General features: G+C 69.9%; 56 protein-coding genes (2 of these 56 running past the window's edge). 26 read left to right on the top strand and 30 right to left on the bottom strand.

The features are described from left to right. Positions 1-70, bottom strand: partial view of a helix-turn-helix transcriptional regulator gene (locus VMD91_09595; GenBank protein ID HTW84308.1) — the beginning only. The gene continues 506 nt to the left of window position 1, outside the view; the window shows 70 of its 576 coding nt (coding positions 1-70); the start codon lies at positions 68-70; its stop codon lies off the left edge, out of view. A gap of 25 nt (positions 71-95) precedes the next feature. Here VMD91_09595 and VMD91_09590 point away from each other — a divergent pair, with 25 nt between their 5' ends. The 5 genes from VMD91_09590 (at position 96) to VMD91_09570 (ending at position 4,382) form a co-directional block, all read left to right on the top strand. Next, positions 96-1,511 (top strand): carotenoid oxygenase family protein, encoded by a 1,416-nt coding sequence (locus tag VMD91_09590; protein ID HTW84307.1) that lies wholly within the window; start codon positions 96-98, stop codon positions 1,509-1,511. 84 nt (positions 1,512-1,595) lie between these two features. Further along, complete coding sequence (locus VMD91_09585; GenBank protein HTW84306.1) at positions 1,596-2,165, top strand: Uma2 family endonuclease; 570 nt, start codon at positions 1,596-1,598, stop codon at positions 2,163-2,165. A 66-nt stretch (positions 2,166-2,231) separates the two neighbouring features. Then, positions 2,232-2,726 (top strand): carboxymuconolactone decarboxylase family protein, encoded by a 495-nt coding sequence (locus tag VMD91_09580; GenBank protein HTW84305.1) that lies wholly within the window; start codon positions 2,232-2,234, stop codon positions 2,724-2,726. A 51-nt stretch (positions 2,727-2,777) separates the two neighbouring features. Next, entirely contained in the window at positions 2,778-3,317 is a 540-nt protein-coding gene (locus VMD91_09575; GenBank protein HTW84304.1) for a peroxiredoxin, read from the top strand. 357 nt (positions 3,318-3,674) lie between these two features. Continuing rightward, entirely contained in the window at positions 3,675-4,382 is a 708-nt protein-coding gene (locus VMD91_09570; GenBank protein HTW84303.1) for a Crp/Fnr family transcriptional regulator, read from the top strand. Here the strand turns inward: VMD91_09570 and VMD91_09565 are convergent. Together VMD91_09565 and VMD91_09560 are read right to left on the bottom strand one after the other, a co-directional pair. Beyond that, positions 4,379-6,787, bottom strand: a complete 2,409-nt coding sequence (locus VMD91_09565; protein ID HTW84302.1) for an AAA family ATPase — start codon at positions 6,785-6,787, stop codon at positions 4,379-4,381. The genes VMD91_09570 and VMD91_09565 overlap by 4 nt on opposite strands. Beyond that, entirely contained in the window at positions 6,784-7,878 is a 1,095-nt protein-coding gene (locus tag VMD91_09560; GenBank protein HTW84301.1) for a metallophosphoesterase, read from the bottom strand. Before VMD91_09560 ends, VMD91_09565 begins: the two co-directional genes overlap by 4 nt. Positions 7,879-8,047: 169 nt before the next feature. On the opposite strand from VMD91_09560, the gene VMD91_09555 reads away from it, so the two are divergent. Further along, positions 8,048-9,394 (top strand): MFS transporter, encoded by a 1,347-nt coding sequence (locus VMD91_09555; GenBank protein HTW84300.1) that lies wholly within the window; start codon positions 8,048-8,050, stop codon positions 9,392-9,394. A gap of 3 nt (positions 9,395-9,397) precedes the next feature. Here VMD91_09555 and VMD91_09550 read toward each other — a convergent pair whose 3' ends face one another. Genes VMD91_09550 through VMD91_09540 form a run of 3 tightly spaced genes read right to left on the bottom strand, consistent with a single transcriptional unit; the run spans position 9,398 to position 12,535 of the window. Continuing rightward, entirely contained in the window at positions 9,398-10,882 is a 1,485-nt protein-coding gene (locus tag VMD91_09550; protein ID HTW84299.1) for an AMP-binding protein, read from the bottom strand. A 34-nt stretch (positions 10,883-10,916) separates the two neighbouring features. After that, entirely contained in the window at positions 10,917-11,627 is a 711-nt protein-coding gene (locus tag VMD91_09545; protein ID HTW84298.1) for a haloacid dehalogenase type II, read from the bottom strand. Between the two features lie 2 nt (positions 11,628-11,629). Further along, positions 11,630-12,535 carry a dienelactone hydrolase family protein gene (locus VMD91_09540; GenBank protein ID HTW84297.1) on the bottom strand — a complete coding sequence of 302 codons (906 nt, stop codon included), beginning with the start codon at positions 12,533-12,535 and terminating at the stop codon, positions 11,630-11,632. A gap of 79 nt (positions 12,536-12,614) precedes the next feature. Between VMD91_09540 and VMD91_09535 the strand changes: the two genes are divergently transcribed. Further along, positions 12,615-13,391 (top strand): class II aldolase/adducin family protein, encoded by a 777-nt coding sequence (locus tag VMD91_09535; protein HTW84296.1) that lies wholly within the window; start codon positions 12,615-12,617, stop codon positions 13,389-13,391. Between the two features lies 1 nt (position 13,392). Here the strand turns inward: VMD91_09535 and VMD91_09530 are convergent, their stop codons facing one another. Then, on the bottom strand, positions 13,393-14,751 hold the full coding sequence (locus tag VMD91_09530; protein ID HTW84295.1) for an L-serine ammonia-lyase: 1,359 nt from the start codon (positions 14,749-14,751) through the stop codon (positions 13,393-13,395). Between the two features lie 89 nt (positions 14,752-14,840). Here VMD91_09530 and VMD91_09525 point away from each other — a divergent pair, with 89 nt between their 5' ends. Further along, complete coding sequence (locus VMD91_09525) at positions 14,841-15,878, top strand: purine nucleoside permease (GenBank protein ID HTW84294.1); 1,038 nt, start codon at positions 14,841-14,843, stop codon at positions 15,876-15,878. Between the two features lie 8 nt (positions 15,879-15,886). On the opposite strand, the gene dnaE is transcribed toward VMD91_09525, so the two are convergent. Further along, entirely contained in the window at positions 15,887-19,213 is a 3,327-nt protein-coding gene (dnaE, locus tag VMD91_09520; GenBank protein ID HTW84293.1) for a DNA polymerase III subunit alpha, read from the bottom strand. A gap of 257 nt (positions 19,214-19,470) precedes the next feature. Here dnaE and VMD91_09515 point away from each other — a divergent pair, with 257 nt between their 5' ends. Next, entirely contained in the window at positions 19,471-20,034 is a 564-nt protein-coding gene (locus VMD91_09515) for a hypothetical protein (GenBank protein HTW84292.1), read from the top strand. A gap of 4 nt (positions 20,035-20,038) precedes the next feature. Here the strand turns inward: VMD91_09515 and VMD91_09510 are convergent, their stop codons facing one another. The 5 genes from VMD91_09510 to VMD91_09490 form a co-directional block, all read right to left on the bottom strand. After that, positions 20,039-21,397 (bottom strand): nitrate/sulfonate/bicarbonate ABC transporter ATP-binding protein, encoded by a 1,359-nt coding sequence (locus tag VMD91_09510; GenBank protein ID HTW84291.1) that lies wholly within the window; start codon positions 21,395-21,397, stop codon positions 20,039-20,041. Continuing rightward, positions 21,394-23,121, bottom strand: a complete 1,728-nt coding sequence (locus tag VMD91_09505; GenBank protein HTW84290.1) for an ABC transporter permease subunit — start codon at positions 23,119-23,121, stop codon at positions 21,394-21,396. The genes VMD91_09510 and VMD91_09505 overlap by 4 nt, the downstream gene beginning before the upstream one ends. 70 nt (positions 23,122-23,191) lie before the next feature. Beyond that, positions 23,192-24,085 (bottom strand): pirin family protein, encoded by an 894-nt coding sequence (locus VMD91_09500; protein HTW84289.1) that lies wholly within the window; start codon positions 24,083-24,085, stop codon positions 23,192-23,194. Between the two features lie 42 nt (positions 24,086-24,127). Beyond that, positions 24,128-24,445 carry a type II toxin-antitoxin system PemK/MazF family toxin gene (locus tag VMD91_09495; protein HTW84288.1) on the bottom strand — a complete coding sequence of 106 codons (318 nt, stop codon included), beginning with the start codon at positions 24,443-24,445 and terminating at the stop codon, positions 24,128-24,130. Then, positions 24,442-24,690: an AbrB/MazE/SpoVT family DNA-binding domain-containing protein gene (locus VMD91_09490; GenBank protein HTW84287.1), complete on the bottom strand. Its 249-nt coding sequence runs from the start codon at positions 24,688-24,690 to the stop codon at positions 24,442-24,444. The genes VMD91_09495 and VMD91_09490 overlap by 4 nt, the downstream gene beginning before the upstream one ends. 71 nt (positions 24,691-24,761) lie before the next feature. Here VMD91_09490 and VMD91_09485 point away from each other — a divergent pair, with 71 nt between their 5' ends. After that, positions 24,762-26,225, top strand: coding sequence for an ATP-binding cassette domain-containing protein (locus VMD91_09485; GenBank protein HTW84286.1), 1,464 nt, complete (start codon positions 24,762-24,764; stop codon positions 26,223-26,225). Here VMD91_09485 and VMD91_09480 read toward each other — a convergent pair. Then, positions 26,217-26,636 (bottom strand): nuclear transport factor 2 family protein, encoded by a 420-nt coding sequence (locus tag VMD91_09480; protein ID HTW84285.1) that lies wholly within the window; start codon positions 26,634-26,636, stop codon positions 26,217-26,219. The genes VMD91_09485 and VMD91_09480 overlap by 9 nt on opposite strands. Then, the gene (locus VMD91_09475) at positions 26,633-27,226 is read right to left on the bottom strand and encodes a helix-turn-helix domain-containing protein (GenBank protein ID HTW84284.1); all 594 of its coding nucleotides are present in this window, start codon (positions 27,224-27,226) and stop codon (positions 26,633-26,635) included. Before VMD91_09475 ends, VMD91_09480 begins: the two co-directional genes overlap by 4 nt. A gap of 63 nt (positions 27,227-27,289) precedes the next feature. Here VMD91_09475 and VMD91_09470 point away from each other — a divergent pair, with 63 nt between their 5' ends. The 4 genes from VMD91_09470 to VMD91_09455 are packed head-to-tail and all read left to right on the top strand — an operon-like array spanning position 27,290 to position 30,550. Beyond that, positions 27,290-28,192, top strand: coding sequence for a diacylglycerol kinase family protein (locus VMD91_09470; GenBank protein HTW84283.1), 903 nt, complete (start codon positions 27,290-27,292; stop codon positions 28,190-28,192). Beyond that, a complete protein-coding gene (locus tag VMD91_09465; protein HTW84282.1) occupies positions 28,189-28,683 on the top strand; it encodes a YqeG family HAD IIIA-type phosphatase in 495 nt (164 codons plus the stop codon). Before VMD91_09470 ends, VMD91_09465 begins: the two co-directional genes overlap by 4 nt. Further along, complete coding sequence (locus VMD91_09460) at positions 28,680-29,567, top strand: hypothetical protein (protein HTW84281.1); 888 nt, start codon at positions 28,680-28,682, stop codon at positions 29,565-29,567. Before VMD91_09465 ends, VMD91_09460 begins: the two co-directional genes overlap by 4 nt. A gap of 8 nt (positions 29,568-29,575) precedes the next feature. Further along, positions 29,576-30,550 carry an aldo/keto reductase family protein gene (locus VMD91_09455; protein ID HTW84280.1) on the top strand — a complete coding sequence of 325 codons (975 nt, stop codon included), beginning with the start codon at positions 29,576-29,578 and terminating at the stop codon, positions 30,548-30,550. Between the two features lie 13 nt (positions 30,551-30,563). Here VMD91_09455 and VMD91_09450 read toward each other — a convergent pair whose 3' ends face one another. The 3 genes from VMD91_09450 to VMD91_09440 form a co-directional block, all read right to left on the bottom strand. Continuing rightward, a complete protein-coding gene (locus tag VMD91_09450) occupies positions 30,564-31,331 on the bottom strand; it encodes a hypothetical protein (protein ID HTW84279.1) in 768 nt (255 codons plus the stop codon). Between the two features lie 65 nt (positions 31,332-31,396). Continuing rightward, positions 31,397-31,831, bottom strand: a complete 435-nt coding sequence (locus VMD91_09445) for a hypothetical protein (protein ID HTW84278.1) — start codon at positions 31,829-31,831, stop codon at positions 31,397-31,399. 43 nt (positions 31,832-31,874) lie between these two features. Further along, positions 31,875-33,344, bottom strand: coding sequence for a DNA polymerase Y family protein (locus VMD91_09440; GenBank protein ID HTW84277.1), 1,470 nt, complete (start codon positions 33,342-33,344; stop codon positions 31,875-31,877). A gap of 79 nt (positions 33,345-33,423) precedes the next feature. Between VMD91_09440 and VMD91_09435 the strand changes: the two genes are divergently transcribed. The 6 genes from VMD91_09435 (at position 33,424) to VMD91_09410 (ending at position 38,992) form a co-directional block, all read left to right on the top strand. Beyond that, complete coding sequence (locus VMD91_09435; protein ID HTW84276.1) at positions 33,424-33,897, top strand: hypothetical protein; 474 nt, start codon at positions 33,424-33,426, stop codon at positions 33,895-33,897. 726 nt (positions 33,898-34,623) lie between these two features. Beyond that, positions 34,624-34,989, top strand: a complete 366-nt coding sequence (locus tag VMD91_09430) for a hypothetical protein (protein ID HTW84275.1) — start codon at positions 34,624-34,626, stop codon at positions 34,987-34,989. Positions 34,990-34,991: 2 nt separating this feature from the next. After that, a complete protein-coding gene (locus tag VMD91_09425; protein ID HTW84274.1) occupies positions 34,992-36,701 on the top strand; it encodes a hypothetical protein in 1,710 nt (569 codons plus the stop codon). Positions 36,702-36,718: 17 nt separating this feature from the next. Then, positions 36,719-36,910 carry a hypothetical protein gene (locus VMD91_09420; protein ID HTW84273.1) on the top strand — a complete coding sequence of 64 codons (192 nt, stop codon included), beginning with the start codon at positions 36,719-36,721 and terminating at the stop codon, positions 36,908-36,910. Further along, on the top strand, positions 36,907-37,437 hold the full coding sequence (locus VMD91_09415; GenBank protein HTW84272.1) for a hypothetical protein: 531 nt from the start codon (positions 36,907-36,909) through the stop codon (positions 37,435-37,437). Before VMD91_09420 ends, VMD91_09415 begins: the two co-directional genes overlap by 4 nt. 10 nt (positions 37,438-37,447) lie before the next feature. Beyond that, complete coding sequence (locus tag VMD91_09410; protein HTW84271.1) at positions 37,448-38,992, top strand: AAA family ATPase; 1,545 nt, start codon at positions 37,448-37,450, stop codon at positions 38,990-38,992. 2 nt (positions 38,993-38,994) lie between these two features. Here VMD91_09410 and VMD91_09405 read toward each other — a convergent pair whose 3' ends face one another. After that, entirely contained in the window at positions 38,995-39,753 is a 759-nt protein-coding gene (locus VMD91_09405; GenBank protein ID HTW84270.1) for a hypothetical protein, read from the bottom strand. Positions 39,754-39,786: 33 nt separating this feature from the next. Then, positions 39,787-40,206, bottom strand: coding sequence for a hypothetical protein (locus tag VMD91_09400; protein HTW84269.1), 420 nt, complete (start codon positions 40,204-40,206; stop codon positions 39,787-39,789). A gap of 59 nt (positions 40,207-40,265) precedes the next feature. Between VMD91_09400 and VMD91_09395 the strand changes: the two genes are divergently transcribed. The 4 genes from VMD91_09395 to VMD91_09380 all read left to right on the top strand — a co-directional run bounded on the left by VMD91_09395 (position 40,266) and on the right by VMD91_09380 (position 46,879). Beyond that, entirely contained in the window at positions 40,266-41,558 is a 1,293-nt protein-coding gene (locus VMD91_09395; GenBank protein ID HTW84268.1) for a pitrilysin family protein, read from the top strand. Beyond that, on the top strand, positions 41,555-42,940 hold the full coding sequence (locus tag VMD91_09390; GenBank protein ID HTW84267.1) for a pitrilysin family protein: 1,386 nt from the start codon (positions 41,555-41,557) through the stop codon (positions 42,938-42,940). Before VMD91_09395 ends, VMD91_09390 begins: the two co-directional genes overlap by 4 nt. Positions 42,941-43,002: 62 nt before the next feature. Further along, positions 43,003-46,272 (top strand): PDZ domain-containing protein, encoded by a 3,270-nt coding sequence (locus VMD91_09385; protein HTW84266.1) that lies wholly within the window; start codon positions 43,003-43,005, stop codon positions 46,270-46,272. 37 nt (positions 46,273-46,309) lie between these two features. Then, on the top strand, positions 46,310-46,879 hold the full coding sequence (locus VMD91_09380; protein HTW84265.1) for a hypothetical protein: 570 nt from the start codon (positions 46,310-46,312) through the stop codon (positions 46,877-46,879). Here the strand turns inward: VMD91_09380 and VMD91_09375 are convergent. From VMD91_09375 to VMD91_09355, 5 genes are read right to left on the bottom strand one after another with little or no spacing between them, the layout of a single operon-like run. Further along, positions 46,876-47,847 carry a quinone oxidoreductase gene (locus VMD91_09375; protein ID HTW84264.1) on the bottom strand — a complete coding sequence of 324 codons (972 nt, stop codon included), beginning with the start codon at positions 47,845-47,847 and terminating at the stop codon, positions 46,876-46,878. The two genes, VMD91_09380 and VMD91_09375, sit on opposite strands and share 4 nt — an antisense overlap. Positions 47,848-47,884: 37 nt before the next feature. Then, positions 47,885-49,240, bottom strand: coding sequence for a M48 family metalloprotease (locus VMD91_09370; protein ID HTW84263.1), 1,356 nt, complete (start codon positions 49,238-49,240; stop codon positions 47,885-47,887). Between the two features lie 11 nt (positions 49,241-49,251). Beyond that, entirely contained in the window at positions 49,252-50,400 is a 1,149-nt protein-coding gene (locus VMD91_09365) for a branched-chain amino acid ABC transporter substrate-binding protein (GenBank protein HTW84262.1), read from the bottom strand. Then, positions 50,397-51,230, bottom strand: coding sequence for a 4-hydroxybenzoate octaprenyltransferase (locus VMD91_09360; GenBank protein ID HTW84261.1), 834 nt, complete (start codon positions 51,228-51,230; stop codon positions 50,397-50,399). The genes VMD91_09365 and VMD91_09360 overlap by 4 nt, the downstream gene beginning before the upstream one ends. 17 nt (positions 51,231-51,247) lie before the next feature. Continuing rightward, entirely contained in the window at positions 51,248-52,816 is a 1,569-nt protein-coding gene (locus tag VMD91_09355; protein ID HTW84260.1) for a menaquinone biosynthesis decarboxylase, read from the bottom strand. Positions 52,817-52,837: 21 nt separating this feature from the next. Here VMD91_09355 and VMD91_09350 point away from each other — a divergent pair, with 21 nt between their 5' ends. Further along, positions 52,838-53,131 (top strand): hypothetical protein, encoded by a 294-nt coding sequence (locus tag VMD91_09350; protein HTW84259.1) that lies wholly within the window; start codon positions 52,838-52,840, stop codon positions 53,129-53,131. Here the strand turns inward: VMD91_09350 and VMD91_09345 are convergent. Then, positions 53,128-53,712 carry a SpoIIE family protein phosphatase gene (locus VMD91_09345; protein ID HTW84258.1) on the bottom strand — a complete coding sequence of 195 codons (585 nt, stop codon included), beginning with the start codon at positions 53,710-53,712 and terminating at the stop codon, positions 53,128-53,130. The two genes, VMD91_09350 and VMD91_09345, sit on opposite strands and share 4 nt — an antisense overlap. Then, entirely contained in the window at positions 53,712-55,298 is a 1,587-nt protein-coding gene (locus tag VMD91_09340; protein HTW84257.1) for a class I adenylate-forming enzyme family protein, read from the bottom strand. The genes VMD91_09345 and VMD91_09340 overlap by 1 nt, the downstream gene beginning before the upstream one ends. A 54-nt stretch (positions 55,299-55,352) precedes the next feature. Here VMD91_09340 and VMD91_09335 point away from each other — a divergent pair, with 54 nt between their 5' ends. Continuing rightward, positions 55,353-55,784: a MarR family transcriptional regulator gene (locus VMD91_09335; protein HTW84256.1), complete on the top strand. Its 432-nt coding sequence runs from the start codon at positions 55,353-55,355 to the stop codon at positions 55,782-55,784. A 3-nt stretch (positions 55,785-55,787) separates the two neighbouring features. On the opposite strand, the gene VMD91_09330 is transcribed toward VMD91_09335, so the two are convergent. The 3 genes in view from VMD91_09330 to pnp are tightly spaced (at most 53 nt apart) and all read right to left on the bottom strand, a layout consistent with a single transcriptional unit that may run on beyond the window. Next, on the bottom strand, positions 55,788-56,297 hold the full coding sequence (locus tag VMD91_09330) for a GNAT family N-acetyltransferase (GenBank protein ID HTW84255.1): 510 nt from the start codon (positions 56,295-56,297) through the stop codon (positions 55,788-55,790). A 4-nt stretch (positions 56,298-56,301) separates the two neighbouring features. Beyond that, positions 56,302-56,850 carry a TlpA disulfide reductase family protein gene (locus tag VMD91_09325; GenBank protein ID HTW84254.1) on the bottom strand — a complete coding sequence of 183 codons (549 nt, stop codon included), beginning with the start codon at positions 56,848-56,850 and terminating at the stop codon, positions 56,302-56,304. Between the two features lie 53 nt (positions 56,851-56,903). Beyond that, positions 56,904-56,935, bottom strand: partial view of a polyribonucleotide nucleotidyltransferase gene (gene pnp, locus VMD91_09320; protein HTW84253.1) — the final stretch only. 2,251 nt of this gene lie beyond the right edge of the window; 32 of the gene's 2,283 nt are visible here — the last part of the coding sequence; its start codon lies beyond the right edge, outside the window; it ends in the stop codon at positions 56,904-56,906.

The raw sequence follows: 56,935 nt of genomic DNA, 5'->3' as shown, positions 1-56,935 counted from the left end.
CCGCCGTCGCGTTCAGGTCGCTTGACAGTCCACTTTGCTCGGTAGTAGCCTCGACGTGTCGTTCGGACATTCCACTTAGATACGTGAGGTGCGCGATGAATTCCACCCTGGCGGCCACCTCGGCCGGCTTCGGGCTCGGCCTGGCCTCGCAGAACCACGAGATCGCCGTCGACCGGCTCCCCCTCTCCGGGCGCCTGCCGGACTGGCTGACCGGGACGCTGCTGCGCAACGGGCCGGCGCGTTTCGAGGTGGGCGCCGAGCGCTATCGCCACTGGTTCGACGGCCTGGCGATGATCCACCGATTTGGGATCGCCGACGGTGCGGTCTCGTACCGCAACCGCTTCTTGCGCACGCCGGCGTTCCTCGAGGCCGAGCGCAGCGGCCGCATTGCGAGCAGCGAGTTCGGCACGAACCCGCAACGCTCGTTCTTCGAGCGGCTGCGCACGCTTGGCCAGTCGAGCAACGGCCACAACGCGAACGTAAACATCGTCCCGTTCGCCGGCGACTACCTCGCCCTCACCGAGACGCCGGAGCCGGTGCGCTTCGACGGCACCACGCTCGAGACAAAGGGCGCGCTCGCGTACGACGATCAGGTGCGCGGCCAAGTGACGACGGCGCACACGGTCTACGATCCCGTGCGCCGGGCCACGTTCAACATCGTCATCGAGATGGGCCGCAACGCGACCTACAAGTTCGTGCGCATCGACGACGGCACGCTGCGCCGCACCGTCGTCGCAACCGTCACCACCGATCAGCCCTGCTACCTGCACGCGTTCTCCGCGACCGCGGAGCACCTGATCCTGGTCGAGTATCCGCTGATCGTGCGGCCGCTGGATCTGCTGCTGATGCGCAAGCCGTTCATCGAGAACTACCGTTGGGAGCCCGGCCGCGGGACGCGCATCCACGTCGTGCGCAAGGACGGCGGCGCGCTGGTCGGCACGTTCTCCGCCGAGGCAATGTTCGCGTTCCACCACATCAACGCGTACGACGAGGCCGACGCGATCGTCGTCGACATCGCCGCCTATGACGACGCGACGATCGTCGACGATCTCTCGCTCGACCACCTCTTGCAGCCCGACGGTCCCCACATCAGTCGCGGCGAGTTCCGTCGCTACCGGCTCACACCCGGCCGTGAGACCGCCGACGTCGAGATCCTCGCCGTCGAGACGACGGAGCTGCCGCGCGTCGCGCGCGAGCGCATCGGGCAACCGTATCGCTACGCGTACGGGATCGACTGGCCGGCCGGCGCGTTCGACCACATCGTCAAGGTCGACACGCACACGCGCGACGTCATCAGCTGGACCGCGCCGAACACCTACGTCGGCGAACCGGTCTTCGTCGGCCGCCCCGGCGCGCAGGACGAAGACGACGGCGTGCTGCTGTGCGTCGGGCTCGAGGCCGCCGCCGACCGCTCCGCGCTGCTCGTGCTCGACGCCCGCACACTGACGGAGCTGGCCCGCGCCGAGGTCCCGCAGACCATCCCCTACGGCTTCCACGGCATGTTCCACTAGGCGCGCTGGCGCCGACCAGGCGCCTCTCCCAGCTGACCCGAAAAGTTTTAGCTGACCCGAAAGGTTGTCAATGGAGGCGTAGCGATGCTCGACCCGACGCCGGGACCGCTAGACCTAGCCACCTTCGAGGAGCTACTGGCTCGCTCGGAGACGAAGCTCGAGCTGCTCGAGGGTGAGGTCGTCGCGTTTGCCGGTGGGAGCATCGCGCATGCCGTGCTCACGAGCCGTCTGCACGCTGCGGTCGCCGGGGTGGCCGCGACCGGCTGCCAGGCCTTTACCTCAGACGTGGCGGTCCGCTTGCAAGACGCCCGCACGTATGTCTTTCCCGACGTCTCGTATACGTGCGAGCCGCTCGATCCGCAAGCAACCGCGATCGTCGCGCCGGTGCTCGTGATCGAGGTGATCTCGCCCGACTCGAAGACCCGCGATCGTGTCGAGAAGCTCGACGCGTATCAGAGCATTCCGAGCCTTCAAGAGTACGTGCTGGTCGACTCCCGTCGCGTCTGGACGTGTGTCTATCGTCGCTTCGCCAGCACCTGGACCGAGACGGTGCTCAACTCGCTCGAGGATACGCTCGAGCTACACGCGCCGAGCGTCGCCATACCCCTGGCCACACTCTACGCAGGGACGGCGCGCATCCTCGAAGAGCCCTAGCACGACGGCCGGCCATGTCACACATCCTCACGCCAAGTTGTCTTCGGGGTGGAGGACAACGTACACGTGAGCCAACGACTCAACCCCATGACGGCCGCGCCGGAGGCGATCCAACCGCTGTTCGCGGCCGGTAAGTATCTCACCGAGGGCACACTGGAGCCGGTGCTTCGTACCCTCGTCTACCTGCGCGTCTCGCAGATCAACGCGTGCGCCTTCTGCATCGCGATGCACAACCGCGAGCTGGAGCATCTCGGTGAGTCGGGCGACCGCGTGTGGGGCCTCCCGGCCTGGCGCGAAGCGCCGTGGTACTCGCCGCGCGAGCGCGCGGCCTTGGCCTACGCCGAAACGCTGACGCGCCTGGCCGAGGAAGACGTCGGCGACGAGCTGTTCGCCGAGCTGCGCGCGCAGTTCAGCGAGCGTGAGATCGTCGACCTGACGCTGGCGATCAGCATCATCAACACCTGGAACCGCTTCTCGGTCTCGTTCCGCACGCCGCCCGAGAGCGCGGCGGCCGTGCTGGCGTCGCTGCGCCAGCCGGCGATGGCCGGGGCCGGCCACTAGCGGGGCGGCCGTACTGGGGGGCTGCCAGAGCGCACGGGCGAAGCGGCAGGAATGGCCGTCATCGCAATCGTCGTTCTGGTGCTCCTCGGCGCCGCCGGGTTCGTCTTTCGCCGCACGCGCTCGCACCTGACCACCGGGAAGCGCGCGCCGGACTTCGTCGTCCAGGCCGCGCTCGGCGGTGACGTGCGCACCTTCCGTTTGAGCGACGAGCTGCGCAAAGGCCCGGTCGTGCTCTACTTCTTCCCCAAGTCGTTCACATCGGGTTGCATCGTGGAGGCCAACGCGTTCTCGGCGGCCGCGCCGCAATTCGCCGAGTTCGGCGCGACGATCATCGGGCTGAGCGGCGACGACATCGAGACGCAGAAGAAGTTCTCGACCCAGGAATGCCAATCGACGTTCCTGATCGGCAGCGATCCGGGCCTCGCGGTCGGGAAGCAGTACGACGTCGCGCTGGTCGCCAACGTGCCCAACCGCACCTCGTACGTGATCGCGCAGGACGGCACGATCGTCGAGTCGTTCACCAGCATGTTCCAGCCGCAGGAGCACGTCGCCAAGACGCTGGCCGCAGTGCGCACGCTCGCCCGCCGCTGAAAGAACCGCGCTGGCAGTCGAGCGCTGACAGCGACAACCTTGCGGTTACCGTACGGCACCGTACGGCACATCCCAGCTTTCTCGACTATGATCGGTTTCCTGAAAGGAGACCGGCAGTGAAATACCTGGTCACGTGCCCTTGCGGCCATGCCTTGGATCGTCACGAAGCGGATGGGTGTCTCGGCGATACGCGGTTGCGGCAATGTAGTTGCACGCGCAACCAGGATGCGGCCTTGGACGCGGCCATCCGCGCGGAGCGCAGCGATCCCGACGCCTGGCGCGACGCCGCGGCTTTCGGGGAAGCGTCCTAGCGGTCTGCTGGTGCTTTCGTCGACCGACGGCGCGTATGATGGCCGGGTGGACCTTCGCAATCGTCTGCTGGCGGCGCTGCCGGCGAGCGATTTCGAGGTACTCGCCGCCGACACGCACCGCGTCGAGCTCGAGCTGCACCAGCAGCTGATCGAAGACGACGAGCCGATTCGGGACGTGTACTTCCCGAACGGCGGCCTGTGCTCGCACGTCATCACGATGGCGACCGGCGAGACGGTCGAGGTCGGGCTGGTGGGTATCGACGGTCTCGTGCCGGTGGCCGGGATCTTCGCCTCCGGACGCGCGGTCGGCGACGTCGTCGTGCAGGCGCCGGGACCGGCGCTGCGCATGGACGCCGCGCGCTTTCGCGAGCACTGCCGCACGCTGCCTGCACTGCGCCGCGTCGTCGACGCCTACGTCAACGCCTACATCGGCCTGGCCGGCATGAACGCGGCCTGCAACGCGCGCCATCGCGTCGATCAGCGCCTGGCGCGCTGGCTGTTGCTCTCGCGCGACCGCTCCGGCCGCGACACCTTCCCCTACACGCACGAATATCTCGCGTTCATGTTGGGTGTGCGGCGTGCGACGGTCACCGAGATCGAGCAGCGCCTGCGCGACGACGGCGCGATCGAGTACGCGAAGGGCTGGGTCAAGATCGTCGACCGGCCGAAGGTCGAGGCCGTCGTGTGTCCCTGCTACGGTGCGATGCGCCAGCTGACCGACTCGCTCTACGCGACGGCGGCCGCGGCGAACTAGTTCGCGACCGGCGTCCCCGCGTCCAGATCGATGAGCTGCGCGATCCCGTCGGGCAGCTCTGCCGGCAGCGCGCCGTCGGTGGTGAAGACGATGCACTGCGGCGCCAGCGGCGCGACCAGCAGCGGCAGGCAGCGCGCGAAGCGCTCCGCGTCCCAGAACGCGAACGGATCGTCGAGCAGCAGCGGCAGCGTTTCCAGGCCTTCGCCGACCATGCGCGCCATCGCAAACCGCACCACCAGCGCGACCTGATCCTGCGTCCCGGCCGACAGGCGCGAGATCTCTTGGAACGCGCGCGTCTCGGGCACCCGCACGCGGATGGCCAAGTTCGTCGGATCCAGCCGGACTTCGTTGTACCGCGCGCCGGTGATGGTGGCCAGCACGTCGGCGCTGTACTGCTCGAGCCGGCGCGCGAACGCGCTATGGGCTTCGTCCTTGCGCGCTTCGACGGTGCGGCGCGCCAGCGCGAGCGCCGCCTCGAACGCGGTCAGCCGCGCGATCTCGGCGCGGGTTTGTGCCAACGTCTCGTCGAGCGTGGCGACGTCGCGCACGGCCTCTTCGGCGGCGCGCAGCTCGCCCGCCAGCGAAGCGGCGCGGACGGTCGCGTCGTGCGCGCTCGCTTCGAGCTCCGCGCGCTCGGTCTGGATGCGGCGCAGCGCGCCGGGGTTCTCTTCCGCCGCCGGTTCGACGCCGGCTTGCAGCAGCGCGTCGAGCTCGGTCTGCAGCGCCAGCTCGTCCTCGCCGCCGATCAAGTGCGCCCGGCGCACGGTCAGCATCGCCAAGCTGTTGTCGAGGCCGTCGCGCTCGATGCGGCGCACGCGCCGCCGGTTGGCCTCGGCGCGGCGCTCCTCGCGCGTTCCGGGGTGCTCGCCCAGCAGCGCGGCGGCGAGCGCGTCGAAGCGCGCGCCTTCGGCGCTGGCGGCCTCGCGGGCGACGCGCAGCCGCTCGGCGGCCTTGTGCGCCGCCGCTTCGCGCCCGTGCAGCGCGACATAGCGCTCGCGCCGGCGCACCAGCTCGTCGACGGAGACGAGCCCCAGCGGCGCGAGCGCGCGAGCGATCGTGTCGGCGGCGAGGCGTTCCTCGGCCAGCGCCGCGTCGGCGATCTTCTGGCGCGCGTCGGCGTCGCTGCGCCGCCCCGAGCGGCCGCGCGCGCGCGTCATCGTGCCCAGCGCCAACAGCACGGCGATCACCGCGGCGATGCCGGTGTCGAGCCAGAAGTGCGCGATCGCGAAGCCGACCGCCCCGCACAGCGCGATCGTCGTCGCGACCAGCAGCCCGCCGGCCAGCCCGCGACCGCCGTCGCCGTCGCGCCGCGCCGACGCGGCGTCGTTGAGCGCGGCGACCGCGCGCGCGTGGGCCGACTCGGCCTGCGCCGCGGCGGCACGCAGCGCGGCGACCGCGTCGTCGTCGAGCGTGCCCGCGTCGCCCCGCCGCTCGTCGAGCTCGCCGCGCTCGTCGGTCCGCAGCGCTTCTTCGGCGTGATGGTCCTTGGCGGCGGCGGCGACCCGTTCGGCGCTGCGCCAGCCTTCGTATGCCTCGTCGAGCGCGGCGACGCGTTCGGCCGGGAAGTCGGCGACGTCGTCGTACGCCGCGCGCGTGGCTTGCAGCGCGGCCAGCTCGGCGCGGTACTCGCGCAGCGCCGCCAGCCGCGCGCGCAGGCTCGCGGCGCGCAGCGAGCGTTCGCGGCGCTCCAGTTCGGCGGCGGCGCCGCCGTCGCGATCGCGCTCGGCGCTGGCGGTCGCGATCCGTTCGCGCAGCTCCGCCAGCGCGTCGAGCTGTGCGCGCGCGTCCGCCGCCGCCGCGGCCTGCTTCTCTTCGAGCGCGCGCAGTTTCTTGAGCGGCGCGTTCTTGTGCGCGCGCTCGGTGCCGACGTGCTTGCGCAGCGCGGCGTCCAGCCGCGCCAGCGCGCCGATCGCGGCGTCTTCCTTGGGGCCGCCGTCGAGCGCGCGCGCCAGCACGGTCGAGACCGAGCCGGCCGCGCCGCCGTCGAGCGTCATCGCGGCTTGCCGCGCGCAGGCCGTCTGCACGAACACGTCGAGCGGCACGCCCAGGTGCGCCTCGCCGGGCGAGAGGCCGCGGCCCTCGCCGAGCTGCGCGGCCGCGTCGACGCCGCGCTCGTCGTAGACGTGCACGCCCTTCGCGTCCAGCGCGAAGTCGCGCTGCACTTCCCATACCGCGCCGGCGGCCGTCTCGTAGACCAGCGTCGTCGCGAACGGCGCGCCGCTCCACGGCTCCCAGCGCTCCTTGTCGCCGCGCCGCAGCCCGTACAGCGTCGCGACGATCGCCGCGGCCAAGGTCGATTTGCCCGCCTCGTTGGGGCCGGCGACGACCGTCAGGCCGGGGCCGAAGGTGAACGTGCGATCGACGAGCTTGCCGAAGCCCGCGACCCGCAGCGAGCGCAGCTTCACGGTGCCGGCTCCGCTCCGGCGAACGCCGCCACCACCGCGCGCAACGCGCCGCGCGCCTCGGCGTGCCCCTCGTCGGCCAGCGCCAGCAGATCGGCGATCGCGCGACCGCGCACGGTCGGCTCGCGCGCCAGCGCGGCGTAGTCGGCGGCGACGGTGTCGTCGACGACCTCGAGCGCGCCCAGCCCGTCGGCGAAGCGGTCGGCGATCAGCGCACGGTCGACGCGCGTCTGGGTGGCGACGGTTCCCGTCAGCCGCAGCCGCAGGTAGTCGTTGCGGCCGAACTCGCGCAGCGCGCGTTCGACGGCGTCGAGCACGGCCGGCTCGCTCTCCGCGTCGGCCAAGGCGACGTCGACGTCGGCCAGCCGCGTGCGCGCCAGCGGGACCGCCTCGACGCCGACGACGCCGTGCTCGACCGTGACCACCAGCGCGCCGTGGTTGCCGCGCTCGCCGAACTTGATCGGCTCGGGCGAGCCCGGGTAGGCCAGCCGCGGGCCGTCGGCGTCGCTCTCGACGTAGCCGCCGTGATAGTGCCCGCTCAGCACGCAGGTCGCGCCGGCGGCGCGGATCTCGGCCAGGGTGAACGGCGCGGTGGCGCGTTTGCCGGGCGGGCAGCGGTCCTCGTCGCTGCCGTGCACGAGCGCGAGCCGCACCCCCGGCCGCTCGAAGCGCGCGCCGGCGAACGGGCGACCCGGTTCGGCCGGCGCGTGGCCGAAGCCGTAGAGCGAGATGCCGTCGGTCAGCGCGTACACGGCCCAGGTCGGCTCGGCGAAGACGCGCAGGTTGGCCGGCCGATCGCTGCGGGCGTACAGCGAGCGCGCCGCGTACGGGTCGTGGTTGCCGGGCGCGACGAAGACCGGGCCCCCGAAGCGCGCGATCTGGGCGAAGATGAAGCGTGCCGTCTGGGGGCTGGCCCGCTCGGCTTCGTAGAGGTCGCCCCCGATCGTCAGGGCGTCGGCACAGCGTGCGAGCGCGAGATCGACGATCCGCTCGAAGACGTCGGCGAGTGCCGCCCGCCGGCGCGCGCCGCCACGCAGATCGGTAAAGGCCGTCTCCAGGTGGACGTCGGCGGCGTGGACGATCGTCGTCGCCATTGCATGCCTGTTCGCCGCGACGCTGGCCCGGCGCCCTCCGACCCGAGGGGGCAGGGGAGGCAAATGTGAGCGCAGGCGCCGTGGCATGCCACGTGAAAACGGTCTGCGCGGCAGGCAAGTGAGCCTGCAACCGAGTACCGGCGGCGCGCGACGTCGCCAGGGAGGTTCGATGGCAATCGGATCAACGACGGCGGACGAGCGCAGCAACCTGACCCGCGCCGTCCTGGCCAGCACGATCGGCACCTCGATCGAGTGGTACGACTTCTTCCTCTACGGCACGGTCACGGGTCTGGTCTTCGGCAAGCTCTTCTTTCCCAAGGACGATCCGCTGGTCGGGACGCTCAACGCGTTCGCGATTTACTTCATCGGCTTCATCGCGCGCCCGATCGGCGCCGCGATCTTCGGTCACTACGGCGACCGCATCGGCCGCAAGGCCGCGCTGATCGCGACGCTGCTCTTGATGGGGATCGCGACGTTCTTGGTCGGCTTCGTGCCAGGTTACGCGTCGATCGGCATCTGGGGCGCCATCTTGCTCACCATCCTGCGCTTCGTCCAAGGGATCGGCGTCGGCGGCGAGTGGGGCGGCTCAGTACTGCTCTCGATGGAGTGGGCGAAGACCAACGGCCGCCGCGGCTTCATCGCCAGTTGGCCGCAGTTCGGCGTCCCCGCCGGCCTGTTTCTCTCGAACATCGCGGTGCTCGCGTTCGCCAGCCTGGCCGGCGATCAGTTCACGGATTGGGGCTGGCGCATCCCGTTCTTCTTGAGCATCATCCTGGTCGGCGTCGGCCTGTGGATTCGACTCGGGATCTTCGAGACGCCGACGTTCCAACGCGTCATCTCCGAGAACCGCGTCGAACGCACGCCGGTGCTCGAAGTGCTGCGCCTGCAGTGGCGTGAGGTGATCCTCTCGGCACTCGCGCGCATGGCCGAGCAGGCGCCGTTCTACGTCTTCACGGCGTTCATCTTCACCTACGGCGTGCAGGTGCTGTTGCAGCCGCGCTCGTTCATCCTCGCGGCCGTCACGGTCGCGGCGATCGGCTCGGCGGTATGGATTCCGCTGTTCGGCTCGCTCTCCGATCGCATCGGACGGCGTCGCATGTACATGATCGGAGCCGTCGTGATGGGGATCTTCGGGTTCCTGTACTTCGGCGCGCTCAACAGCGGTATCACGGCGCTGGTCTTTCTGGCAATCTTCCTCAGCTTGGTGCCGCACGACATGCTCTACGGTCCGCAAGCCGCGTTGATCGCCGAAGCGTTCACCCCGCGCTTGCGGTACAGCGGCGCGTCGCTGGGCTATCAGCTGGCGTCGATCATCGCCGGCGGTCCGGCACCGCTGATCGCGACCTGGCTGTTCGCCAAGTACCACAGCTGGTGGCCGATCGCGATCTACATCGCGTTCTGCGCGGTCGTCACGCTCTGCGCAACGCCGTTCTTGCCGGACTACACCGGGAAGGACGTCAGCGAGGAGTACACCACGGTCGGCGCGTCGGCCGCGGGAGCGGTTCCCGCGACCTGACCGCTACGGTGTGGGGGAGGTCGCGAAGCGCTCGCGCAGGCGCGGCTTCTCGACCTTCCCCATCGCGTTGCGCGGCAGCGCGTCGATCGGATAGAGGTGCTTGGGCACCTTGAAGCTGGCCAACCGCTCGCGCAGCGTCGCCAGCACGACCGCCTCGTCGTAGCTCCCGTCGATCTCGACGAACGCAACCGGGATCTCACCGCGCGCCGGGTCGGGCTGCCCGACCACCGCCGCGGCCAGAATGCCCGGCACGCGCAGCAGCTCCGTCTCCACTTCGATCGGGTAGACGTTGAAGCCGCCGCTGATCACCAGCTCCTTGAGCCGGCCGTTGATCGTGTAGCCGCGCTCGGGATCGAACGTCGCCAGGTCGCCGCTCTTGTACCACCGCTTCCCGTCGTCGCTGGCGACGAAGGCAGCCGCGGTCGCCTCGGGGTTGCGCCAGTAGCCGGTGAACACGTTCGGTCCGCTGACCAGAATCTCGCCCGCTTCGCCCGCGGCGACGTCGCGGCCGTCCGGGTCGGCAAGCCGAATCCCGACGTGCGGGAACGGGAAGCCGACCGTCCCCGCGAAGCGCGGGCCTTCGTAGCGGTTGGTCAGCGCGAAGCCGAACTCGGTCGCGCCGTAGCGCTCGAGGATCGACTGCTCGAAGCGCGCCGCGAACTCTTCGTGTACCGGCGCCGGCAGCGCCGCCGAGCCGGAGACGAACAGTCGCACCCGATCGAAGCGCGTACCGGGCGCGGCCTGCTCGAGGATGCGCACGTACATTGTCGGGACGCCGAAGAACATCGTCGCGTCGCCCGCCGCCAGCGTGGCGATGACCGAGGGCGCGTCGAACCGTTCGCGCAGGCGCGCGCGGCCGCCGGCGACGAGCGTGCCGTTGAGCCCGGCGCCCAAACCGTGCACGTGAAAGAGCGGCAGCGTCAGCAGCAGCGAGTCGGCCTGCGTCCAGCGCCACGCTTGCGTGAGCTGGTCGCCGATCGCGCCCAGGTTCCCGTGGCTGAGCGCCGCGCCTTTCGAGCGACCCGTCGTGCCGCTGGTGTAGATGAGGATCGCAACCTCGTCGGCGTGCGGGGTGGGCGGATCGGCCAGCGGTGCGAGCGACGCGTCGTGCGCCCAGCGTTCCACCTCGGCCAGGTCGACGCGCGTGCGGTGCGCGGCGACGAACGGCGCGCTGGCCTCCGAGACGCACACCACGACCGGCTCGGCGTCGGCCAGCACGTGCTCGAGATCGGCCGTCCGATACAGCACGTTGACCGGCACCACGATCGCGCCGGCGCGGAGGCCGCCCAAGTACGCGTAGACGAAGCCGGGCCGGTTCTCGGCGTAGATCGCGACGCGATCGCCTGGTTGCACGCCGGCGGCGCGCAGCTTGGCCGCGACCCGCAGCGACGCTGCGCGCAGCTCGCCGTAGCTCACGTCGTCGAGCGCCGGCGCGTCCGGCCGGGCGGCGGCGTGGCGGTCGAGCGCGTCGAGGATGGAGCGGGTCATCGGGGAGCGGCTTCGCCGCCGAGCGCGGCGCTCCTCAGACGCCCAGCCGGTCGGCCAGCTCGCCCAGGTCGCGCACGCTCAGATCGACGCCGTCGGCGGCCGTCTTGTCGCCCGGCCGCACCGGACCGTACTCGTCGGGCCGGTGCACGAACGCGGTGCGCAAACCGTACGACTTGGCGGCGAGCAGGTCGCTGTTGTGCGCGGCGACCAGCATGACGCGCTCCGGCGTCGTGGCCAGCAGCTCGACCGCGCCCAGGTACGTTTCGCGATCGGGCTTGTAGTGGCGAAACAGCTCGGCCGAGAAGATCGTGTCCATCGGCAGCGGTGCGCTCTTGGCGAGATCGAGCAGCAGCCGCACGTTGCCGTTCGAGAGCGTGCCGAGGATGAAGCCGGTTCGCAAGCGCGTCAGGCCCGCGACCGTGTCGGACCACGGCCGCAAGTGATGCCAGCGCTGCACGCACCACGCGCGCGCGTCCTCGTCGAGCGGGATGCGGAAGCGCTCGCACAGCGCGTCGAGCGAGCGGCGGTGCAGCGTGTCCAGCGGCATCCACGGCAGCCGACCGTTGCGCACGGCGTCCATCGACGGCACGTACTCGCCGCGCCAGGCGTCGACAAGCGCCGGCCAGTCCGCATCGACGTCGTGCTCGGCACCGAACGCGCACAGGTCGGCGATCAGGCTGCCGCGCCAATCGACCAGCGTGCCGAAGACGTCGAAGACCAGCGCGTCGAGCGCGGCGGCGTTCACGGTCACGCGCTCAGGTACCGTTGGAACCAGGCCAACAGGCGCGTCCAGGCGTCGGCCGCCGCCGTCGCGACGTAGCGTTCGCGCGTGTCGTCGAAGAACGCGTGGCCGGCCTCGTCGTAAATCTTCAGGTCGTGCGGCACGTTCAGGCGCGCGAACATCGCGGTGACGTCGGCGGGTTTGATCGACGTGTCGCGCGCGCCGAAGCTGCCCATCAGCGGCGTCGTGACGTTCTTGGTGAAGTCGAACGTGCTCGCGGTCGTCGGCGCGTCGGACGCGGTGCCCGGCCGCACGCTGCCGTAGAACATCGACGCGGCGGCGAAGTTGGTGCGGCCGATGATCTCTTTGAGCGTGATGCTGCCGCCCATGCAGAAGCCCATGATCCCGATCTTGCCGCCGGGTATCAGCTGCGCGATGTCGTCGCGCGCGGCCAGCACGTCGGTCTCGACGAAGCCCTGCGCGTTCATCTTCTGCGCGATCGCGGCGAACTGCGTGTAGTCGGTCGCCCCGCTGCCGTCGGGCGGGTTCAAGCGGCCGAACAGCGCCGGCGCGATCGCGACGTAGCCCGCCTTGGCGAGGCGGCGCACGACGTCGCGCAGCTGCGTGTCGACGCCCCAGATCTGCTGGATGACGACGACGCCGGGCGTCGTGCGCGTGAGCGCGCGCGGGTGCGCGACGTAGGCGGGGATCGGTCCGCCGACCGGCGGCGTGATCTGTTGGTCCGCTTGGCGGATCGCCGGATCGTCGGGGGCGACGATCGGCGGGTGCGGCTTGCCGAAGTCGGCGGTCTGCGCGGCGGCGGCGCCGGCGTTGGCGACCCAGAACGCCGCGCCGGTGGCGAACGTCGCGAAGCCGCGCCGCGAGACGTCCGCGGAGGTCGAGTTGATCGGATCGGTCAGATCGTCGCGCATGCCGGACACCTCGTTGCCACGCCGCTCGGGCGGGCGCGCTTCGCGGAGGACGACCGTGGCACCCGCGGAAGGGGCGGCCATGAATCGACCGGGTTTCTTGGCCGGCCTCGCCGCCGTCGGCGTCGCGGGGGCAGCGCCCGCCGGCGCGGCCGACAGCTACGCCCAGAGCGTCGACGATCTGGTCGCGGCCAACCGCATCTTGGCGCAATTGAACGTCGTCGACGGCTTCGGTCACGTCAGCGTGCGCGATCCGCGCGATCCTTCGCACTATTTGCTCGCGCGCAGCATGGCGCCGGCGCTGGTGACGGCGGCCGACATCCAGCTCTACGACCTGCGCAGCGTCCCGCTCGACCCGAACGCGCGGCCGAGCTACCTCGAGCGCTTCATCCACGGCGCGATCTACGCCGCGCGGCCCGACGTCGTCTCGGTCGTGCACAGTCACACCGAGTCGGTGATTCCGTTCGCCGACACCGGCGTCACGCTGCGCCCGATGTTCCACATGGCTTCGTTCTTGGGCGGTGGCGCGCCGATCTTCGACATCCGCAGCGCCGGCGGCGACGGCACCGACATGCTGATCTCAAACCAGACGTTGGGCGACGCGCTGGCGCGCACGCTGGGGAGCGCCGACGTCGCGCTGATGCGCGGCCACGGCATGGTCGCGGTCGGGACGTCGATCCCCGAAGCGGTGTTCCGCGCCTATTACACCGGCGAGGACGCGCGGCTCGAAGCCGAAGCGTTGCGCTTGGGGACGCCGACCTATCTCTCGCCGGCCGAAGCGGCGCACGCGACGCGCACCAACACCGCGCTGGTCGGTCGCGCTTGGGCGCTCTGGAAGCGCGCCGCGATGGGGTCGTAGCTCAGCACTCGATCACGCCGACGGCCAGGCCCCCAAGCGAGGTCTCCTTGTACTTGGTCTGCATGTCCAGGCCGGTGCGGTACATGACGTCGATGACGTTGTCGAGCGAGACGCGGTGCTCTTCGTCGTCTTCGCTCATCGCCATGCGCGCGGCGTGGATGGCGCGCACCGCGCCGACGGCGTTGCGCTCGATGCACGGGATCTGCACCAAGCCGCCGATCGGATCGCACGTCATCCCGAGGCTGTGTTCCATCCCGATCTCGGCGGCGTACTCGATCTGCGCGTTCGTTCCACCGAGCGCCGCGACGAGTGCACCGGCCGCCATCGAACAGGCCACGCCGACTTCGCCCTGACAGCCGACTTCGGCCCCGGAGATCGACGCGTTGCGCTTGTAGAGCCCGCCGATCGCGGTCGCGGTCAGGAAGTAGCGGAACAGCGCGTCGGGCGGCGGCTGCAGGTGATTCGTCAGATGATGCGCGACGGCCGGGATGATGCCGGCCGCACCGTTGGTCGGCGCGGTCACCACGCGGCCACCGGCGGCGTTCTCCTCGTTGACCGCCATCGCGACGACGTTGACCTCGTCCAGGCGCGCCAACGGATCGTCGCTGCCGGCGAGCAGCTTGCGGTTGAGGCGCGGCGCGCGCCGCCGCACGTTGAGGCCGCCCGGCAAGATGCCTTCGGTCACCAGGCCGCGCTCGATGCAGGTCTGCATCGCGATCCACACCCGGGTGACGTAGGCACGGATCGCCGACTGCTCGCGCAGCGCGCTCTCGTTGGCCAGCACGACGTCCCAGATCGGCAGGTTCTCGCGCTCGCAGATCGCCAGCAGCTCCGACGCCGACGCGTACGGGTACGGCACGGCGGCGTGCACGGTCGTCGCGGTCGCCTCGCCGGCATCGGTCTCGACGAAGCCGCCGCCGACCGAATAGTACGTCTCGGCGTCGAGCACGCGCTCGTCGGCGTCGTAGGCGGCGAAACGCAGTGCGTTGGCGTGGCGCGGCATCGTCTCGCGCGGGTGCCAACGCACGTCGTGCGCGTCGTCGAACGACAGCGTGTGCGTGCCGTTCAGCCGCATCGTCCGCTCGGTGCGAATCGCGGCGACGCGCGCCTCGGCCTCGGCCGGATCGGTCGTATCGGGCCGCAACCCTTCCAGCCCCAGCAAGACCGCGCGATCGGTGCCGTGGCCGAGCCCCGTCAGTGCCAGCGAGCCGTACAGGTCGACGACGATGCGCGCGGTTGCTTCGAGGTGTGTGCCCGCCGCGAGCCGCTCGGCGAAGATCGCCGCCGCTCGCATCGGGCCGACGGTGTGCGAGCTCGAGGGACCCAAACCGATTTTGAACAGATCGAACAGGCTGACCACGCGACCAGCCAGGTTCGGCCATGCGCGGAGGCCCGCCTGTTGATGATTTGGCGAACGGGCCGGGCGCTCGGCCTGCGAACGCGTGATGCATGTGGCCGTTCGTTCGCATCGTCCTGGCGTCGCTGGTCGTACTCTGCGGTGCGGTTGCCGTACGCGCGGCGGATGCGCCGGTACGTCCGGCGGTGCTCGTCGTCGCGACCTTCGAGTTCGGCGATCCACGCGATGCCGGCAGCCGCGGCGAAGCGCGAGCGTGGGTCGCGCGCGATCACCTCACCCACACGATCGTGGTGCCGGGGCTGATCCGGCCGCTGTATTGCGATGCGGGCGGAACGGAGTGTCTGCTCATCACCGGGATCGGCAAGACCAACGCGGCCGCGTCGATGGTCGTCGCCGGCGCCTCGTCCGCGCTCGACCTGCGCCGCAGCTACGTCGTCTTGGCGGGGATCGCCGGGACGTCGCCCTGGCAGGCGAGTCTCGGCTCGGCCGCGTGGGCGCGCTACGTCGTCGACGGCGACGTCTCGAACGAGATCGACCCGCGCGAGCCGGGTGCGCCGCTCGGCTATGCGCGCTCGCGCTTCGGTTGCGACGGCGTGGCCTGGTGCGCGAAGCCGTGGCGCACGAACACCGAAGTGTTCGCGATCGATCCGCGGCTCGCGCGCTGGGCTTATGCGATCTCGCGCCGGGCCGTCCTCGCCGACGCGCCGTCGATCCGCGCATATCGGAAACATTACGCGTACGCGACGTACGGTGCACGGCCGCCGGCCGTCGACGCGTGCGACGTGGTCGGCGGCGACGTGTACTTCGCCGGCGCGATCAGCTCGCAGTTGGCGACCTGGTGGATGCGGCAGTGGACCGCCGGCCGCGGCCGCTACTGCATGACCTCGATGGAGGACAGCGGCTTCATGACCGGCGTCGCGCGGCTGGTCGCGATGGGACGGCTCGCGCCGGCGCACGCGCTCGACCTGCGCGCGGCATCCGACTACGACCAGCAGTATCCCGGCAGCACCGCGCAGGCGGCGCTGGCGTCGATCGACCACACCGGCGGCTTCGCGCTCGCCCTCGACAACGCGTACCGCGCCGGCGAGCCCGTCATACGTGCCCTGCGCGCCGGCACTGCTCCGCCCTGAACGACGCGTTACTGGAAGTTGCGGGAGCGGACGTCCTTCACGGTGTCGGTGGCGGGATCGAAGGACCAGCAGCGTTTCATGATCAGGTCCAGGCAGCCGTCCTCCTTTTGCAGCGTGCCCTCGACGATCAGACAGCTGGCGCCGCGGACGGCGCGGCGGTGGCGCTCGTAGACGTCGGGTCGCACGATCACGTTGATCAGGCCGAACTCGTCCTCGAGGGTCAGGAAGACGAAGCCCTTGGCGGTGCCGGGGCGCTGGCGCGTGATGACCATTCCGCCGACCTTGCAGACCAGGTTCTTGGGCATCGCGGCGAGCCGGTGGATCGGCAGCACGCCGTGCGCGTCGAGCTGCGCGCGGAAGTGCGCCATCGGCTGCACCGGGCTGACGCCGGTGGAACGCAGATCGAGTTGGGTCGTCTCGACCGGCGAGAGCGCGCGCAGCTTGGGGTGCGGTTCGTTCTCGATCTCCATCGCGCGGCCCAGCTCGCCGCGCGCTTCGCGTTCGTCCACGGCGCGCAGCGCCCACATCGCCTCGCGCCGCGTCGGGTGCCAGCAGGCGAAGGCGCCGGCGGCGGCCAGGTTCTCGATCGCCTCGCGGCCCAGCTTCGTGCGGCGCGCGAAATCGATCAGGTCGGCGAACGGGCCGTCGGCCAGCGCGCGTTCGACGCGCACCTGCTGCATCTCGCCGAAGCCGCGCACGAGGTGGTAGCCTAGCCGCAGCGCGCCGCGCGCGTCGACGTGGCTCCACCATTCGCTGGCGTTGACCGCGATCGGCTCGACGACGACGCCGTGGCGGCGCGCATCGTTGACCAGCACTTCGGTCGAGTAGAAGCCCATCGGCTGAACGTTGAGGATCGCGGCGCAAAAGATCGCCGGCTCGTGGCACTTCAGGAAGGCCGACGCGTACGCCAAGAGCGCGAACGAGGCCGCGTGCGACTCGGGGAAGCCGTAGTCGGCGAAGCCCTCGAGCATCGCGAAGAGTTGCTCGCCGTTCTCGCGCGGGATGCCGTTGGCGGTCATCCCGCTCACCAGCGTCTCTTTGATCGCGGCCATCTTCTCGCGCGAGCGTTTGTGGCCCATCGCCCGCCGCAGCTCGTCGGCCTTGCCGGCGGAGAGGCCGGCCGTCTCCATCGCGATGCGCATCCCTTGCTCTTGAAAGAGCGGGACGCCCCAGGTCTTTTCGAGGATCGGCTTGAGCGAGGGGTGCGGATACGAGATGAGCGACGGGTCTTTGCGCCGCGCCAGGAACGGATGGATCATCCCGCCTTGGATCGGGCCGGGCCGGATGATCGCGACTTGCATGACCAGATCGTAGAAGCAGGTCGGCTTCAGCCGCGGCAGCATCGACATCTGCGCGCGCGACTCGACCTGGAAGACGCCGATCGAATCGGCGCGTTGCAGCATCTCGTAGGTCGGCACGTCGTCGGCCGGGATACCGTACAGCGTCAGCTGCTCGCGCTCGGGATAGCAGCGGTGGTACAGCGAGAAGGCCTCGCGCAGCAGCGAGAGCATCCCCAGCCCCAGCAGGTCGATCTTGATGAGGCCGAGGTCGTTGAGGTCGTCCTTGTCCCATTGCACGACGGTGCGATCGCGCATCGACGCCCACTCGACCGGCGCGACGTCGATGAGCGGCGAGCGCGTGATGACCATGCCGCCGCTGTGGATCCCGACGTGGCGCGGAAAGCCGTCGAGCCGGCGGCAGAGCGTGAGCAGCAGCGCGCCCAGCGGTCCGCTCACCGGGCCGCGCAACGGACCGTCGGGATCGATCCGCAGGTCGGCGCCGTGGAACGACGGCGCGAGCGGCGTGCGCGAAGGCACGGCGTTCGAGCCGGCGTCGAAGTCGCGTCGCTGCGCGACCGAGGCGGGGAGCGGGGGCGGGGTGGCGTCGTCGTGGCTGCCGAGGGCGCCGGAGAGCGACTCACGCGCATCGTACTCGCGCACGACCGCGTCGACTTGCCCGAGCGTGAGCCCGAGCGCCTTGCCCACGTCGCGAATCGCCGAGCGCGTGCGGTAGGTGATGACCTCGGCGACCATCGCCGCGTGCTCGCGGTCGTAGCGATCGTAGACGTACTGGATCACCGCTTCGCGGTCTTGGTGCGCGAAGTCGATGTCGATGTCGGGAACCTCGCCACGCTCCTTGCTCAAGAAGCGTTCGAAGAGCATCCCGTGCTCGACCGGATCGATGGCGGTGATCTCGAGCGCGTAGCAGACGATCGAGTTGGCCGCCGAGCCGCGCCCTTGCGCGAGGACGTTGCGCTCCTTGGCCGCGCGCACGATGTCCCACACGACCAGGAAGTAGCCGGCCAAGTCCATCTCCGCGATCAGCTTGAGCTCGGCCTCGACCTTGTCGAGGACGGCGCCGGGGAGCGGCGAGCCGTAGCGCCGCGCGGCACCGTCGTACACCAGCGCGCGCAGATACGAGTGCGGCGTCGCGTGCGTGGCCGGAAGCGGGAAGAGCGGAAACTCGCCGTCGAGCCGCAGCAGGCGAAACGTGCAGCGTTCGGCGATCGCGAGCGTCGCGCTGACGGCACCGGGAAACTCGGCGAACAGGCGCGCCATCTGGGCCGGCGACTTGAGGTAGTGCTCGTGGTTGGGCCGCAGCAGCGTGCCGGCCGCCTCGAGCGTCGTCCCGTATTTGACGCACGCGAGCACGTCGGCGAGAAAGCCGTCGTCGCGCGAGACGTAGGCGACGCCGTTGGTCGCCACCGCCGGGATGCCCAGCCGCGTGCCCAGCGCGACCAGCGCGCGCACCAGCGCCGGATCTTCCGGTCGCATGTGATGCTGCAGCTCGAGGTGGAAGCGCCCGGGAAACAGGTCGCGCAGCTGCGCGCCGAGCGCCAGCGCCGCATCGTCGTCGCGGCGCAGCAACGCCTTCTCGACGAGCCCGTTGCAGCCGCCGGAGAGCGCGATCAGCCCGTCGGTGTGGCCGTCGAGATCGTCGAGCCGCAGCCGTGCGTCGCGCTTGCGGCCGCGCAGTTGGGCGGTCGAGATCAGCCGGGTCAGGTTCGCGTAGCCGCGCTTGTCCTCGGCCAGCAGCACCAGCCGGGGGCTGTCGGTCGGGACCTCCTTGGCCGGCCGCGCCGGCCGTCCGGCCCGCACCGGCGGGGCGCCGGGTGTCTCGAGCGTCAGCTCGGCCCCGCAGATCGCGGCCAACCGCCGCTCCGCCGCGCGCCGGTTGAACCGGACCGCGCCGTACAGCCCGTCCCGGTCGGTCAGCGCCAGCCCCGCCAGGCCGAGCTGGAGCCCGGCGTCGACCAGCTCCTCGGGGTGCGATCCGCCCTCGAGGAAGCTGAAGTTCGACCAGCAGTGGAGCTCGGCGTAGGCAGACGTAGCCATGGGCGGACCCCGAGACTACGCGAACATATGTTCGATTCCTGTCTTGCTGTTCGGGCTCGTCGTCCCACGTGGTGTGCGTACCGGACCTCTGACGAAACCCGGGTTGCCGGGCCCCGGTAGTTCCGGGCATGCGACGCTCCGTTCTTCCTATCGCCCTGGCGGCGACCGCGGTCGCGGGTGCGGGGGTGGCGTTCGCCCTCGCGCGGCGAAGCATCGCCATACGCGCTTTCCGCGAAGAGTTCGAGGCTGCGCCGATCGTGTCGATCGAACTGTTCGGGGCCGTGCGCGTGGTCGCGGGCGACGTCGAGCACGTGCACGTGTGGGCCCGCATCGTCGGCCACAAGGACACGGTGGACGCCTATCGGCTCGAGCACGAGCGCGACGGCGAGACGCTGCGCATCCATGCGCCGGCGATCGGGAAGGGTCGCGGTTTGACGGGGATCGCGATGCGGGTGGTCGTTCCGCGCGGGACGCGAGTGCGCGCGCACGCCGTGGCCGGTGCCGTCGCGGCGCGCGGGCTCGACGACCTCGAGATCGAGAACCGTCTAGGACCGGTCGCGGTGCGCGACGTCGGCGGCACGGTGCACGTGCAGACCGGCGCCGGCCCGATCGCGATCGCGCTGACGAAGAACCGTACCATTCGCAGCGTCGACGTCACGACGACCGCCGGGCCGATCGCGCTGGCCGTCCCGCGCTCGTTCGCCGCGAACTACGAGATCGACGCGCACATGGGGCCGGTCCACGCGCCCGCGTCGGTCGCCGGCGGCGTGCCGGTACGCATCCGCTCCGGCGCGGGCCCGATCGCGATCGCGGTGCGCTGATCGTCTACGATCCGCTCGTCGTCGCGGCGACCTGGGCGGAGACGAGCGTGTCGGAGCCGGACAGCCGGTCGTCCTCGGCGTCGTACTCGAACAGCTCCGCGTAGCGGCCCCACTCGACCGCGGTCTGGAACTGGCGCTGTGCTTCGTCGGCCGGATAGTACTCGTCGAGCAGATCGAGGAAGAAGTCGCCGCGCATCGTGCGGTTCTCTTTTTCCATCAGCGTCTTGGCGATGGTGGCGACGATCGGCGCGTGGGCGAGCACCTGGTGGCGGAAGAGGTCCTTCGAGCGCAGGATGGTGGTGGTCGCGAAGTCACGGCCGATGTCGGTCAGCCGCACGTCGCCTTCGTGCACGGTGGCGAAATCGAGCATCACCGCCGCGTCGAGAATCGCCAGCAGATCGTCGACCGGGAGCGCGAGCCGATCCGCGATGCGCGCGATCTCGTGCTCGCCCTCACCGGCCTCGACCAGAAGCTCGAGCAGACCGCTGATCGTGCCGACCCGCACGTGCGGCAGCGGCCGCGCATACGGCGAACGCGGCGGCGCGGGCGTCTCTTCGGCCTGCGCCGGCTGCCAGGCACGGGTCATGTCGAGCGACGGGTTCGTCATCACCTCGTACAGCCGGTCGACCAGCTCCTTGAAGCGCGGGCGGGTGCGGTTGTGCGGCCGCGGGATGTCGACGGTCACCTCGCCGCGCACGCGCCCGGGGTTGGCGCCGAGCACGACGACCCGGTCGGCCAGGAAGACCGCCTCTTCGATGTTGTGGGTAACGATCAGGATCGCTTGGGCCGGAAACGTCCCCGCGTTCCAGAGATCGTCGATCTCGCCGCGTAGGTTCTCGGCCGTCAGCACGTCGAGCGCGCTGAACGGCTCGTCGAGGAACAGCACCTTCGGCTCCACCACCAGCGCGCGCGCGAAGCCGACGCGCTGTTTCATTCCGCCCGAGAGCTCGCGCGGATACGCGCTCTCGAAACCGTCCAGACCGACCAGGTCGATCGCCCGCAGCGCGCGCTTGGTGCGCTCGGTGCGCCCGGTGCCGCGCGCTTCGAGCCCGAGCTCGACGTTCTCGATCACCGTCAGCCACGGTAAGAGGGCGAAGCTCTGGAACACCATCCCGACGTCGGGATTCGGCCCGCGCAGCGGCTGCGCGCCGTTGCGCACCTCGCCGGTGCTGGGCGGGATCAGCCCCGCCATGATACGGAGCAGCGTGCTCTTGCCGCTGCCGCTGCGGCCGAGCAGCGCGACGACCTCGCCGCGATGCACGGTGACGTCGACGGCGTCGAGGACGGTGAACTCGCCCTTGCCTTCCGGCAGTGGGAACCGCTTGAAGACGTCCTCGACGGTGATCAGCGCTTCGGTGCTCACAGGTGATACCTCGTTTCCGCCAAGTGGTAGAGGCGGCGCCAGAAGACGCGGTTGATGCCGACCACGTAGAGGCTCATGATGCTCACGCCCAGCGTGATGCGCGGCCAGTCGCCCTTCGTCGTCGCTTCCGCGATGTACGCGCCCAGACCGGTCGCGGTGAGCGTCGTCGAGCCCCATGAGACGACCTCGGAGACGATGCTGGCGTTCCAGGCGCCGCCGCTGGCGGTGATGCCGCCGGTCACCCACGACGAGAAGATCGCCGGGATGATGAGCCGCCGCCAGCGCTGCCAGCCGCGCAAGCCGACGTCGGCCGCCATCTCGCGCAGCTCGGTCGGGATACTGGTCGCACCGGCGATCGTGTTGAAGAGAATATACCACTGCGCGCCCAGCGCCATCAGCACGATGCTGCCCAGGTTGATGGGGACGTGCAGCGTGATGAAGGCCAGCGTCGCGAACGGGAAGATGAAGTTGGCCGGAAACGACGCCAGGAACATCGCGATCGGCTGCGCGCGCCGCGTCAACGTCGGCGAGAGCCCGATGACGACGCCGATCGGCGTCCACACCAGTGTCGCGAACACGAGCAAGATGACGACGCGCCCGAGCGTCGCCAGCCCGAGGAACAGCACGTGCCCGATCTCGTGGACGCCGACGGCGCCGATGATCTCGCTGCCCTTCCACACGACCAGCCCCAGCACGATCAGCAGCACCGTGACGTCGAAGACGCGATCGGCCATCCGCGACTCGCGCGGGATCCCCACCCGAGGGCGGACGGTCGAGAGCGCGGCGAGGCCGCGCGAGAGCCCGTCACCGACCGGTTGCGTCACGCGGCCCAGCGCGTGCGGGACGCGCGAGCGGCGCAGCAGATCGTACACCCAGGAGTGCGGCGACTCGGACGACGCGCTCTGCTCGAGGCGGAACTTGTCGGTCCAGGCGACCAGCGGACGCCAGAACAGCTGATCGATGAGCACGATCGTGATCGCCATCGTCAGCACCGCCCAACCCAGCGCGGGCATGTCGCGCGCGGTCACCGCCGCGGCGACGTACGATCCGATCCCCGGCAGTGTGTAGTTGTGGTTGAGGACGGTGATCGCTTCGCTGGCGGCCAGGAAGAACCAGCCGCCGCCGAAGCTCATCATCGCGTTCCACACCAGGCCGATCGCGCCGGCCGGCACTTCGAGCCGGATGAAGCGCTCCCACGGCGAGAGCCCGTACGCCGCCGTCGCTTCCAGCAAGTCCTGCGGCAGCGTGCGCAGCGACTGGTAGAACGAGAAGGTCATGTTCCAGACTTGGCTGGTGAAGATCGCGAAGATCGCGGCGGCTTCGAGGCCGAGCAGGCTGCCGCGGAAGAGCGCGATGAAGCCGGTGATCGTGATCGAGAGGAAGCCCAGCACCGGCACCGACTGCAAGATGTCGAGCAGCGGAATCAGCACGCGCTCCGCATAGCGGTTGCGCGCCGCGGCGTAGCCGTAGACGAAGGTGAACGCGAACGACGCCGCCAGCGCGATGAACATGCGCAGCGTCGAGCGCGCCGCGTAGCCGGGCAGCATGTGCGGGTCCAAGCTGACCGACGGCACGACCTGCGGCGGCACGAACGCGACGAACGACTCCGAGCCGATGCGCGCGACGACGCCGAGCAGCACCAGCGCGCCGAGGATGACGGCCGCGTCGGTGAGTCCATAGCGCACGCGCCGTAACGAGCCCGGCCCGGGCAGTACCCTCTGCACGGGCCACGCTTTCCGAGGAGCGATTGCTCCCTCCTCGGGTTAACCTTCCCTTATGGTTGGCGGCGCGCGGCTAGTCGGCCAGCACCGGCGCGATCGCGCCGAAACGCCCGGCTTGGTAGTCGGTGAAGGCTTGCTGGATCTCGTCGACGCTGTTCATCACGAACGGGCCGTAGCGCACCATCGGTTCGCCGATCGGCCGCGCGCACAGCAGCAGCACCTGCAGCGTCGCATCGTCCGCGTTCTCGATCCCGATCGTCGCGCCGTCGTCGGCGAACACCGCGTAGTCGCCGCGGCGCACCTCGCGCGTCCCGATCTTGCCGACGCCGGCGACGACGTAGATCGTCGCCGTCCAGCCGGCCGGAACCGCCTGATCGATACGCGTCCCCGGCTGCAAGCGCGCGTCGACGTAGCTCCACGGCGTCACCGTGTGCACCGGTCCCTGTACGCCGAACGCCTCGCCGCTGACGACGTGCGCCTCGACGCCCGCGACCGGCCGCACCACCGGGATCTCGGCGGCGGTCACGTCCTTGTAGCGCGGCGCGAGCTGCTTGTCGGCGCGCGAGAGATTGACCCAGATCTGGAAGCCGTGTCGCCGGCCGCCGCTGCGCTGGAACTCCTCGGTCGGCATCTCGGAGTGGACCAGGCCGCTGCCGCCGACCATGTACTGCGCGTCGCCCGGCCGCAAGATCCCGTGGTTGCCGTGCGAGTCGCGGTGCTCCATCTCGCCTTCGAGCAGATAGGTGATGACCTCGAAGCCCTTGTGCGGGTGGTCGGGCGCGCCGGCGGCCGTCCCGGGCGCGTGCTCCATCGGTCCCATCTCGTCGATCAGCAAGAACGGGTCGACCTGTTCGATCCCGCGGGTCGGGACCGGCCGGCGGACCAGGAAGCCCCCGCCCTCGAGGGTCTCGATCGAGGGGATCACGCGGGCCAGCGAGCGCGCCGGGGACGACGTCTGTACGGACATGGCCCTCCCTACAACCCGCCCGCGGTTTCAGGGGGTGCCGGGTCAGTCCGCAAAAATTGCTTGCAGGGCGCCGAGCGTCGCGCGGCGCGTCCGGGGCGAGAGGTCGCCGAGGCGTCTGATCAACCGAACTTTGTCGAGCGCGCGAAGCTGATCGAGCAAAATGAGTCCGCGCGCCTTCTCAAACGTGATTGGGACGCGGAACGGCGCCGGCCGTCCGTGCGTCGTCATCGGTGCGACGATGACGGTGCGTACATACTCGTGCATCTCGGGCGGTGACACGATCACGCAAGGCCGTGTCTTACGGATCTCGGAGCCGACCGTCGGATCGAGCGCGGCGAGCCATATCTCCCCGCGTTTCACCAAATCAGATCCGCGTCGTCGGCGTTCGCGAATTCGGGCCAAACGAGAGCGTCGTCGCCGCTCTCCGCGAGCGCGCGGCTCGACTCGGCCCATCCTGCGCGCGGATGCTGACGAGGTTTGCGGATGACCAATGCGTCGTCTTCCACGTCGATCTCTACTTCACGCTCAAAGCCGAGCTGAGCAAGGATCGGCTTTGGGATGATGATCCCGTGGGAGTTCCCGAGTCGCTGGAGGGAGGCGCGCATGTTATAACAATGATATTACGTCCGGCGGCCCGCGGTCAAGGAGACTCAGCGGACGTGCACGAGTATCGCACATGGTCTCCGCACCCCCGCTGATCGGGCTCGACCGCGTCACCGTTCGTCTCGATGGGCGGCCGGTGCTGCACGAGATCAGCTGGGAGCTGCGGTCGGGCGAGCAGTGGGCGATCGTCGGCGGCAACGGGGCGGGGAAGAGCACGCTGCTGGCGGTGATTCGCGGTGACCGCTGGCCCGAGCGCGACGGCGGTCGCCGCACCTACGCGCTCGCGGGCGCGCCGCAGCACGTCGGCACCGCGGCGCGGCAGATCGGCGCGGTCTCGCCCGAGCAGCAAGAACGCTACGCGCGGCTGGCGCTCGAGATCAGCGGCCGCGAGCTGATCGCCAGCGGGTTGCGCGATACGACCTACGTGCAAGGCGCGCTGGCCGACGACGAGGCGACGGCGGTCGACGCGCTGATCGAGCGGTTCGGGCTGCGCGCGCTGGCGGCCGCGTCGATCCGCACGCTCTCGTTCGGGCAGCTGCGCATGCTGCTCGTCGCGCGTGCGCTGGTGCGCGAGCCGCGCGTGCTCGTCCTGGACGAGTTCGCCAACGGCCTGGACCGGCGTGCGCGCCACGCGCTGCTCGATTTTCTCGATCAGGTCGCGGAGCGCACGCAGGTGATCGCGTCCGCGCACCGCGCCGAAGACCTCCCGGCCGCAACGACCAACTACGTGCGGTTGGCGGGTGGCCGGATCGTCGAGAGCGGCGGCGGGCGGCCGCCCGCGCACCACCGTTTCGCACACGCCGCTCCGTTCGCGCCCGCGACGACGCCGCGGCCCGCGGCCGGCGTGCCCGGCGAACCGCTGGTCGTGATCCGCAACGCCGACGTCTACCGCGAGGAGACGCTCGTGCTGCGCGCGGTCGATTGGTCGATCGCGCGCGGCGAGCACACCGCCGTCTACGGCGCCAACGGCTCGGGCAAGAGCACCTTCGCCGAGCTGGTGGCGGGAACGCTCCCGGCCGCCTACGGCGCCGAGATCGAACGCTTCGGCGCGCGCGGCCCGTTCGACGTGCGCGAGCTGCGCCGCCGCATCGCCCACGTCTCCGACGCGCTGCAGATCGCGTACGACGCGAACCCGACCGTCGAACGCGCGATCGCGTCGGGCTTCACCGCGAGCATCGGCACGGTCGAGTCGCCCAGCGACGAGCAGCGCGCGGCGGTCGCGGCGATCGTGCATCGCCTCGGCCTCGAGCCGCTGTGCGGCCAGCGCTTTCGCACGCTGTCGTTCGGCGAGCGCCGCAAGGTGCTGTTGGCGCGCGGCCTGGTCGCCGGGCCTGAGCTGCTGATCCTCGACGAGGTGTGGAGCGGGCTGGACGCGCCGTTCCGTGCCGCGCTCGCGCCGCTGCTCGACGAGCTGGCCGCGCGCGGCACGACGCTGCTCGCGATCTCGCACCACGTCGGCGACGTCCCCGCGCTGGTGCACCGCACCTTCGTCGTCGACGACGGTCAGGTCCGCGAGGTGCCGGTCAGCTCACCGTAGCGGGTCGCCCAGAGCGCTGCGGAACAGCTCCGTATCCGCGTACTCGGTGATCGCGACCACCGCGCCCTCGCGGAACTCGAACACCCAGCAGTACGTGTTCGCGTACGGCGCACCGTCACGCGTCACGTTCTCGCCGTAGCCTTCGACGGCGACCAGATCGCCGTCGGCGATGAAGCGGCGTGCGTGTGTGCGCAGCGGCGGTGCGAGCCGGCGCCGCAGCGGCGCGATCAGCTCGGCGAGGATCGCGGCCTTGCCGCGGTAGGTCTTCGACCACGGCGTCGAGCCGCCGATCGTCCAACACGCGTCGTCGGCGAGCGCGTCGAGAAACGGCTGGCCGTTGCCCTTGGCGGTCTCGGCATAGACGTACTCGAGATGAGCGCGATTGGACGGAAAGCGTCCCGATGTCGTCATGGCAGAGCATCCTTTCGTGCGAGCGCGCGAGCACCGGCGAGGTAGACGGCGACGAAGTCGCGCACCTCGGCGTCCATCGCGTCGGCGCTCGCGCTGCGCGCCGCCAGCTCGGCGCTGCCGAAGTAGAGCGCGCGCGCGAGCGTGTCGGCGCGTCGCGCGAGCGCGTCGTCGACGCGCAGCGCGCCGGCGAGCAGCCCGAGCAGGGTTTCGTCGAGGTCGGCGAACAGTTGCGCCGCGGTCGCGTCCTTGGCGGAGAACAGCTCGGCGGCATGCGGCGAAGAGCGCACGAGCGTGAAGACGACGCGATGTTTCGCGACGATCGCATTCGCCAGCCGCGCGTCGAGCGGCTCGTCGCTGGTCAGTGCGTGTTCGACCGTCTCGCGTAAGAGGCGCGTCAGCCGTGCGCAGACCGCGACGTAGAGTTCGTCTTTGTTCTTGAAGTAGCTGTACAGCGTGGGTTTGGCGACCGCGGCCCCGCGCGCGACCGCTTCCATGGTGACGCCGCGGAAGCCGTCGCGCTTGAAGAGCTCCTCGGCCGCCCGTAGGACCCGGCGATAGCGGCTGGTCTCCGCCTCGGCCACCTCGCTCATGAACGAATTATACGAAGATCGTTCAATTCGTCAAGTGGCGACACTTGTGGGTACGCCTGCGGTGTGCCGGCCCGACGCGTGCTGCTTGCGATCAATCCCCGGGCCCGGCGGGGTCCCGCTGCCGCCGACGCCTTGCGCGCGGCGCTCGTGGCGCGCGGCCACGTCGTCGTCGACGTCCCCCTCGATCGCCCCGACGCTCTCGCGCAGGCGGTGCGCGCACGGCGCGAGGAGGTCGACGTCGCGGTCGTCGGCGGCGGCGACGGAACCTTGCTGCACGCGTTGCCGCCGCTGATCGAGGCGGGGCTGCCGGTCGCGATCGTGCCGCTGGGCACGTTCAACGAGCTGGCGCGCACACTGGGCGTGCCGAGCGATCCCGAGCAGGTGGCGGCGCTGGTCGACGAGGGCGTCGCGCTGCCGCTCGACGTCGGCCGGGTCGGCGAGACGTACTATCTCAACGAAGCGTCGGTGGGGCTCTCGACCCGCGTCGCGGAGTTGCAGACCGCGCCGCTCAAACGCGCGCTCGGGCTGCTGGCGATCCCGGTCGCGACGGCGCGCGCGCTGCGCTGGTGGCGACCCATGCAGCTGGAGATCGAAGACGACCGGGGGCACCGCCGAACCGTGCGCGTCGTGCAGCTGACGATCGCCAACAGCTACCGCTTCGGCGGCGTGGTGGAGAATCCGGAGGCGAGCCTCGAAGACGGCCAACTGTGGCTGTACGCGCTCGACGTGCGAGGGTGGTGGGACGCGCTGCGGATCGTGCTGGCGGTCGCGCTGCGGCGCTTCCAGCATGCGCCGCGCGTCGAGACGCTGCGCGGCACGCGCTTCACGGTCCGGTCGGTGCACGGCCACCGGCATCGCGTCTACGCCGACAGCGAGCAGGTCGCGCGGCTGCCGGCCGAGTTTCGGGTCGTGCCGCGGGCGTTGACGGTGCTGGTGCCGCCCGACCGGGTCGCGACGATCCGGTGAAGTCGCCGTTTCTGCCCGACGCGTACGCGCCGCGGGTGACCTTCCTCGCGCCCGCCGACCTGTTCGCGCGCGGTTACCGCGGCGCGATCGTCGACCTCGACAACACGCTGGTCGGGTACCACACGCGCACGCTGGCCGACGAGGACGCGGCTTGGGTGCGCGCGGTCGCGGCGGCCGGAATCCGCATCGTCGTGGTGACCAACAACGGCACGCCGTGGGCCGCGCAGGTCGCGCGCGAGATGGGCGTTCCGTGCGTGGCACGCGCGCGCAAACCGTTGCCGTACGGCTTTCGCCGCGCGCTCGACCTGCTCGCGCTCGAGCGCCGCCACGTCGTCGTGATCGGTGACCAGCTCTTCACCGACGTGCTCGGCGCGCGCTGGGCGGGCCTCGACGTGATCCTGGTCGATCCGCTGGTGCGGCGCGATCCCTGGAACACGCGCCCGCTGCGTTGGCTCGAGCGCGCGCTGCTGCGCAAGGTACCGCGGGTGTGAGCGCGCGCCTCGACGACGCGCGCGCGGCGCTGGCGGCGATCGCCGCGCGCGAAGCGGCCGATCCGGCGATCGCCCCCGGCAGCCGTACCTGGTGGCACCTGGGCGAGAGCGTCGCGCCACGCGCCGTCGTCCTGATGCACGGCTTCACCAACGCACCGTCGCAGTACGCGCTGCTCGGCCGCGAGCTCGCGCAGCGCGGCGACGCGCTGATCGTGCCGCGCTTCCCGTATCACGGCTACGCCGACCGGATGTCGGAAGCGATCGCGGCGCTGCGCGCCGCGGATTGGCAGCGCACGGCGCTGGAGGCGGTCACGATCGCCGCGCGCTGCGGCGAGCGGGTCATCGTGCTGGGCATCTCGGTCGCGGGAACGCTGGCCGCGTGGCTCGCGACGCACGTCGCCGTCGACCACGCCATCGCGATCGCGCCGTTCTGCGGCATCCGCGAGCTGCCCGGCCGCGCCAACGACGCCTTCGGCGCCGCGTTGCGCGCGTTGCCGAACCGCTTCTTGTGGTGGGACCCGCGGGCGAAGGTGAACCAGCCGCCGCCGCACGGTTACCCGCGGTTCTCGACGCACGCGCTCGGCAACTCGCTGCAGCTCACCGGCCAGATCGCGAACGACGCCGCCGCGCCTCACGCGCGCCGGCTGACGGTGGTCCAGAACCGCAGCGAGCCGATCGTCAACAACGCCTACGCCTGGCGCCGGCTGGCGGTCGCGCGCGCGTGCGGCGTCGACGTCGCCCGCGTCTGGATCTCGCTCCACGATACCCACGACGTCATCGAACCCGAGATCCCGCAGGCCAGCCCGGCGACGATCTATCCGGTGCTGCTCGACCTGATCGCCGCCGACGTGCGGGTAGAGGGCACTTCGCTCGCCGGCGGGTAGCTGGCGGGATGCGCTATCGGAATCTGGGGCGCTGGGGCGTCAAGGTCTCGGCCGTCGGACTCGGTTCGTGGCTCACCTACGGCGGCAGCGTCGAAGAGGACGCCGCGCGGGCCTGCATCCTGCGCGCGTACGAGCTGGGCGTACGGTTCTTCGACACCGCCGACGTCTACGCGCGCGGTCGCGCCGAAGAAGTCGTCGGGCGCGCGATCCGCGAGCTGCCGCGCGATCAGCTCGTCCTGGCGACCAAGGTCTTCTTTCCGATCGGCGAGGGACCCAACGACCGCGGCCTCTCGCGCAAGCACGTGCGCGCACAGATCGACGGGTCGCTGCGGCGGCTGGGCGTCGAGTACGTCGATCTCTACCAGTGTCATCGCTACGACACCGGCACGCCGCTCGAAGAGACGGTCCAGATGATGGACGACCTGGTGCGCGCCGGCAAGATCCTGTACTGGGGCGTGAGCGAGTGGAACGCCGACCAGATCGCGGGCGCGGTCAACCTCGCGCGGGCGCACGGCTGGGCCGAACCGGTCTCGAACCAGCCGCAGTACAGCGCGCTGTGGCGCCGCGTCGAGCCGCGCGTGTTTCCGGTCTGCCGGCAGTACGGGTTGGGCAACGTCGTCTGGTCGCCGCTGGCGATGGGGATCCTGACCGGCAAGTACACCGATGCCGCGCACCCGCCGGCCGGCACGCGCGCCGCCGGCAACGCCGCCGGCATGATGGAAGACTACTTCACCCAGCCGGTGCTCGACGCGGTGCAGCGGCTGCGCCCGCTGGCCGATGCCGCCCACTGCACGCTGGCGCAGCTCGCGCTGGCATGGTGCTTGCGTACGCCGGCCGTCTCGTCGGTCATCGTCGGCGCGACGCGTCCCGAGCAGGTCGACGACAACGTCGCCGCCGCCGACCTCGACGTCGATCCCGAGCTCTTCCGGCAGATGGACGACATCCTCGCGCCCGTCGCCCCGTTCGAGCAATACACCTCGTAGCTGCTTCGGCGCGTCAACCCGGAGCGGGATGCGCCTCGCCCGCCGCGGGCACCGCCGCCGTGTGCGCGGGCGCCCGGTGTTGCAGGGCTGAAACCAGCAACTGCAACGCGCCGGTTCCCAGCAAACCGATCAGCGCGACGATGACGGGACTCCAGTTGGCGAACGAAAGCGGCGCTTTGACGTCGATCGAGCGCATCGCGTTCACGACCGTCGAGCGATCGAAGATGCGCCCGTGACGATCGGTGCGGAAGACGACGCCGTGCACGTTGAGCACTTGGTCGCCGCCCTGGTTCGCTTGCAGTATCCAGGCGAACGTCACCACGTCGTTGGGCAGCGGCTGCGTCTCGTCCAGCACCGGCGTGACCCCAAAACCGGGCGTCGAGACGTGCATCTTCAGCCATAGCCGGTCGCCGGGGTGACCGTCGAAGAACCCGTCGGTCGGGCGGACGTCGACGGTCAGCCAGATCGTACCGCTGAGCGGCATCTGGTCGGCGTTCTCGTAATCGACGCGGAGATGACTTTGCGCGAGCCGGTCGATGCGTGGCAACGCGCTGAACTTGTCATACACGACGAGCCGGTCGTACATGGCGTCGCTCTGGACACGGTAGCCGTAGAACCAGAACAGGGCGCCACTCGCCGCCGCGAGGCCGAGCACGACCAGCACCGTCGCCCCCGCGCGCTGGGCACGCAGCACGGGCGGCAGCCGCACCGTGACGATCAAGATGACGAATCCGGTAACCAGGCAAACGCTGGCGAATGCCAGCACGACGTTCGTGAGCATCGGTTCCACCCTCCGGCGCTCAGTATCGCTCGCCGCAGTTACAGGGCGGTTACCGAGTTCGCCGGCTAGTCGTCCTCGCCGGTGGTGCTCTGCGGCACCAGCGTGCCCAGGAACGCGCCCAGGATGTCTTGCGGCGCGTTGTTCTGCGGGCCGCCGATCACGCTCCAATCGAAGTACTTGTTGACGTCGCTGCGCCGCAGCGTCGCCTCCAGTGTTTCGAGCGCCTCGTCGCTGGTGATCATCCAGAGCAGCACGACCGCGTCCACTTCGCGCGCGCGCTCCATGACGTGGTAGCGGTACGCCCAGATGACGCCCTCGTCGTCTTCGACGAACGCTTCGTTGAGCTGGGCGACGCGGTTCTGCAAGAAAGCGACCGCGTCGTCTTCCGAGAGGCTATACCAGGCCGGCTTCGGGATGAAGGTCGTCAGGTAAAACTGCGGCGGAGCGTCGTCATCGTCATCGTCATCGAGGTCGAGCGCATCGGGGTCCAGGGGCTCCATCCGTACTCCTGTACCCCTTCGGCTCCGGGCGTCCTGGTCGCGATCAGTCGTAGACGCCGCGCAGCGTCCATTCGCCGCCTTCGCGCGCGATGCGCAGCAACGCGCCATCGTCCAGGCAGACGTCGTACTCGTCGCGTCCCAGCGGCGTGCCCGAACCGAGCGCCGGTCCCCACCAGCGTTCTTGGACGCGCCACGGTCCGGCGTGCTCGACCACTTCGTGCGGCGGCGTACCGACGAAGCGCGGTGCGCCGTCGAGGACGCGCACGGCCAGCGGTCGTGGTGCGACCACGCGCAGCTGCAGCGCCGCGCTGGCCGGCAGCGGCGGGGGCTCGGCGCGCGGACCGCGTGTCGTCAACGGCTCGAGCGTGAACGGTTCGAGCACGAAGCGCCGTTCGATGCGCGGCCCGTCGACGACGCGCGCGCGGCGCGCTTTGCCTTCGCCGAGCGCCGCGTCGAGCCGGGCCAGGACGACGCCGACCGCGTCCGGATCGGGATCACCGGCCGCGAACAACGAGAGCGGAACGCCGCCGCTCGCCAACTCTTCCGCCGCCAGCCGCAGTCCGACGACCGGCGATTCGAGCGTGACGCCTTCTAGCCGCGCGCGCAGCAGCTCGAAGAGCGTGGCCGGCACCGCCGTCGGCTGCGCGACCCGCACGCTCAGCTCGCGGCTCGAGCCGTTCTCGCATTCCAGCAGCAGCGCCAGCCGGCCGGCGCGGCGGCCGGCCGCGCACAGGTCGTCGACGACCTGACCGACCAGCGCGCGCAGCGCGAAGAGCACCTGTTCCTCGCTGCTGGCCTCGCCTTCGCCGTACAGGGTGCGGTCGATCCGCAGCGCGCGCGGCCGCGGCCGCAGCGGCTCGGGATCGCGGCCCCGCGCGCGCTCGTGCCAGGTCGCCGACGCGGCGCCGAAGCGGCGCACGAACGGGCCGTGCGGGAGCGCGGCCAGCTCGCCCAGCGTGGTGACGCCCAGCAGGCGCAGCCGCTCGGCGACGGCCGGATCGAGTGCCAGCAGCCCCAGCGGCAGCGGTGCCACGAACGCGGCCGGATCGCCGTCGCAGACGGCACCGTCGCCGGCGTGCACGGCGGCGTGGGCGACGAACCGGTTGGGGCCGCAGCCGACCCGCAGCGGCAAGTCGAAGCCGGCCAGCGCCGCGCGCACCGCCCCCAGCCACGCCGCCGGACCGCCGGCGATCCCGTGCATCTCCAGGAACGCGCACCCCAGCCCCGCGTCCTCGACGATCGGCGAGGCGGCGTCGAGCGCCTCGAGGACCGCTGCCCAGGTGCGCGCCTCGGCGGCCAGGTCGGCGAACAGGGTGCGCGCGTCGTGGGCGACGGCCTGGGCCTGGAGCGTCGTCATCCCGGCCCGCACGCCCAGCTCGGCCGCGGCCAAGGTGCAGTCGATGACCCGGCCGCGCTCGGCCTTGTCGGCCAGCACCAGCGGGGTGGTCAGGTCGGCCTCCCGGGCGGCTACGGCGAGACGGAAGGCGGGGATCCAAACGGCGACGACGGACATCGGGGCGCTCAGAATAGCGAACACACGTTCGGTCCGTCAAGGCCTGAACCGTGCGGCTTTGGGGGAACGTTTCCCGGACATGCTCGCTCTGCTGCTGGCTTTTGCGATTCCCACCTACGGGCCGATCCCCCAGCCCCGCACGACCTTCGCGGGGCTCAAGGTGCCGACGGCCGACGGCGAAGCGGTGATCGCCAACTCCGGCTCGACCAACACCGGCGGCTACGTCATCCGCGTCTACGCCGACGGGACCGTCAGCGTCGACCAGGGCGTCCCGATCCGCAAGACGATCTCCAAGCAGCTGGTGACGAAGTTCTTCGACGACCTGCACGCCGCCGGTCCGCTCGACGCGCTTCCGACCGCGGCGTGCATGAAGAGCGCGTCGTTCGGTTCTTCGACGCGCGTGGGTTATCACGCGCAGCTCTCGCCGGATCTCTCCTGTCCGAGCACGTCGAGTATCGGCCGCGCGCTCACGATCGACGTCAACGCGATCGTCAACGCCGCCGGCGTCTCGATGCTCCCCCGCAGTCGCTCCTTCCAGTTGCAACCGCAGTAGCCGGGCCGAGGGCACGACGCGGTGCAATGTTGCGCGTTAGGTCTTTATTCCGCGGCGCCTTTATGCCGTTATGTGGCGCAGTGCGTGCTGGACGAACAGGATGGCAGCGATCACCAGGACGACTGCTGCCAGCAGCAACACCTTAGACGCATTCACCAGAAATAGGCCTGCGCCGTACTGCGCCCCACAGGGACACGTTTTCACTGGCGCCAGAAACGCGAGTAGCCCAATGGGAAACCAGCATAGCGCGATGAGGGCGTGCCACACCGTATAGCGCGCAGCATAGACTTGGTTCAAGCACGACGGACAGGCGGGTCCGATTCGGTATGTCCCGCCTGCGGCGATTGGATGCGCAGCGGTAAGTGGAGGCGAGGGTGGGGGCGGGGGTAACGGCTGCCGACGGAGTCCCACGATTGCGCGCTGCGAGCGTGCGGAGCAGATGACGCAAGGCGCTCCCGCGGCTTTGGCCACGCCGCATGTCGGACACGTCGACATCCTTTACAATCTCCCGTACAAAACGAGGGAGGTAGACTTTCCGGCAAGCGATAAAGGACCTGCCCGCTCGTTCCTCCGTACGCATTTGGAGATTCGATCATGCCTCGTCCCATTTTGGGTGTGACGGGTACGCAGACTCCGCCTCTCGGCGTGGGGGCGTCGCCTGCGACGGGCGTCGTCGCGACCGCGGATCTCCGCGCTCGACTACGCACTGCGCGTAGCTCGACCTACATGCAGGTCATCGCGAGCGCCCTCGATGCGGGTGGCTACGTGGACGATCGCTCGCGCGTAGCCGCGCTAATGCAAGCGCTCGAAAAAGAGTTTCCTGAGCTCGCACTGGCGAGTTTTCCGCGGGGAATCGTGGCCCGGTGCTATCTCGGCGAACCCTACGAGGTCCATACGCTGGACCTCGTGCTGGGGCAGATTATTACGCACTACAAGCGCGGTCAGGGATTGCCGGACGGTCTGGAGCGCGCTCGTTCGCTCGCGCTTCACCCCGACTACGCATTCGTCGAGGTCTACGCCGATGAGTTACGTCCCGTGCGTGCGGATGGAGCGGTAACCGTGGTCAACGCAGGAAGTTCAGAAGGATTATAGTCGTGCCGGATATGGTCGAAGTTGCCGCGCTGAGCGGCCTGGTCAATGCGGTCAGCAATCTCGGAAAAAAGGTCGACGTCGTCAACGCGAACGTTCATGCTGTGCACACGCAGGCGACGGAGACGCGGAACGAGCTCGAAGCGCTCATCGCGGAGTTTCGCGAGTTCGTCGCCGTGGATGCGCGGGCTAAGTCGGTCGCACTCGCCGAAACACGCCTCATCAAGACAAGGCAAGAGATCGAGAAGGAGTTCGGAGCCTACGACGAGATTCGTCGAAGAGCGACGGGCATTTTACGGACGGTTGATTCCGGAATCGTCCGCGAGGAGACGATTCGGACGGCGACCGAGGAGATGATGCTCGGAGCTGCGCGCTATTGGCTGGCTCCTGCGCTCGTCGCTCTCGCCGCCTGGATCGCCGATAACCGTGATCTCGCCGAGCGCGCGCTCGCCGAAGCGATTCGACGCGATGATTACAAGACGTCACTCTTCTTTGCGTTGATCAGCCGTCGAGCCGGAAAGTTCGAAGCCGCCGCGGCGTGGCTCGATCGCTACTTCCGTCTGCAAGATCCATATGCGCTCGATCGCGAGGTCATCGTGCTGCTCGACGCGATCGCCTTGGGTGTCTTCGGACGCGAATCGCGCATGACGCTGTTGAGTGGGATTCGCGGATGGCTCGACGAGGTCGCCTCCAAGGAGGAATTCGTCGCGAAGGAACGCTCGCGCTGGCGATCGGCCTTCGGCAATGCCCAAGGCGCAGTAGATCCGGCGGACTATCCGACCCTCTCATCACATTCGCCGACGTGGTCGGCGCTCGCGAGCTCGCTCGCAGCAGCGCGCGGCCACGGCGAGATCCTTATCTTCTTGGGCAACGTACTCGACGGAGAGATTGTCATACCGCCCTCGCTCAACGATCGCGTCGACGATATACTCGACCATCTCGTCACCGACTTCGACGACGAAGAGCTGTCGCTTCGCCGGACTGAACGACAGCTGGAGCTAATTATCGAACATGATGGTGATCGTGCACGCGCGGACGCGACGTTCGTGGTCGAGGCGGAGGGCTTCGACGAGAAAGCAACGTTCGTTTCGGTTTTGACGAGCGCCAGTCTGAACGTCTCAGGAACGGGCCTGACCCTGGCGACGCAGCGGATCGCGTTGAGCCTTTCGCGGAACTGGGTCATCGAAGGCTATGACGAGCACGTCGCCTCCGTGCGCAGTAGCCGTCCACAGAAGTATTCTCTCACCGTCGACGGTCCGGGTTGCTCGTGGAGCGGAACGTTCCGGGACGCGCAAGACGAAGATCAGGCCGTCGAGGGATACCAGGAGTATATGACCGAGCAGGAAGCGGTACACGTCCGTAAGCTCTGGCGGAATTGGAAAACGTGGATCTGGGGTGCCGCCGCCGTCCTGCTGGTCCTCTGGAGCTTCCGAGGCCTGGGATCGGTCGGCATCCTCTTCGCGCTCGTCGTGGCCGGTGTGCAAGCCTACACCGTATTCGCTCTGCGTCGGAAGGAGCGGAACCTCCACGCGGCTTTCGAGAGCGCCCGGGAGGCGGGGGTTGGCGTCATTCGTCGCTCGATGGCCGAATGGCAAGATTACGGCCGTCACTGGGAGCAGTCTGACGGAATCGCTACGCTCGTCCGCCAGCGTATTGACGTGCTCTCACCAGAAGAGTTCTTCGGCGGCGCAACCCGCGAGCGGATCGCGTCGTAGCGTAAAGGATCGACAGGATGAACGAGAACGGACTCCTCAATCGCGGCGAAGGCGGCGCGGTGTCAAACACGACTGGTAGCCGAGCAGCTGCGCATCCATCTCATGCAACGCCAAGCGAGGCTGATCAGCGCCTCGCCACGGTCTTCCCGGTTTGGGATTTGCTTCCGAAAACGACGCTGCTCAACCGACGCAAGCGCCGCGTCGAGTGAGCCTGCCCTCGACGCCACAGCGCTACGACCAGTGGGTTGCGCTTTTCGAGGCGTTCAAGACACCGGAGCACGACGAGGAGGTTCGCCGGGCTTCGCTTGAAGGTATTTATCCCACCGTTTCTGGTGTCGTCCAACGCACGACTGATCGGCTTTTGGAAGCCGTCCGCCATCGCCTCAAGATCATTCATGATGGACTGAGTGCAGAGCTGCGTGGCGGTGCGACGGCCGTCGACGTCGAGCGCGCGCTGGCTGGCGTACGAACCAAGCTCCTTCCAATCGCCCGTCTCGCGATCTGCCAAACGTTTCCCGCAGCCGTGCGTGAGCATCTTCGCGACACCCTGAACGCGTTTACGAAGGACTTGCACGAAAGCATCGAGCGCAACGCTCGCCAGCAAAGTGGCATCGACGGCATCTTACTGTCTGCGGTCAAACGCGTTCAACTCGAGGTGCCATGGGCGGAAGCACTCACGCGTGCCGAGCGCGTCCCTCTCCCCGACGGTCCGGTGCGCCGTCGTATCTTGCTCTGAGGACTTCGGCTTGTCAGACGCTGCCGCGACAAAAGAAACCCTGCTGCGCTATTTGAAGGCGCGAATTCCGTTCGTTTCGCTTCGAACGCACGAACGCCGTCGCGCGGTCGACATCCTTCGCGCGCTGGCGCCCGAGCTCGGCGGCGTGCCTGTGTTGGTGCACTCACTTTCCGCGGGCGTGCGTGACGTGACGACGAACCAGAAGGTGAGTGAGGAACGATCGATTGGCGGCGTGCTCGAGTATGCAAGCCAGTCGATGCTTCAGCGGCAAAACCTCACATTCGTCCTTACCGACGGCTCGGATATCGAGGACGATGGACCGCTTACCAGGCAGTTCATCGATCTTGTCACGCTGGCGACCGACCGCGGCGGATCGGTTGTGGTCATCACCGCGAAGCCGACTTGGGCGCCGTTGCAGCGCATGGGAATGACGATCGTCCTGGATCCGCCAACTGAAGACGAGCTCGTCCTACTGCTGAAAGAACAGGTCGACAGCTATCGTGGGCAGATGCCGATCGAATGGGACCAGTCGGACGTACGAACAGCTGCTTCGATGCTTGTCGGGATTACCGCTATTGAAGCCGAAAACGTCATCGCTACGCTGCTCGCCAAGGGTTCGGTTCTCAAGAGCGATCTGATCGAGATCGCCCACGCCAAGGATAGAATTTTCTCCGACATTAGTGGGATCGAGAAGATTCCGGTGCGCGATCGGGATCTATCGGTCGGAGGACTTGGCGGCTTGCGCGCCTGGCTCGATCGCGAACGTCCGCTGCTGACGGCGCCCGAACTGCGAGAACGTGGGATGAGGCCGCCCCGCGGCGTCTTGCTAGTCGGCGTCCCAGGCTGTGGCAAATCACTCTCAGCGAAGGCGATTGCGGCCCAGTGGAACCTCCCTCTATATCGCTTGGACTTTGCGACGATCCATGGCATGTATCTCGGCCAGTCGGAAAGCCGCCTCAAGGAAGCTCTCGCGACGGCAGATCACGTCGCACCGTGCGTGCTTTGGATCGACGAGATCGAAAAAGGGCTCGCCGGCGGCAGTGACGGCGGCACGTCGACACGCGTGATCGGCCAATTCCTCTTTTGGCTGCAAGAGTCGTCGGCGCGCGTATTCGTTGTCGCGACCGCCAACGACGTATCCGGCCTACCGCCGGAGTTACTGCGTCGTGGTCGCTTCGATGAGCTTTTCTTCGTCGATCTTCCCACCGAGTCGGAACGCGCCGAAATCATCACGCTGTATGCGCGTAAGTATCTCAAGCGTGACGTAGAGCAAGCGATTTTGCAAGAACTCATCGCGCTGTCCGATGGGTTTGCGGGCGCCGACTTGGAGTCAGCAGTGAAGGAAGTCGGGAAGGACGCCATCCTCAAAGGCGAGTCGGCTGTGACCCCTGAGTCGTGGCGACGAAGCTTCACGAACCTGGTCCCCTTGAGCAAAACGAGCCCAGAGCGTATCGCTGCCATTCGTGCCTGGGGACGCGAGCGCGCTGTTCCTGCTTCCGGACAACCGACCGTTGCGCCGAGCGAGTCGAAGGCACGGCGCGCGGTCTTGACCTAAGTTCAACGCACCGCGTACAGCTCGGAGGGCCAGGCTTCGATCTCGCGGTCGCGCAGGTCGACGAACGTCGGGCGGGACTCGAACAGATCGCAGCGCACCAGCGCGTCGCCCGTCGGGGCGGCGCGTTTGTGTTTGCGGACCGTCGCGCGCACGTCGTAGCCGGCCAGCTCGCCGCAATGGCCGGCGGGGCCGTTCCAGCGCACGCGTTCGATCGTCGTCGCGACGCGCACGGCGGCGAACGCGCACAGCTCCGCGGACGCTTCGTCGCCGAGCGCGACCAGCAGCGCGTTGGCCCGGTGCGCGAGGCTGGCCAGCCGCGTCCAGGTGGCCGCGCCGGTGCCGCGGCCGCTGGGCAGCGCCGGCAGCACGACGACGCTGAACGCCCCCGAGCGCACGACGACGTCGGCGGCGCGGGCCGCTTCGAGCGGGGTCGGCGCTTCGACCAGCAGCAGGCGTTCGAGCTGGACCCCGGCGGCGACCAAGGCCGGCGGGAACAGCTCGATTCCGATCAGGGCGCCCAGGCCCCGGCGGGTCGCGGCCGCTAGTAGCCGCGCCGCCAGGGCGCTGCGACCGGAGCTCGGTGCGCCTTCGAGCGTTCCGATCGTCCCGCGTGGGAAGCCACCCCCCAGCACCCGATCCAGAGGGGCCCAGCCCGTCTGCACGACTTCGTCGTCGCCGCGAGCAAGCGCGGCGGCCGTCGTCTCGCGATGACGATGGTCGAAACGCTCACGCAACGCCGCGAAGGCGGGGTCGACGGGCATGGGGGCTCATGATAATCGAACATATGTTCGATTTCAAGCCTCCAGCCGGACCGCGACGGCGGCGGCCAAGAAGAGCACGAAGGCGTCGCGGTGCTTGGCGCCCATCTCGTAGGCGTCGAAGGCGTCGTCGATCAGGAAGAAGGCGCCGAACAGCCCCAGCGAGAGGGCGAAGCCGTTCTCGGCTCGCTCGCGATCGCCGCTCGCCCCGCGCGCCAGCGCCACGGCCGCCAGCGTTTCCACGGCGGCGCAGCCGGTCAGCAGCCCCAGCACCAGCTCGCGGGGCGGGTGCAGCGGGGCCAACAGGTCCGCGATCATCGGGTAGTTCTTGGAGGCCACCGGACGCAGCTGCGGCGCGAGGTCCGCTTCGACCAGCACGTCGGCCAGGTTCTGGATCGCGGCCAGCCCCTGCCAGGTGGCCAGGATGGTCAGCACCATCCGGGAGACGGAGCGCATGGCTTCCTTCTTCGCCCAGGAAGGGACTCGGGTCCGGTGTGCGGATGATGCTCCTACCCGTGACCGCTCTCCCCACGATCTCCGCGGCGTCGATCGCCGTCGCTCCGCTGCGCTTCGCCGACCGGACCCTCCCCAACGGGTTGCGGGCCATCCTGGTCCCCGACCGCCGCGTCCCCGCCGTCGCGATCAACGTCGCCTACCGGGTCGGCGGCAAGGACGACCCGCCGGGCCGCTCGGGCTTCGCGCACCTCTTCGAGCACCTGATGTTCAAGGGGACCTCGGACACCGCGCCCGAGACGATCGACCGGCTGACCGAGGACGTGGGCGGCTACAACAACGCCTTCACCACCGAGGACATCACCAACTACTACGAAGTGGTGCCCTCGAACCACCTCGAGCGGCTGCTGTGGGCCGAAGCCGACCGGCTGGGCTCGCTGAACGTCAACGCGGACAACTTCGCGACCGAACGCGACGTCGTGATCGGCGAGTACGATCAGCGCATCCTGGCCGAGCCGTACGGGATGCTCGACGAGCTGGTCAACCGCGAAGCGTACACCGTCCACCCGTACCGGCGCGGCGTGATCGGCAGCCCCGAGGAGCTCAACGCGGCCGCGCTGGCCGACGTCGTCGCTTTTCACGCCACCTACTACCGGCCCGACAACGCGGTGCTGGTCGTCGCCGGCGATCTCGACGTCGAGGAGACGTGGGGCTGGATCGAGCGCTGGTTCGGCCCGATCACCGCGCCCAGCACGCCGATCCCGCGCGTGCAGGTCGTCGAGCCGGTGCAGACGGCGGAACGCGTCTACACTTATCGCGCGCCCAACGTGCCGCTGCCGGCGGTCGAAGAAGCGTATCACATCCCCGCGGCCGCGCATCCCGACGCCGCCGCGCTCGACGTGCTCGAAGCCGTGCTCTCCGCCGGCCGTTCCTCGCGCCTGTATCAGTCGCTGATCTATCGCCGCTCGCTGGCGACCAGCGCGTACGCCGGCGCCGACCTGCGCCAACAGCCGGGACTGTTCGGCGTGCGGGTGACCTGCGCGCGCGGCGTCGCGTTGGACGACGCGCGGGCGGCGCTGGGCGCCGAGCTCGACCGCGTGCGCGAAGAGCCGCCGGACGCCGACGAGCTGGCGCGCGTCGGGACGCAGATCGCGAGCTCGCTGGTGCGGCAGCGACAGACGAACAGCGGCGTCGCGTTGGCGCTGATTCGCGCGACGCTCGAGCGCGGCGATCCGGCGCTGGTCAACCACGATCTCGAACGCTATCTCGCGGTGAGCCCGGACGACGTGCTGCGCGTGGCGCGCACGTATCTGCGCCCGGAAAACCGCACCATCATCGAGTATCTGCCGGCGTGAGCGAAGCACGTTCGACGATGCCCTCCGCCGGGCCGCCGCGCGAGGGCACGATGCCCAGCGCCGTCGAGCGCGTGCTCGACAACGGCTTGCGCGTCGTCGCGTTCGAGCAGCGCAATCTGCCACTGATCGCGGCGCAGCTCGTCGTGCGCGGCGGCGGCGCGGCCACCGAGCACGAGCACGAAGCGGGATTGGCGGCGCTGACGGCCGCGCTGCTCACGCAAGGGACGACCGCGCACGACGCGACCGAGGTGGCGGCGGCGGCCGACGCGTTGGGCGCGCGGGTCGAAGCCTCGTCGGGATACGATGCGTCGCTGGCCAGCGCCAGCGCGACGACGCCGGCGTTTCCGCAGGCCTTCGCGCTGCTCGACGAGATCGTGCGCCGGCCGGCCTTCGCGCAGCGCGAGGTCGATCGCGTGCGCACCAAGTCGATCTCCGATCTGACGCTGACCTACGCCAACCCCAGCGCCCTGGCGCGGCTGGTCGCGCAGCGCGTCGCGTACGGCGGCGCGCCCTACGGTCACCCGGTGGCGGGGACGGCGGCGACGCTGGCGGCGCTCGAACGCGAACGGGTCGTGTGGTTCCATCAGCGCGCCTACCGTCCCGACGGCGCGATCCTGATCTTGGGCGGCGACCTGCGCGTCGACGACGCGTTCGCGCTGGCCGAGCGCGAGCTGGGCGATTGGCGCGCGCCGGACGTGCCGCTCGAATCGATGCCCGGGAGCACCATTCCGCCGCCGCGCGCGCAGGTCGTCGTCGTCGACAAGCCCGACGCGGGGCGCACCGCGATCGTCACCGGCCGCATCGCGATCGCGCGCGCATCCGACGAGTACGACGCCGGCGTCGTCGCGACGTCGGTCCTCTCCGGCTACAGCGGCCGGCTCAATCAAGAGATCCGGGTCAAGCGCGGGCTCTCGTACGGGGCCGGCGCGTCGCTCGGCGCGCGCCGGATGCCGGGACTGTTCAGCGCGATGACGCTGGTCGATCACACGCGGGCGGCCGAGGCGACCGGCGTGATGTTGGCCGCGATCCGCTCGCTGGTCGACGCGCCCGCGAGCGACGAGGATCTGCTGAGCCGCAAGGCGACCGTCACCGGCGGGTTCTTCCGCTCGGTCGAGACCGTCGACGGCGTGACCAGCGCGCTGGCCGAGCACGTGCTCTACGAAGTGCCGGTCGAAGAGCTGCAGGTCTTCGCGCGCAACGTCGAGGCGGTCGACGCCGCCGCGGTCCGCGCGTTCGCCCGGCGCCGGCTGGTCGACGACGAGCTGATCGTCCTGGTCGGCGACGCCGACAAGTTCGTCGGCGAGCTCGACCCGGCGTTCGGCCCGGTGCGCGTCATCCCGTTCCCCGAACTGGATCTGGGCTCGCCGACACTCGGCGCCTGACCGAGAGGGAGCGGCCCCTCGTCGCGTAAGAACTGCCTCCTATGAAACACGTAGGTGGTCGTTTGTCCGCGCTCGCCGCGTTGCTCGTTGGGTTGGGCGCCTTCGTCGGCGGCGGCGCCGTGGCACGCGCCGCGGACCCGCCGCTGTTGCTGCGCGATCCCTCGCTGAGCGCGACGCAGATCGCGTTCGCGTACGGCGGCGCGATCTGGGTCGTCCCGCGCGCGGGCGGCGAGGCGCGCCGGCTGGTGACAGGGATGGATTTGGAATCGGGTCCGATCTTCTCGCCCGACGGCTCGCAGATCGCGTTCAGCGGCAACTACGACGGCAACGTCGACGTCTACGTCGTCTCGGCCAGTGGCGGCGAGCCGCGCCGGCTGACGTACCATCCCGGTGCCGACGTCGCGGTCGGGTGGACGCGCGACGGTTCGCGCGTGCTGTTCCGTTCCGCGCGGTACAGCTATTCGGATCCCGATCAGCTCTACACGGTCCCCGTGAGCGGCGGGTTCGCGAGCGAGCTGCCGCTGACGATGGCCGAGCGCGGCTCGTACTCGCCGGACGGCTCGCACCTCGCCTACGTGCCGAACTTTCAGTGGGAGCCGTTCTGGCAAGGCTATCGCGGCGGCCAGAACACGACCGTCCTGATCGCCGACCTGGCCGACTCGAGCGTCGTCCACGTGCCTAATGCCGGCTCGAACGACAACGATCCGATGTGGATCGGCGACCGCGTGTACTTCATCTCCGACCGCGACGGCCCGACCGGATTGTACTCCTACGACGTGCGCTCGCACGGCGTCAGCCGCGTCGTCCCCGGCGCCGGCTTCGACATCATCAGCGCGTCGGCCGGTCCTGACGGCATCGTCTACTCGCAATTCGACTCGCTGCACGTCTACACGCCCTCGACCGGGCGTACGCAGACGATCCACGTCACGCTCAGCGGCGACCTGCCGCAGCTGCGTCCGCACTGGGTGCACGTCGGCACGCAGATCGTCAACGCCGACATCTCGCCGAGCGGCGAGCGCGCGGTGTTCGAAGCGCACGGCGAGATCTTCACCGTGCCGGCCGAGCACGGCGACGTGCGCGACCTCTCGAACAGTCCGAATACCGAGGAGCGCGAGCCGGCCTGGTCGCCCGACGGCAGCCGCGTCGCGTACTTCTCCGACGCGTCGGGCGAGTACAAGCTCTGCACGCGCGACCAGCGCGCGCTCGAAAAGCCCAGCTGCCACGTGCTGAGCGACCACCCGACGTATTACTACAGCCCCGTCTGGTCGCCGGACTCGCGCAAGATCGCGTTCTCCGACAAGCGGCTGAACCTGTGGTACCTCGACCTCGATCACCCCGGCGCGCCCGTGCACGTCGCCAGCGATCCGTACGAGAACTTCGGTCCGACGGACTTCAGCCCGTCGTGGTCGCCCGACAGCCGCTGGCTGGCGTACAGCATCGGCCTGAAGAACTGGCTGCACGCGATCGACGCCTACTCGCTCGAGACGCACACCGCGCACCGCTTGACCGACGGGATGAGCGACGCGCGCTACCCGGTCTTCGACAAGAGCGGCCAGTACCTGTACTTCGCCGCCAGCACCAACACCGGGCTGACCTCGGCCGGTCTCGACATGGAGGCCGACGAGCGGCCCGTCAGCAGCAGCATCTACGCGATCGTGCTCAAGCGCGACGGCACGGCGCCGATTCCGCTGCAGACGGCGGACGAGAAGGTCGCGCCCTCGCCGGCGCCCGCCGCGCCGGCCGCGGCCAAGCACGAGGCGGGGCCGCCGCGCGTCACCATCGACGTCGCCGGGCTCTTGCAGCGCATCGTCGCGCTGCCGATCGACGACAGCAACTTCGTCGGGCTGGCGGCCGGCAAGGCCGGGCAGCTGTTCCTCATCGACGGCCCGCTCACCCAAGTCGATCCGAAGCAGCCGACGTACGAGGTCTCGCGCTTCGACGTCGCCACCCAGAAGGTGACGGCGCTGGCCTCGAACGTCGTCAACGCCGCGTTCTCGGCCGACGGCACGAAGATGCTCGTGCAGCTCTCCAATCGCAACTGGTACATCGGCGGCACCGCCGACACGCTCAAGCCGGGCGTCCCGCTGGCGGTCAGCGCGATGGAGCTGAAGGTCGATCCGCGTGCCGAGTGGACGCAGATGTACCACGAGGTGTGGCGGATCGAGCGCGAGTTCTTCTACGATCCGCACTACCACGGCCTCGACCTGGCGGCCGCGCAGCGGCGCTTCGAGCCGTATCTGGCCGGCGTGAGCGCGCGCGACGATCTGACCTACCTGTTCGAGGAGATGCTGAGCTATCTCTCGGTCGGGCACATGTTCGTGCGCGGCGGCGCGCAGCCGTTGACCACCCACATCAACGTCGGCATGCTCGGCGCGGACTACGCGATCGAGAACGGGCACTACCGCTTCACCAAGATCTACGACGGTGAGAACTGGAACCCGCTGCTGCACGCGCCGCTCACGCAGCCGGGCTCCGACGTGCACACCGGCGATTACCTGTTCGCGGTCAACGGCCGCGAGGTGCGCCCCGACGAAGACGTCTACAGCTACTTCGAGGAGACGGCCGGGAAGCAGACGACGATTCGCGTGGGCCCGAATGCCGACGGCACCGGGACGCGCGAGGTCACCGTCGTTCCGGTCGCGAGCGAAGCGGGACTGCGCAACTTGGCGTGGATCGAGCACAACCGCGAGCTCGTCGACAAGCTCAGCGGCGGAAAGCTGGCCTACGTCTACATGCCGGATACCGGCTACGGCGGGTTCACCAACTTCAACCGCTACTTCTTCTCGCAGGTCGGCAAGCAGGGCGTCGTGCTCGACGAGCGCTTCAACCACGGCGGCCAAGTCGCGGACTACGTCATCGACGTGCTCTCGCGCAAGCCGATGGCGATCACCGTCCCGCGCGGCGGTCAGGTCAGCATCGATCCGCCGCTGGCCATCTACGGACCGAAGGTCATGGTGATCAACCAGTTCGCGGGTTCGGGCGGCGACGCGATGCCGTGGTACTTCCGCAAGGCGGGTCTCGGCCCGCTGGTCGGCGTGCGCACCTGGGGCGGCCTGGTCGGGATCGGCGGCTACCCGGTGCTGATGGACGGCGGCACGGTCACCGCGCCGCGCATCGCGATCGGCGGCCTGCACGGCCACTGGGAGGTGGAAGGCCACGGCATCTCGCCCGACGTCGAGGTCTTCCAGGACCCCAAGCTCGTGCGCGACGGCCACGATCCGCAGCTCGAAGCGGCGGTGGCCAAGGCGCTCGAACTCTTGCGCGAGCACCCGGTGCCGGAGTTCAAGGCGCCGCCGTACCCCAACCACCACCCGGTGCTGCCGCCCGGCTGAGGCAGGAGGGCTCCATTCACGGTCATATGAACGCAGCTTGAACGCCGAGGTGCAAGGGGGCGCCGTGCGCCGCTACGGTCTGGCGAGGCGACTGCACGCGCACGTCACGGCGCAGGTGGCGGACGTCGGCAAGCGCTACCCGATCTACCTCGTGCGCGCGCCGAGTCTGCGCTTGGGCACGCGGCTCGTGCGCGATCCGCTGGTCGAGCTGCAGACGCACGTCGATCCGACCGACGATCAGCCGACCTTGGCCAACGTCGGCGATGGGATCTTGCGGCGCTGCGTGCTGGTCTTCGACTATCCGGACCAGATCGTCGATCTGCGGCCCGGCGGCGACGACGCGACGGTCGTCGTCCACGACCGCTCCGGCATCGTGCTCGGCACGGCGGGCCGCGCGCTCGTCGCCGGCCAGGTGCTGGGCGGGACGCCGGCGGGAAACGCCGGCGTCGCCTCGGGCACCCGTATCCTCGCCGTCGACGGCCGCGCCGTCACCGCCGCCGACCTCGTGCGCGTGCGGTCGATCCTGCGCGGCGTGCCGGGCACGCGCGTGTCGCTCCGCCTGGGCGACGGCACGACGCGCGCGTTCACGCTGCGGCGCTACCTCTAGGGCCGCAGCACCAGCTTGCCGGTCGTCGCGCGCGATTCGAGATCGCGATGCGCGCGCGACGCGTCGGCCAGCGGATACGAGCCGCCGATGCGCACGTCGAGCTTACCGGCGATGACGTGGTCGAACAGATCCTTCGCGCGTGCGACCCGCTCGTCGCGGTGGCGGATGAAATCGACCAGCGTCGGGCGGGTGAAGAAGATCGATCCCGCCGCCGAAAGACGCTGCGGTTCGAGCGCCGGCATCGGCCCGCTGGCGTTGCCGAAGTTGACCAGCATCCCGCGCGGGCGGAGCACCCGCAGGCTGCGCTCCCAGGTTTCCTTGCCGACCGAGTCGTACGCGACGTCGACGGCGTGCTCGCCGACGAGCCGTTCCGTCGCCTCGGCGAAGTCCTCGTCCGCGTAGACGATGACGTGGTGCGCGCCGGCCTGCCGGGCCAGCTCCGCCTTGGCATCGGTGCCGACCAAGCCGATCACGGTCGCGCCGCGCGCTTTCGCCAGCTGCACCAGCAGCAGCCCGACGCCGCCGGCGGCGGCGTGCACGAGCGCGACGTGGCCGGAGCGCAGCGGAAAGACGTCGGAGACCAGATAGTGCGCCGTCATTCCCTGCAGCATCAGCGCGCAGGCGACCTCGTCGCTCACGCCTTCAGGCGTCGCCACGACCTCGGCGGCGTTGACGGCGTTGTACTCGGCGTAGCCGCCGCCGGCCACGTTGGTGTACGCGACGCGGTCGCCGGCGTGGAGATCGATGACGCCCTCGCCGACCGCTTCGACGACGCCCGCGCCTTCGCGGCCCAACGTCACCGGCAGCTGCGTCGGGTACAGCCCGGTGCGAAAGTAGACGTCGATGTAGTTGATGCCCGCCGTGGTTTGGCGGATCAGGACCTGCCCCGGGCCGGCCGTCGGCGTCGGGACGTCGGTGAGTTGGAGAACCTCGGGACCGCCGGTGCGGTCGATGCGAATCGCGTGCACGCTGCCTTGGACCGCCGCGATCGGGACGCGGTTCCAGTCAGGAACGGACGGGTGCGGCGCCGCTGATCAGGCGCGTCTTCGACCAGCGCTCGTAGGGCTGGATGTGCCGGAAGATCGAGAACCAGCCGAAGACCATGAACAGGCTGATCGTCATCCCCACGTACCGGCTGAACGCGGCGCCCAGGCCGATGCGCACGTGCCGCTCGGGGCCGGTCACGCGCAGGTCGGAGACCATCATCCCGAAGGTCTGGCCGACGAGCCCGACCAGGATGACGGCGTAGACGAACATCACGATCAACTCCGGCCCCTGGACGGGAGCGAACGTGTACACATGCGCGTGTTGTTGCGCCGCGACGTTCGCCACTTGATGGACGGCCGTCTTGACCGCGGCGGGAACGTCGGAATCGGTGTCGAGATCCTTGAGGTTCGGGGCATAGGTTCGGCCCGACTTGACGGTTTGGATGACGTTGCCGGCGGCCGGCACGAGAATCTGGATGAGGACGACGTCGATCGTCAACGCCCACACGCGCCGCCAGAAGCCGGCGTAGACGGTCTGGCGCTGCTCGAGCTCGACCGGTCGCTGCGCGTTCTGCGCGAAACGCTGCGCCCAGCGCTGGTAGAGCGGATCGCGCGCGAAGCGGTGCAGCGCGGCGATGCGGTTGGTGGCGTAGGGATTCGAGCCGCTCCACTCGCCCATGCGCAGCGAGGGCTCCGCCGAGATCTCACGCAGCTGCTCGGCGAACGCGCCCAGGTCGATCTTGCGGCCGATGTGGCCGAACGACGAGACCGCGATCGCACGCACCGCCGAGTCCAGCGAGCTGCAGCAGAGCAGCCCCACGCGGTCGGCGGTATACTCGATGCGGCGCAGCCACGCGCCGAAGGCGACCGAGACGATGGCGTTCTCGCGTCCGTTGGCGCTCAGCAGCGAGGTGTAGCGGGTGTGGCCGGACGCGATGTGGCCCAGCTCGCGCCCGATCAAGAAGCGCAGCTCGTCGTCGGCGAAATGGTCGACGTACTGCGCCGAGATCACGATCGCGTACGGCTCGCCGATCCCGACCGCGACGCACGGCACGAACGGGTCGTCGCGGATGAACACGTGCGGCACCGGCATCCGCAGCATCCGTGCGCACTCCTCGACGATGGCGTGAACGTGCGCGAACTGCCCGGCATGGACACGCACGCCGCCGCCCAGCAGCCGGCCGCGCGCGAAGGCGACGTAGATCATCGCCAGGACGAGCAGCAGGGCCAGCTCCTGCCAGGTGATCTGGTGTTGGAAGAGCCAGCCCAGGATGACGATCGTGACCGGCAGCGACGCGAGCGTCCAGAAGAACGTCGACCACTCGCCGGGGACTCGCAGCGATTCCGGCCCGGTGAAGGGCGGGGTCTGCGTCACGCGTCTTCCTCCTACTTGAGCATGAAGCCGGTTGACCTAGCTTGGCGATCGTAGGTGAATTTTCCGTCCCGCACCCGGTAGAAGTAGACGTTCGGCGTCAGCGCGTCGCCGTAGGGACCGAAGGTGTAGCTCCCGACCATCGTCGCGTACGGGCCGCCGGTCTGCAGCGCGCGCAGGAGGGCCAGCCGGTTCGACGCGCTGTACCGCTGCGCCGCGGCTTCGATCAGCTGGACGCCGGCGTAACCGAACGCCGCGACCGGGGTGAGCGGGCCGATGTTCTGCTGATAGTTGCGCACGTCTTCTTGGGTGCTCGGTGCCAGCGCCAGATACGGCATGCTGGTCGAGACGATCAGCCCTTCCGCTTCTTTCGCGTACGTCGAGGTCGTGATCGGATCGAAGTAGCCCTGGCTGGCCATGAACTTGCCGGTGTAGCCCTTGGCGATCAGCGCCGGCATGATCGGCCCCATGTCCTCGACGTTGCCGCACATCACCACGCAGTCGGGCTGGTGCGCGAGGATGGTGTTGGCGGCGTCGGCGTAGTCCGGCTTGTCGAACGAGAACTTGGTGCCGACCACGTTCATCTTGAGCGCGCTGGCGCGGCGGATGAAGCCGGCCGCCACGGCCAGGCCGTAGTCGCCGTCCTGCGCGACGACGTGCGGCGCCTTGTAGCCGACTTGCGTGAGCGCGTAGTCGGCCAAGTAGGAGCCTTCGGTCGCGTCCTTGGTGGGGAGCCGGAAGACGTTGCGGTAGCCCTGCTCGGTGATCGAGTCGTCGGTCACCGTCGGCACGATCAGCGGGCAGTTGGCGGTCGCGTACACGCGCAGCGCGTTGTAGGTCGGTGAGACGCCCAGGTGCCCGATGACCGCGATCGTGTCGGGGTTGCCGGTCGCGAAGCCGGCCTGCACGATCGCGTCGGCGGCGGTATCGTGATCGTCGAAGACGTCGATGAGCACGGCCGGCGCGAACGAGCTGCGAAAGCGGTTGAGCTCGTCGGCCGCGCCTTCGGCGCCGCGTGCGAGCTGTTTGCCCAGTGCCGCCGCGTCACCGGAGGTCGGACAGACGACCGCGACGCGAACGCTGGCCGTGTAGAGCTGCACCTGCGCGATCTGCGTTGCGCCGGCGGCGCCGCCCAGGCCGGACAAGAACGTCGAGCGGATCATCGAGTGACGTACGAGGCGAGCGTCGTTGCCAGGAAGGCCACAGAAAACGCCATGTTGGTGAGGAAGACGCGATCGTTGAGCACGAACACGTCTTTCGCGAGTGCGATCAGCCGTTCTTCGTAGAACGTGACCGCCGCCGCCAGCGCGACGCCTGCGTAGTACAGCCACCCGGCCTGCGCGAGATAGCCCGCGCCCAGCAGCGCGATCGTCATCGCGACGTGCAGCACGACCGGCCAGATGCGCGCGTTGCGCGTGCCGAAGCGCACCGGAAACGATCGGACGCCCAGCTCGACGTCCCAATCGACGTCCATCAGCGCGTAGAGGATGTCGAAGCCGGCGACCCACACCGTGACCGCGACGAACAGCAGCAGCGCGGGCGCGGTGATCGTGCCGGCGACCGCGACGTACGCGCCCAGCGGCGCGCACGCGTCGACCGCGCCCAGGACGAAGTGCACCGCCCAGGTGAAGCGCTTGCACAGCGGGTACGCGATCACGCCGACCGCGGCGATCGGCAGCAACTTGACGCACAGCGGGTTGAGCATCACGGCGCTCAGGATCAGCAGCGCGATGCCGACGACGATCGCCCACAGCATCACCGCGGCCGGCAGCTTCCCGCTCGCGACCGCGCGTTTGGCGGTCCGCGGGACCTGCTTGTCGAGGTCGCGGTCGAAGTAGCGGTTCGCCGCCATCGCGGCGGTGCGCGCGCCGACGACCGCCAGCGTGATCCACCACAGCTGCCACCAGCTGGGCAGCCCGCGCGCGGCCATCACCGCGCCGACGTACGCGAACGGCAGCGCGAAGAGCGTGTGCTCGACGCGGATGTCGCGCAAAAACAACTGGACGTACTTCACTCTTTGACTCGCTGGGTGCGCGGGGGGACGTCGTCGGGCGACGCGGGAGGTTCGGCGAGCAGGCGCGCCAGGCGCGCGGGGCCTTGGCCCGACCAGAGGTCGGGCGTCGCGCGGCGCGCGAGATCGTCCAGGCCGTACTCGGCCCAGCGCCGCGCGACCAGCTCGCGCGTCGCCGCGTCGCTGCGAATCTCCGGCGGCCAGTCGCGCGCGTAGCCTTCGTCGCCGCGCTTGCGCGTCGCGTCGATGCCGAGCTTCGTTCCTTGGGCCAGCTCGTACGAGCCGGCATGATCGAGATCGTCGACCGGCCCCGGCATCGTCACCAGGTCGCGGGCCGGATCGACGTTGTTGAACGCGTTCCAGACCACGCCGCGCACGTCGTGCACGTCGACGTCGTGATCGACCACGACGATGCAGCGGGTCAGCATCATCATGTGCCCGAGTCCCCAGAGCGCGTTCATCACCTTCTTGGCCTGGCCCGGATACGACTTGCGCACCGCCACGATGACCAAGTTGTGGAAGCCGCCCTCGACCGGCAGGTTGTAGTCGACGATCTCGGGGACGACCATCTGCAGCAGCGGTAGGAAGATGCGTTCGGTGGCCTTCCCGAGCCAGGCGTCTTCCATCGGCGGCTTGCCGACCACCGTCGCGCCCCAAATCGCGTCGCGCCGGTGGGTGATCGCGCTGACGTGCAGCGTCGGGTACAGATCGGCGTGGCTGTAGACCCCGGTGTGATCGCCGAACGGGCCTTCGACCCGCAGGTCTTCGTTGTCGACCCAGCCTTCGATGACGAAGTCGGCGTCGGCCGGCACGTCGAGATCGACGGTCAGCGCTTTGGTCAAGCGAATCGGCGCGCCGCGCAAGTAGCCCGCGAACGCCAGCTCGTCGACGATCGGCGGCAGCGGCGCGGTCGCGGCGTAGGTCAGCGCCGGATCGCCGCCGACCGCGATCGCGACCGGGATGCGCCGCCCCCACTTGTCCGCGTGCGCGCGTCCCTGCTTGTGGCGCTGCCAGTGCATCCCAGCCGTCGTCGCGTCGTAGATCTGCACGCGATACATGCCGACGTTCGGCCGCCGCGTCTGCGGGTCGACGGTGAACACGAGCGGCAGCGTGATGAACGGTCCGCCGTCGAGCGGCCAGGTGGTGAGCGCCGGCAGCGCGCGCAGGTCGGGCGGGTCGAGCACGACCTGCTGCACCGGCGCTTGCGCGACGTGCTTCGGCTTCGCGCTCAATCCCGCGTGCGCGAGCGCCGCGAGCCGGCCCAGCTTGCCGCCCAGCGAGTCGGGCATGCCCAGATCGATCGTGCGGCGCAGCCGCTGCTCGACCTCGCGCAGCGTCGTCGCACCCAGCGCCATCGCCGTGCGCCGCTCGGTCCCGAACTGGTTGGTGAGCACCGGGAAGCGCGAACCGCGCACGTTGCGGAACAGCAGCGCCGGGCCGCCGGCCTTGACGACCCGGTCGGTGATCTCGGCGATCTCCAGCCGCGGGTCGACCTCGACGTCGACGGTGGCGAGCTGACCGGCGTCGCGCAGGGCTCGCGTGAACGCCGCCAGCGATTCGAAGGGCATCCGTCGAAGCTTGGACGCGGCATGGCACAGTTCATCGCGCTCTTGCGCCGCGACTACGACCGTTTCCGCGAAGAGGACTTCGCGCCTTGGCTCGAGCCGGAGGCCGAGCGAGCGCGCGAGCTCCACGCGCAGGGCATCTCCCGCCAGATCTGGAGCCGCAAGGACGTCCCCGGCGCGGCGATGATCCTGGAGGCCGACTCGGTGGACGCGTGCCACGCCGCGATCGGCACGCTGCCGCTCATCCAGAAGGGGATGCTGATCCTCGAGGCCCTGGTCCCGGTCGGTCCCTACCGCGGCTTCGCCCCGCGGGGCTAAGCGGGCAATACCAGCAGTACCGAGGCTTCGGGGTGGCCGGCGCGGGCCAGGAAGCTCTCGGCGGTCGGGTTGCCGGCGGCCCACCAGCCGGCCGGGAAGGGCACCGTCGCGGCGACGATCGCGTCGTCGCGCCGCAGGCGCACGTGCTGGCTCTCGACCGGGCCGTCGATCCCGGTACCGAGTGCGACCGCGTGTCCGTGCAGCGGGTGCAGCGCGCCGGCGCCATCGACCACCGCGACGTGCATTTGCGCGGCGCCCGCGCCGGCGTAGGTGATCTCCTCGCCGGCCGGGTCGATGGCGATCAGCAGCATCGCCGCGGCGAGGTCGTCGTCGCGGTGCTCGTGGGCGTGCTTGCGCACGATCGTGTCGAGCGCGACCAGCGTGGTGCCGAGCGCTTTGCGCGAGGTCAGCAGCGCGTGCGCGCCGGTGCGCAACAGGTCGGCGACGACGATCGGGTCTTGGCCGGCCAGGACGGCCGCCAGCGCGCCGATCGTCGCGCCGTCCGCCGCGCGCCACGTGTGTGCGAAGGTCGGCCCGTACTTGCGGCCGTGACTGGCGTGCGAGGCGACGTCGACGCGCATCACGGTACTCCGGCCGGCTGCGCGCAGTGCGCCAGCGCCAACTCGCGCAACGTGCCCTTGGCGACCTTGTTGGTGGCCGTCATCGGCAACGCGTCGAGCACCAGCAGATGCTCGGGCCACTTGTACTTCGCGATCCCGCGCGCGTCGAGGAACGCGGCGACGTCCGTCGGCACGAGCGCCGCGTCGGGGTGCAGCTCGACGATCAGACAGGCTTTTTCGCCGAGCCGCGCGTCGGGGACCGCGACGACGGCGCAGCGCCGGATCGCCGGATGGTCGCTCAGCGCGCTCTCCAGCTCGACGACGCCGATCTTGAAGCCGCCGCGGTTGACGATGTCCTTGGCGCGCCCGTCGAAGCGCACGACTCCGTCTGCGTCGCGCGAGGCCAGATCGCCGGTGCGCAGCCAGCCGTCGGCGGTCACCGCCGACGCGGTCTTGTCGGCGGCGCGGTAGTAGCCGCGGAACAGATCGGCGCGCCGGTACCACAGCTCACCGGTCTCGCCCGCGGCCGCTTCGCTGCCGTCCTCGCGTGCGATGCGCACCTGCGCGTGCGCGATCGGCAGCCCGATCGCGCCGGGCACCGCGAGCGGATCGCGGCCGTAGGTGGTGATCCCGCCGCCCAGCTCGCTCATCCCCCAGTGCACGGTGACGTCGGCGCCGAACGCCGCGCGCAATTTGCCGACCAGCTCGGCGCCGACGGCGGCGCCGGCGGTGCGGATCTCGCGCACCTGCACGCGCGGCGCATCGGACGCGGCGGCGAGCAGGTCGACCAGCTGCGCCGGCACGGCCCACGCGCGCGTCGCACCTTCGTTCGCGGCCAAGGCGAGAAACGCGCGGGCCTCGAAACGGCGCAGCGCGAGCAGCGTCGCGCCGGCGAGCAGCGCCAGGTGCAGTCCGAGCAGACCGAACAGGTGCGTGTAGCCGCTGCCGACGATCATCACCTCGCCGGGCTGCGTGCCGGTCTCCTCGCGGAACGCCTGCGCGTTCGAGAGCAGCCCGTCGTGCGCGTGCATGCAGAGTTTGGGCGCCGGCGACTCGGTGCCGCTGGTCGGCACCAGCGCGAACGGCGCGTCGGGATCGATGCGCGCGGGTCGTGCGCGCGCCGGGCCGACGCGGCCGTCGATCGCGAACGCCGCCGTGTCGTAGTCGACCTGCACGAGCGCGAGCAACGCCGGCAGCTCGCCGCGCCGCGCGGCCAGCGTGCTCGCGCTCTCGCCGGCGAGCACGCACGCGACGGCGTCGGTCGCCGCCAGCAGCTGCACCAGCTCGGCGGCGCGATAGGGCGCGTGCAGCGGCAGCGTCACCGCGCCCAGGTCCGCCAGCGCGAGGTGGGCGATCGCGTAGGCGGCGCTGTTCTGCAGGTGGACGCCGACGACGTCGCCGGCGCCGATGCCGCCGGCGGCCAGCGCGTCCGCCAACGCGACGACGCGCTCGGCGACGTCGCGCCAGGTCAGCCGCAGCGGTCCGTCGACGTAGGCCAGGCCGCCGGGAACGCTTGCCGCCGTCGCCGCCAGCGCGGCGCGTGACGTCAGGCCGCGCAGGGCCGCGCGGTCACCGGCGGGTTCGAACAGGTAGTCGCTGCGGTCCACACGCGGTGCTTCGCCGCCGAGGCCGCCGAGGCGTGCCGCGCGAAGGCCCGACCGGTGACACAACGCCCGACGACCGGCTCGCGCCTGGACGGGCTGCTGGGCTATCACCTGCGCCGGGCCCAGCTGCGGGCCTTCGCCGCCTTCGCCCGCGAGGTCGACGGCCTGAGCCCGATGCTGTTCGGCGTCTTGGCGACGATCGAGGCGCAGCCCGGGATCGGCCAGGGCGAGATCGCCGACGCGCTGGGCGCCGACCGCTCGACGATGGTGCGGCTGGTCGACCAGCTCGAACGCCGCGGGTTAGTCCGTCGCGAGTCGCGTCCGGACGACCGCCGCACGGTCATTCCGACGCTGACGCCCGACGGGCGCGCCGCGCTGGCGGCGGCCACGCCGCAGGTGTTGGCCAGCGAAGAGCTGTTCGCCGCCGACCTCTCGCCCGAGGAGCGCCGCGTGCTCGCGGCGCTCCTGCAGCGCATCTCCGCCGGATAGCGGCTAGTGGTTCGGCGGCGGTGCGAGGTCGTGCCGCATCAGCACGACGTCGCGTTTGCTGCCGTCGTTGCGTGGGATGGCGGCGGCTTTGACGCCGATCTCGGTGAAGCCGGCGATGCGGTAGAGCGCGCGCGCGACGTCGTTGTCGGGGAACACCGCGAGCCGCAGCGCCGTCTTGCCGTTCGCGCGCGCCCACGCCAGCGCTGCTTCGAGCAGCGCGCGTCCGATGCCCTGACCGCGATGGCTGGCCGCGACGACCATCCCCAGCTCCGGCTCGTCGGCGTCGACGCCGAAGACGGTCAGGTCGCCCACGCACGTGCCGGTGTCCTCGGCGATCCACCCGACGCTGCGCCGCGTCAGCAGCGCATCGCGCTGCGCGCGCACGCGCGCGGCGACGTCGAACGGCCACTCGGTCGCGATCCAGCGGCCTTCACGCGCGACCTCGCCCTGCAGCGCGACCACGGCGTCGACGTCGCGCTCGCCCTTGGGGCGAATCTGCACGCCGGCCCTCATCGGCTCACTCGATACCGAGCTTGGCCAGATACGACGGCAAGACGTCTTGCGGCGAGCCGTCGGTGCCGACGGCCAGCCCGTGCCACACGTAGCGCACGACGCCGCTCGCGTCGAGCAAGAAGTCGGTCGGGATCTCGTACTTCATCCCCGCTTGCAGCTGCATGACCGGCGCGATCGTCGCGTCGAGCTCGTCGATCGGATAGATCGCGACCGGAAACGGCAGCGCGTCTTTGGCGATCGCGGCTCGCGCGGCGCCGGGTTCGTCGAGCACGTCGACGCCGAGGAACCGCACGCGTTCGCCGAAGCGCGCGTAGTCGGCCCGCACGAACGGCATCGCCAACTGGCACGGACCGCACCACGAGGCGAACAGGAACACGTAGGTCGGCTCGCCGCGCAGGCTGGCCAGCGAGAGCGGTTGGCCGCCGTCGACGAGCAGCGTGATCGCCGGCGCGGGCTTGCCGACCGCGTCGGCGAGATCGAAGATCGTGGACGGGTGGCGCGCGACGCCGAGGAGCACCAGACCGAGCGCGCACGCCAGGAACGGGCGGAACATGAAGAGAGCCCGTCCTGCGACGAGCTCTCCCGGGATTCCCCTGTCTGCGCCGTTTATTCCGACGGGCGCGGGCGCGGCCGGCGGC

The sequence above is a fragment of the Candidatus Sulfotelmatobacter sp. genome (genome assembly GCA_035504415.1).
In the GTDB taxonomy this organism is placed as follows: Bacteria; Vulcanimicrobiota; Vulcanimicrobiia; order Vulcanimicrobiales; family Vulcanimicrobiaceae; genus Vulcanimicrobium.
This window is presented reverse-complemented; position numbering and strand designations above follow the sequence as displayed.

Excerpts from the sequence above, each read along its gene's own strand:
- VMD91_09555 (HTW84300.1), top strand. The coding sequence starts at position 8,048 with ATGGCAATCGGATCAACGACGGCGGACGAGCGCAGCAACCTGACCCGC.
- VMD91_09440 (HTW84277.1), bottom strand. The coding sequence starts at position 33,344 with ATGTCCGTCGTCGCCGTTTGGATCCCCGCCTTCCGTCTCGCCGTAGCC.
- VMD91_09575 (HTW84304.1), top strand. The coding sequence starts at position 2,778 with ATGGCCGTCATCGCAATCGTCGTTCTGGTGCTCCTCGGCGCCGCCGGG.
- VMD91_09560 (HTW84301.1), bottom strand. The coding sequence starts at position 7,878 with ATGGCGACGACGATCGTCCACGCCGCCGACGTCCACCTGGAGACGGCC.
- VMD91_09500 (HTW84289.1), bottom strand. The coding sequence starts at position 24,085 with ATGTCCGTACAGACGTCGTCCCCGGCGCGCTCGCTGGCCCGCGTGATC.
- VMD91_09350 (HTW84259.1), top strand. The coding sequence starts at position 52,838 with ATGGCACAGTTCATCGCGCTCTTGCGCCGCGACTACGACCGTTTCCGC.
- VMD91_09420 (HTW84273.1), top strand. The coding sequence starts at position 36,719 with ATGAACGAGAACGGACTCCTCAATCGCGGCGAAGGCGGCGCGGTGTCA.
- dnaE (HTW84293.1), bottom strand. The coding sequence starts at position 19,213 with ATGGCTACGTCTGCCTACGCCGAGCTCCACTGCTGGTCGAACTTCAGC.
- VMD91_09430 (HTW84275.1), top strand. The coding sequence starts at position 34,624 with ATGCAGGTCATCGCGAGCGCCCTCGATGCGGGTGGCTACGTGGACGAT.
- VMD91_09450 (HTW84279.1), bottom strand. The coding sequence starts at position 31,331 with ATGCTCACGAACGTCGTGCTGGCATTCGCCAGCGTTTGCCTGGTTACC.
- VMD91_09345 (HTW84258.1), bottom strand. The coding sequence starts at position 53,712 with ATGCGCGTCGACGTCGCCTCGCACGCCAGTCACGGCCGCAAGTACGGG.
- VMD91_09405 (HTW84270.1), bottom strand. The coding sequence starts at position 39,753 with ATGCCCGTCGACCCCGCCTTCGCGGCGTTGCGTGAGCGTTTCGACCAT.
- VMD91_09445 (HTW84278.1), bottom strand. The coding sequence starts at position 31,831 with ATGGAGCCCCTGGACCCCGATGCGCTCGACCTCGATGACGATGACGAT.
- VMD91_09480 (HTW84285.1), bottom strand. The coding sequence starts at position 26,636 with ATGACGACATCGGGACGCTTTCCGTCCAATCGCGCTCATCTCGAGTAC.
- VMD91_09490 (HTW84287.1), bottom strand. The coding sequence starts at position 24,690 with ATGCGCGCCTCCCTCCAGCGACTCGGGAACTCCCACGGGATCATCATC.
- VMD91_09485 (HTW84286.1), top strand. The coding sequence starts at position 24,762 with ATGGTCTCCGCACCCCCGCTGATCGGGCTCGACCGCGTCACCGTTCGT.
- VMD91_09585 (HTW84306.1), top strand. The coding sequence starts at position 1,596 with ATGCTCGACCCGACGCCGGGACCGCTAGACCTAGCCACCTTCGAGGAG.
- VMD91_09525 (HTW84294.1), top strand. The coding sequence starts at position 14,841 with ATGTGGCCGTTCGTTCGCATCGTCCTGGCGTCGCTGGTCGTACTCTGC.
- VMD91_09330 (HTW84255.1), bottom strand. The coding sequence starts at position 56,297 with ATGAGGGCCGGCGTGCAGATTCGCCCCAAGGGCGAGCGCGACGTCGAC.
- VMD91_09435 (HTW84276.1), top strand. The coding sequence starts at position 33,424 with ATGCTCGCTCTGCTGCTGGCTTTTGCGATTCCCACCTACGGGCCGATC.
- VMD91_09590 (HTW84307.1), top strand. The coding sequence starts at position 96 with ATGAATTCCACCCTGGCGGCCACCTCGGCCGGCTTCGGGCTCGGCCTG.
- VMD91_09535 (HTW84296.1), top strand. The coding sequence starts at position 12,615 with ATGAATCGACCGGGTTTCTTGGCCGGCCTCGCCGCCGTCGGCGTCGCG.
- VMD91_09550 (HTW84299.1), bottom strand. The coding sequence starts at position 10,882 with ATGACCCGCTCCATCCTCGACGCGCTCGACCGCCACGCCGCCGCCCGG.
- VMD91_09365 (HTW84262.1), bottom strand. The coding sequence starts at position 50,400 with ATGATCCGCTCGACGTTCTTGTCCGGCCTGGGCGGCGCCGCCGGCGCA.
- VMD91_09325 (HTW84254.1), bottom strand. The coding sequence starts at position 56,850 with ATGTTCCGCCCGTTCCTGGCGTGCGCGCTCGGTCTGGTGCTCCTCGGC.
- VMD91_09455 (HTW84280.1), top strand. The coding sequence starts at position 29,576 with ATGCGCTATCGGAATCTGGGGCGCTGGGGCGTCAAGGTCTCGGCCGTC.
- VMD91_09400 (HTW84269.1), bottom strand. The coding sequence starts at position 40,206 with ATGCGCTCCGTCTCCCGGATGGTGCTGACCATCCTGGCCACCTGGCAG.
- VMD91_09475 (HTW84284.1), bottom strand. The coding sequence starts at position 27,226 with ATGAGCGAGGTGGCCGAGGCGGAGACCAGCCGCTATCGCCGGGTCCTA.
- VMD91_09540 (HTW84297.1), bottom strand. The coding sequence starts at position 12,535 with ATGCGCGACGATCTGACCGATCCGATCAACTCGACCTCCGCGGACGTC.
- VMD91_09355 (HTW84260.1), bottom strand. The coding sequence starts at position 52,816 with ATGCCCTTCGAATCGCTGGCGGCGTTCACGCGAGCCCTGCGCGACGCC.